54 protein-coding genes and 2 pseudogenes (1 of these 56 only partly in view) are annotated in these 56469 nt (G+C 69.2%); 28 read left to right on the forward strand and 28 right to left on the reverse strand.

The features are described from left to right. Together ASF52_RS22765 and ASF52_RS22265 are read left to right on the forward strand one after the other, a co-directional pair. Window positions 1-86, forward strand: a pseudogene (locus ASF52_RS22765) (IS5/IS1182 family transposase); the annotation flags it as partial. Between the two features lie 101 nt (window positions 87-187). Then, window positions 188-604 carry a winged helix-turn-helix transcriptional regulator gene (locus ASF52_RS22265; RefSeq protein ID WP_082515419.1) on the forward strand — a complete coding sequence of 139 codons (417 nt, stop codon included), beginning with the start codon at window positions 188-190 and terminating at the stop codon, window positions 602-604. Window positions 605-807: 203 nt separating this feature from the next. Here ASF52_RS22265 and ASF52_RS20425 read toward each other — a convergent pair whose 3' ends face one another. The 4 genes from ASF52_RS20425 to ASF52_RS20440 all read right to left on the reverse strand — a co-directional run bounded on the left by ASF52_RS20425 (window position 808) and on the right by ASF52_RS20440 (window position 3977). Beyond that, window positions 808-1653 carry a 23S rRNA (adenine(2030)-N(6))-methyltransferase RlmJ gene (locus tag ASF52_RS20425; RefSeq protein WP_056176241.1) on the reverse strand — a complete coding sequence of 282 codons (846 nt, stop codon included), beginning with the start codon at window positions 1651-1653 and terminating at the stop codon, window positions 808-810. A gap of 10 nt (window positions 1654-1663) precedes the next feature. Next, a complete protein-coding gene (locus ASF52_RS20430; RefSeq protein ID WP_200937412.1) occupies window positions 1664-2332 on the reverse strand; it encodes a ribonuclease T2 in 669 nt (222 codons plus the stop codon). Further along, complete coding sequence (locus tag ASF52_RS20435; protein WP_056176244.1) at window positions 2329-2796, reverse strand: hypothetical protein; 468 nt, start codon at window positions 2794-2796, stop codon at window positions 2329-2331. The genes ASF52_RS20430 and ASF52_RS20435 overlap by 4 nt, the downstream gene beginning before the upstream one ends. Window positions 2797-2945: 149 nt before the next feature. Beyond that, entirely contained in the window at window positions 2946-3977 is a 1032-nt protein-coding gene (locus ASF52_RS20440) for an extensin-like domain-containing protein (protein WP_056176247.1), read from the reverse strand. Between the two features lie 110 nt (window positions 3978-4087). On the opposite strand from ASF52_RS20440, the gene ASF52_RS20445 reads away from it, so the two are divergent. Both ASF52_RS20445 and ASF52_RS20450 read left to right on the forward strand, forming a co-directional pair. Continuing rightward, on the forward strand, window positions 4088-5323 hold the full coding sequence (locus tag ASF52_RS20445; protein ID WP_056176250.1) for an amidase family protein: 1236 nt from the start codon (window positions 4088-4090) through the stop codon (window positions 5321-5323). 123 nt (window positions 5324-5446) lie between these two features. Next, window positions 5447-6178 carry a methyltransferase domain-containing protein gene (locus ASF52_RS20450; protein ID WP_244472903.1) on the forward strand — a complete coding sequence of 244 codons (732 nt, stop codon included), beginning with the start codon at window positions 5447-5449 and terminating at the stop codon, window positions 6176-6178. Here ASF52_RS20450 and ASF52_RS20455 read toward each other — a convergent pair. From ASF52_RS20455 to metX, 4 genes are read right to left on the reverse strand one after another with little or no spacing between them, the layout of a single operon-like run. Next, the gene (locus ASF52_RS20455; protein WP_056176256.1) at window positions 6142-7389 is read right to left on the reverse strand and encodes a hypothetical protein; all 1248 of its coding nucleotides are present in this window, start codon (window positions 7387-7389) and stop codon (window positions 6142-6144) included. The genes ASF52_RS20450 and ASF52_RS20455 overlap by 37 nt on opposite strands. 10 nt (window positions 7390-7399) lie before the next feature. Further along, window positions 7400-8539 (reverse strand): phytanoyl-CoA dioxygenase family protein, encoded by a 1140-nt coding sequence (locus tag ASF52_RS20460; protein ID WP_200937413.1) that lies wholly within the window; start codon window positions 8537-8539, stop codon window positions 7400-7402. A gap of 46 nt (window positions 8540-8585) precedes the next feature. Beyond that, window positions 8586-9284 (reverse strand): methionine biosynthesis protein MetW, encoded by a 699-nt coding sequence (metW, locus tag ASF52_RS20465; RefSeq protein WP_056176260.1) that lies wholly within the window; start codon window positions 9282-9284, stop codon window positions 8586-8588. Between the two features lie 10 nt (window positions 9285-9294). Further along, window positions 9295-10497, reverse strand: coding sequence for a homoserine O-acetyltransferase MetX (metX, locus tag ASF52_RS20470; RefSeq protein WP_056176907.1), 1203 nt, complete (start codon window positions 10495-10497; stop codon window positions 9295-9297). A gap of 371 nt (window positions 10498-10868) precedes the next feature. On the opposite strand from metX, the gene rsgA reads away from it, so the two are divergent. From rsgA to ASF52_RS20495, 5 genes are all read left to right on the forward strand, one after another. After that, complete coding sequence (gene rsgA / locus ASF52_RS20475; protein WP_244472904.1) at window positions 10869-11876, forward strand: ribosome small subunit-dependent GTPase A; 1008 nt, start codon at window positions 10869-10871, stop codon at window positions 11874-11876. A 7-nt stretch (window positions 11877-11883) separates the two neighbouring features. After that, window positions 11884-12360, forward strand: coding sequence for a hypothetical protein (locus ASF52_RS20480; RefSeq protein WP_244473884.1), 477 nt, complete (start codon window positions 11884-11886; stop codon window positions 12358-12360). Beyond that, window positions 12353-12802: a GNAT family N-acetyltransferase gene (locus ASF52_RS20485; protein ID WP_056176269.1), complete on the forward strand. Its 450-nt coding sequence runs from the start codon at window positions 12353-12355 to the stop codon at window positions 12800-12802. Before ASF52_RS20480 ends, ASF52_RS20485 begins: the two co-directional genes overlap by 8 nt. A 73-nt stretch (window positions 12803-12875) precedes the next feature. Next, on the forward strand, window positions 12876-14012 hold the full coding sequence (locus ASF52_RS20490) for a pyridoxal phosphate-dependent aminotransferase (RefSeq protein WP_056176272.1): 1137 nt from the start codon (window positions 12876-12878) through the stop codon (window positions 14010-14012). Further along, the gene (locus ASF52_RS20495; protein WP_056176276.1) at window positions 14005-14964 is read left to right on the forward strand and encodes a prephenate/arogenate dehydrogenase family protein; all 960 of its coding nucleotides are present in this window, start codon (window positions 14005-14007) and stop codon (window positions 14962-14964) included. The genes ASF52_RS20490 and ASF52_RS20495 overlap by 8 nt, the downstream gene beginning before the upstream one ends. A gap of 24 nt (window positions 14965-14988) precedes the next feature. On the opposite strand, the gene ASF52_RS20500 is transcribed toward ASF52_RS20495, so the two are convergent. The 5 genes and pseudogenes from ASF52_RS20500 to ASF52_RS23375 form a co-directional block, all read right to left on the reverse strand. Further along, window positions 14989-16521, reverse strand: a complete 1533-nt coding sequence (locus tag ASF52_RS20500) for an acyl--CoA ligase (RefSeq protein WP_056176279.1) — start codon at window positions 16519-16521, stop codon at window positions 14989-14991. A 32-nt stretch (window positions 16522-16553) separates the two neighbouring features. Continuing rightward, window positions 16554-17564 (reverse strand): ketopantoate reductase family protein, encoded by a 1011-nt coding sequence (locus ASF52_RS20505; RefSeq protein ID WP_056176282.1) that lies wholly within the window; start codon window positions 17562-17564, stop codon window positions 16554-16556. A gap of 34 nt (window positions 17565-17598) precedes the next feature. Continuing rightward, window positions 17599-18363 (reverse strand): fumarylacetoacetate hydrolase family protein, encoded by a 765-nt coding sequence (locus ASF52_RS20510; RefSeq protein ID WP_056176285.1) that lies wholly within the window; start codon window positions 18361-18363, stop codon window positions 17599-17601. Window positions 18364-18367: 4 nt separating this feature from the next. Further along, window positions 18368-19480, reverse strand: a 1113-nt coding sequence (gene oxlT / locus ASF52_RS20515) for an oxalate/formate MFS antiporter (RefSeq protein ID WP_244473885.1), incomplete at its 5' end; no start/stop codon positions are given. 1 nt (window position 19481) lies between these two features. Next, window positions 19482-19775 (reverse strand): annotated as a pseudogene (locus ASF52_RS23375) (oxalate/formate MFS antiporter); the annotation flags it as partial. 341 nt (window positions 19776-20116) lie between these two features. Here ASF52_RS23375 and ASF52_RS20520 point away from each other — a divergent pair. Then, window positions 20117-20329, forward strand: coding sequence for a CsbD family protein (locus tag ASF52_RS20520; RefSeq protein ID WP_056176288.1), 213 nt, complete (start codon window positions 20117-20119; stop codon window positions 20327-20329). 84 nt (window positions 20330-20413) lie between these two features. Beyond that, on the forward strand, window positions 20414-20818 hold the full coding sequence (locus ASF52_RS20525; protein ID WP_056176291.1) for a CsbD family protein: 405 nt from the start codon (window positions 20414-20416) through the stop codon (window positions 20816-20818). A gap of 30 nt (window positions 20819-20848) precedes the next feature. On the opposite strand, the gene ASF52_RS20530 is transcribed toward ASF52_RS20525, so the two are convergent. Further along, on the reverse strand, window positions 20849-21847 hold the full coding sequence (locus ASF52_RS20530) for a sensor domain-containing diguanylate cyclase (RefSeq protein ID WP_244473886.1): 999 nt from the start codon (window positions 21845-21847) through the stop codon (window positions 20849-20851). Between the two features lie 130 nt (window positions 21848-21977). On the opposite strand from ASF52_RS20530, the gene ASF52_RS20535 reads away from it, so the two are divergent. Beyond that, window positions 21978-22760 (forward strand): creatininase family protein, encoded by a 783-nt coding sequence (locus ASF52_RS20535; RefSeq protein WP_056176294.1) that lies wholly within the window; start codon window positions 21978-21980, stop codon window positions 22758-22760. 31 nt (window positions 22761-22791) lie between these two features. On the opposite strand, the gene ASF52_RS20540 is transcribed toward ASF52_RS20535, so the two are convergent. After that, on the reverse strand, window positions 22792-23307 hold the full coding sequence (locus ASF52_RS20540; RefSeq protein ID WP_056176297.1) for a YcgN family cysteine cluster protein: 516 nt from the start codon (window positions 23305-23307) through the stop codon (window positions 22792-22794). Between the two features lie 266 nt (window positions 23308-23573). On the opposite strand from ASF52_RS20540, the gene ASF52_RS20545 reads away from it, so the two are divergent. From ASF52_RS20545 to ASF52_RS20555, 3 genes are read left to right on the forward strand one after another with little or no spacing between them, the layout of a single operon-like run. Then, on the forward strand, window positions 23574-25787 hold the full coding sequence (locus tag ASF52_RS20545; RefSeq protein ID WP_056176913.1) for a transglycosylase domain-containing protein: 2214 nt from the start codon (window positions 23574-23576) through the stop codon (window positions 25785-25787). Between the two features lie 19 nt (window positions 25788-25806). After that, the gene (locus ASF52_RS20550) at window positions 25807-26499 is read left to right on the forward strand and encodes a DUF1214 domain-containing protein (RefSeq protein ID WP_244473887.1); all 693 of its coding nucleotides are present in this window, start codon (window positions 25807-25809) and stop codon (window positions 26497-26499) included. Next, complete coding sequence (locus tag ASF52_RS20555; protein ID WP_056176920.1) at window positions 26496-27092, forward strand: DUF1254 domain-containing protein; 597 nt, start codon at window positions 26496-26498, stop codon at window positions 27090-27092. The genes ASF52_RS20550 and ASF52_RS20555 overlap by 4 nt, the downstream gene beginning before the upstream one ends. Before the next feature lie 89 nt (window positions 27093-27181). Here ASF52_RS20555 and ASF52_RS20560 read toward each other — a convergent pair whose 3' ends face one another. The 3 genes from ASF52_RS20560 to ASF52_RS23025 form a co-directional block, all read right to left on the reverse strand. Then, window positions 27182-28531, reverse strand: coding sequence for a hypothetical protein (locus ASF52_RS20560; protein ID WP_056176300.1), 1350 nt, complete (start codon window positions 28529-28531; stop codon window positions 27182-27184). 232 nt (window positions 28532-28763) lie between these two features. Then, window positions 28764-29570: a hypothetical protein gene (locus tag ASF52_RS20565; RefSeq protein ID WP_443136714.1), complete on the reverse strand. Its 807-nt coding sequence runs from the start codon at window positions 29568-29570 to the stop codon at window positions 28764-28766. Window positions 29571-29614: 44 nt separating this feature from the next. Continuing rightward, window positions 29615-29785 carry a hypothetical protein gene (locus ASF52_RS23025; protein ID WP_200937414.1) on the reverse strand — a complete coding sequence of 57 codons (171 nt, stop codon included), beginning with the start codon at window positions 29783-29785 and terminating at the stop codon, window positions 29615-29617. A gap of 522 nt (window positions 29786-30307) precedes the next feature. On the opposite strand from ASF52_RS23025, the gene ASF52_RS20575 reads away from it, so the two are divergent. Both ASF52_RS20575 and gshB read left to right on the forward strand, forming a co-directional pair. Beyond that, on the forward strand, window positions 30308-30583 hold the full coding sequence (locus tag ASF52_RS20575; protein ID WP_056176304.1) for a hypothetical protein: 276 nt from the start codon (window positions 30308-30310) through the stop codon (window positions 30581-30583). 49 nt (window positions 30584-30632) lie between these two features. After that, a complete protein-coding gene (gene gshB, locus ASF52_RS20580) occupies window positions 30633-31589 on the forward strand; it encodes a glutathione synthase (RefSeq protein ID WP_056176307.1) in 957 nt (318 codons plus the stop codon). 3 nt (window positions 31590-31592) lie between these two features. On the opposite strand, the gene ASF52_RS20585 is transcribed toward gshB, so the two are convergent. Further along, entirely contained in the window at window positions 31593-33137 is a 1545-nt protein-coding gene (locus tag ASF52_RS20585) for a cation:proton antiporter (RefSeq protein WP_056176311.1), read from the reverse strand. A 68-nt stretch (window positions 33138-33205) separates the two neighbouring features. After that, window positions 33206-33715: an OsmC family protein gene (locus ASF52_RS20590; protein WP_056176314.1), complete on the reverse strand. Its 510-nt coding sequence runs from the start codon at window positions 33713-33715 to the stop codon at window positions 33206-33208. Window positions 33716-33963: 248 nt separating this feature from the next. Here ASF52_RS20590 and ASF52_RS20595 point away from each other — a divergent pair, with 248 nt between their 5' ends. Together ASF52_RS20595 and grpE are read left to right on the forward strand one after the other, a co-directional pair. Continuing rightward, window positions 33964-36753, forward strand: coding sequence for a [protein-PII] uridylyltransferase (locus tag ASF52_RS20595; RefSeq protein ID WP_056176316.1), 2790 nt, complete (start codon window positions 33964-33966; stop codon window positions 36751-36753). 110 nt (window positions 36754-36863) lie between these two features. Then, entirely contained in the window at window positions 36864-37448 is a 585-nt protein-coding gene (gene grpE / locus ASF52_RS20600) for a nucleotide exchange factor GrpE (RefSeq protein ID WP_056176319.1), read from the forward strand. 79 nt (window positions 37449-37527) lie between these two features. On the opposite strand, the gene ASF52_RS20605 is transcribed toward grpE, so the two are convergent. The 6 genes from ASF52_RS20605 to ASF52_RS20630 all read right to left on the reverse strand — a co-directional run bounded on the left by ASF52_RS20605 (window position 37528) and on the right by ASF52_RS20630 (window position 42349). Beyond that, the gene (locus ASF52_RS20605) at window positions 37528-38487 is read right to left on the reverse strand and encodes a hypothetical protein (RefSeq protein ID WP_056176322.1); all 960 of its coding nucleotides are present in this window, start codon (window positions 38485-38487) and stop codon (window positions 37528-37530) included. Between the two features lie 104 nt (window positions 38488-38591). Further along, window positions 38592-39275 carry an alpha-ketoglutarate-dependent dioxygenase AlkB gene (locus ASF52_RS20610; RefSeq protein WP_056176325.1) on the reverse strand — a complete coding sequence of 228 codons (684 nt, stop codon included), beginning with the start codon at window positions 39273-39275 and terminating at the stop codon, window positions 38592-38594. Beyond that, a complete protein-coding gene (locus ASF52_RS20615; protein WP_056176327.1) occupies window positions 39275-39913 on the reverse strand; it encodes a 2,3-bisphosphoglycerate-dependent phosphoglycerate mutase in 639 nt (212 codons plus the stop codon). The genes ASF52_RS20610 and ASF52_RS20615 overlap by 1 nt, the downstream gene beginning before the upstream one ends. A gap of 105 nt (window positions 39914-40018) precedes the next feature. Further along, on the reverse strand, window positions 40019-40816 hold the full coding sequence (gene dapB, locus ASF52_RS20620) for a 4-hydroxy-tetrahydrodipicolinate reductase (RefSeq protein WP_056176330.1): 798 nt from the start codon (window positions 40814-40816) through the stop codon (window positions 40019-40021). A gap of 111 nt (window positions 40817-40927) precedes the next feature. Further along, a complete protein-coding gene (locus ASF52_RS20625; protein WP_056176332.1) occupies window positions 40928-41611 on the reverse strand; it encodes a MarC family protein in 684 nt (227 codons plus the stop codon). A 3-nt stretch (window positions 41612-41614) separates the two neighbouring features. After that, window positions 41615-42349, reverse strand: a complete 735-nt coding sequence (locus ASF52_RS20630; protein ID WP_056176335.1) for a methyltransferase domain-containing protein — start codon at window positions 42347-42349, stop codon at window positions 41615-41617. 239 nt (window positions 42350-42588) lie between these two features. Between ASF52_RS20630 and gloB the strand changes: the two genes are divergently transcribed. The 8 genes from gloB (at window position 42589) to lpdA (ending at window position 53779) form a co-directional block, all read left to right on the forward strand. Beyond that, entirely contained in the window at window positions 42589-43368 is a 780-nt protein-coding gene (gene gloB, locus ASF52_RS20635; RefSeq protein WP_056176338.1) for a hydroxyacylglutathione hydrolase, read from the forward strand. Window positions 43369-43640: 272 nt separating this feature from the next. Continuing rightward, entirely contained in the window at window positions 43641-44246 is a 606-nt protein-coding gene (locus ASF52_RS20640) for a TetR family transcriptional regulator (protein WP_244472908.1), read from the forward strand. A 315-nt stretch (window positions 44247-44561) separates the two neighbouring features. Continuing rightward, on the forward strand, window positions 44562-45524 hold the full coding sequence (gene mdh / locus ASF52_RS20645; RefSeq protein ID WP_056176341.1) for a malate dehydrogenase: 963 nt from the start codon (window positions 44562-44564) through the stop codon (window positions 45522-45524). 103 nt (window positions 45525-45627) lie between these two features. Then, window positions 45628-46824 (forward strand): ADP-forming succinate--CoA ligase subunit beta, encoded by a 1197-nt coding sequence (gene sucC, locus ASF52_RS20650; protein ID WP_056176342.1) that lies wholly within the window; start codon window positions 45628-45630, stop codon window positions 46822-46824. Window positions 46825-46832: 8 nt separating this feature from the next. Next, window positions 46833-47717 (forward strand): succinate--CoA ligase subunit alpha, encoded by an 885-nt coding sequence (gene sucD / locus ASF52_RS20655; protein WP_056176345.1) that lies wholly within the window; start codon window positions 46833-46835, stop codon window positions 47715-47717. Between the two features lie 183 nt (window positions 47718-47900). Next, a complete protein-coding gene (locus ASF52_RS20660; RefSeq protein WP_056176348.1) occupies window positions 47901-50873 on the forward strand; it encodes a 2-oxoglutarate dehydrogenase E1 component in 2973 nt (990 codons plus the stop codon). Between the two features lie 78 nt (window positions 50874-50951). Continuing rightward, window positions 50952-52265, forward strand: coding sequence for a 2-oxoglutarate dehydrogenase complex dihydrolipoyllysine-residue succinyltransferase (gene odhB / locus ASF52_RS20665; protein ID WP_056176352.1), 1314 nt, complete (start codon window positions 50952-50954; stop codon window positions 52263-52265). A gap of 113 nt (window positions 52266-52378) precedes the next feature. Beyond that, on the forward strand, window positions 52379-53779 hold the full coding sequence (gene lpdA, locus ASF52_RS20670) for a dihydrolipoyl dehydrogenase (protein ID WP_056176355.1): 1401 nt from the start codon (window positions 52379-52381) through the stop codon (window positions 53777-53779). Window positions 53780-53819: 40 nt separating this feature from the next. On the opposite strand, the gene ASF52_RS20675 is transcribed toward lpdA, so the two are convergent. Further along, window positions 53820-55034: an MFS transporter gene (locus tag ASF52_RS20675; protein ID WP_056176358.1), complete on the reverse strand. Its 1215-nt coding sequence runs from the start codon at window positions 55032-55034 to the stop codon at window positions 53820-53822. A 186-nt stretch (window positions 55035-55220) separates the two neighbouring features. Further along, on the reverse strand, window positions 55221-56045 hold the full coding sequence (locus tag ASF52_RS23645; RefSeq protein WP_338011720.1) for an OmpA family protein: 825 nt from the start codon (window positions 56043-56045) through the stop codon (window positions 55221-55223). On the opposite strand from ASF52_RS23645, the gene ASF52_RS23650 reads away from it, so the two are divergent. After that, window positions 56013-56469 carry the 5' portion of a hypothetical protein gene (locus ASF52_RS23650; RefSeq protein WP_338011721.1) on the forward strand. Its footprint extends 92 nt past the window's final position, so the window shows 457 of its 549 coding nt (coding positions 1-457); it begins with the start codon at window positions 56013-56015; its stop codon lies beyond the right edge, outside the window. The genes ASF52_RS23645 and ASF52_RS23650 overlap by 33 nt on opposite strands.

The following is a 56469-nucleotide window of genomic DNA, read 5'->3' on the forward strand; positions in this document are numbered from 1 at the left end:
GTCGCGTTGCCACGCGATACGACAGGCTCGCAACCAACTATCTCGCCGCCGTCTCCATCGCAGCGACCGTCAGTTATTGGTTATGAGTCCAGAGCCTAAGTTACCAACCGGAACTGCTTGCCCCAAGCTGCGAGGACTGTGAAGGACGCACCCTCCGATGCCCAAGGCACATGAAGGGAACCGCCGAATGCTCGACCGTTCAGAGATATCGCTTGTTCGTGGAGACGAGATTGCCTCGCCACTACAGGCAAGTATCCCAGATAGTTGGGAAGGCACCTGTCCTGTGCGAGACGTCCTTGACCGGCTCGGAGATGCCTGGAGCGTACTGGTCGTTCTTCAGTTGGAGGGCGGGCCAAGTCGCTTCAATGCATTGAAACGCCGCGTCACAGGCATATCGCAGCGGATGCTGACGGTGACGCTACGCCACTTAGAGCGGGATGGTTTGGTGACTCGTGAAGTCTTTCCAACGAACCCTCCCTCGGTGGAATATACGCTGACGCCGCTCGGGTTCTTACTCAGCAAGGCCCTACAGCCTCTGACTGCCTGGGCATTCGATCACCAGGGTACCGTCAACAAAGCCCGGCAGGTCTTCGATCTGCGTTGATAAAACTCGTTTGACGGAGTCTACTCGAGGCAAGATTACAGCCTGGTGCAACGGCGCCGATGCTCCGATCGATTACGGCTGCAACCGGTCGTGAGCGAGCGAGACGCTTATGTCTACTAACGCCAACTTTCGCTCAGAAGCGGACCGTCGCAAATCCACCCGACTCAGCCGTTCCATACGGTGAAGCTGGTCGGGTTTCGACCCTACGCGACCGCCCCGAATGCCTCGCAGCGAAAGGCCCCGTAATCGCGGCGGGCGAGGCGCTCGGCGAGCGCCGGCAGGAACAGCATCGCCTCCTCGGCGAGCCGCCAGGGCGGGTTGATCACGATGAGGCCGTTGCCGTTGAGCCGCGTCGGGTCGGGCTCGCTGACCAGCAGGTCGAGGCGCAGGGCCGGGCGGTTCAGGGCGCCGTGGAGGTCGGCCACCATGGCGTCCACCAGGGCCACGTCCTTGATCGGGTACCAGCCGAGGTAGGTGCCCGTCGGCCACTTCGCCACGGCCCTGGCCAGGGCCGCCCCGAGGCGGTCGATCTCGCCGAGTTCCTCGTAGGGCGGGTCGATGAGCACGACGCCGCGCCGCTCGGGCGGCGGGATCAGAGAGCCCAAAGCCGTCCAGCCGTCGAGATGCATCACCTTGGTGCGCGAATCCTGGTTGTAGCGGTCACGCAGGATTTCGGCGTCGGCGGGGTGCAGCTCGACGAACACGCCCTTGTCGGTGGAGCGCAGGAACTCGCGGATGAGGGCGGGCGAGCCCGGATAGGTGGTGGCGCCGTGGCGGGCCTGAACCGCCGCCACCGCCGCGCGGTAGGGGCCGAGCAGGCTCTCGACGGCCTCCGGGAACGGTGTGTCGAGGCGGCCCCAGCCCTCGGCCGCCTCGCCCGTGCGCCCGGCCTCGTCGCCCGTCAGGTCGTAGAAGCCGAGGCCCGCATGGGTGTCGATGGCCCGGAACGGCGTCGCCTTGGCCTGGAGATGCGTCAGCACCCGCGTCAGGACGAGGTGCTTGAGGACGTCGGCGAAGTTCCCGGCGTGGAAGGCGTGGCGGTAGTTCACGGGAGCACCTTCAGCGCGCGGCGTCGATGGCGACCTCGCCGGCCCGGCAATTCTGGCGCGCCACCTCGGGGCAGGGGGTGAAGCCGCGCAGATCCTTGGAGAAGCAGATCCGCACCTCCTGCAGCCGGCCGCGCACGCAAGCCACCGCCATCATGTCGGGGCGCAGACCCCGGTTGGCCATCACGAACTGCCGGGCGATCTCGATGGGCGCGGCGCGGGTGTCGGCGCCGGGCTTCTGGAACGCGTCGGGGATCGTCACCGCCTCGCGCGCCGTGCGGGCCGCGCGAAAATAGGCCGCCGGATCGAGGCCCGAGCAGGTGCCGTGGCGGCGCCACTCGTGGCGGGCGAGGCCCTCGCTCGGATAGACCTCGCCGGCCGCCTCCATGGCCTGCCGGGTCGGGGACCGCTCGACGCTGGAGCAGTTCGAGGGGTAGCCCCTTGTGTATTGAGGCCACAGGCCGTGGACGACGAAGCCGAGGCCCCGGCCCGGACGGCACTGCCCGTCGGCCTCGCGCCGCGCGCCGTCCCCGTCGCAATAGGTCGGCGACCACGACAGGGCGAGGACGTAGAAGTCGAACGCCCCCGGCGTGCCGCGCTGGTCGTAGCCCTGGGCCTGGGCCGCCGTGGCGCTGCCCGCGAGCAGGGCCAGGGCCAGAACGGCCTTGCGAAAGAAGGTCACGGGCGGGCTTCGCGGCAGGCCGTGGCGTAGGCGTAGGCGAGGTTGCGGTCGAGGCCGTGGACGCAGAACTCGATGCCCCAGTCGGCGCCGATGATCCCGAGCCCGTCGCGCACGGAATAGTCGACCTTGCGCCGGACGCCGTCCGAGGTGGTGGCCACCGCGCTGCAGTAGCGCCGGGGCACGAAGTCGAGGCCCCAGGGGCGCCAGGCCGTGCGCTCGATGCGCTCGTAGCTCACGATGGTGAGCGACGAGTTCCAGAACTTCGCCTCCTTCTCGGCGAAGTTCGTCGAGAGCCGCTCCAGAACCTCGGAGGCCTGGCAGCCGGGGATGTTGGCGTCGTAGTTGAACTCGCGCTCCTCGGCGGGGGTGATCTCCTCGCGGCCCGAGCGGGCCAACGCCGGCTGCAGGGTCGCGGCCAGGACGAGGCCGAGGGCGAAGGTCGTGAAGGATCGATTCGGGCGCATGCCGGCAATCTTTTGCTGGAGTCCGTACGGTTGCGCGGAACGATGGCCGCTGCCCCGTCGGAGTCAAGCTTGCCCGCCGCGCCGGCCGTCGGTTTCACGCCCCCTGGGGTACGGGGGGCACAGTCGCGGACCCGCCGGGTCGTCGGGGTTCAGTAGATCGGGCCGGACAGGCCGGGGGCCTGCAGCGACAGGGGCTCGCGCGCAAATCCCGGGGCCGGCTCGTCCAGGGGGCGCGTGGTGGCGAGGCGGGGCCGGGGGGCCGGCGCGGCGACGTAGGCGGACGGCGCGGACCGGGCGTGTGACGGGGCCTCCACCGGCGCACGGGCCAGATGTGACGGCGCGGGGCGCGGCGCATTCCGGTTCTGCGGCGTGGCCTGGGACAGGGGGGTGACGCCGTAGGGATCGTCCTCTTCCACGTCCACCGGAGCCTGGGGCGGCGCCGGCAGGCGCTCGACGGGACGCGGCCGCGCGACCGGCCGGGCCGTGGATTCGCCGCCGAGCTGGGGGGTGAACTTGATCAGCGGCTGGCAGATCCGGCGCAGGCCGCGCGGGTCGTGGCGCGCGAGATCGACGTGGATATGGTCGTAGTGAAACACGTTGGAGCCGGGCGCCAGAACCGTCGAGAACCGCGCGCAGGCGCCCAAAAACACTTCCCGCAGAAAGCCTTGCTCGGCTTCCGTGCCGCGCCAGCCACCCTTGACGGTGATGACGTAACCGTCGGCGAGCTTGAACGACATGATGTCGAGGGCATTGCCGAAGGAATGCTCGGACAGCTTGGCGCCGACCTGGTTGTTGCGGCCGCGGCAGGCATAGGTGCCGGCGTTGATCTCGGCCACGGGCTGGCCGAAATACAGGGCGGCCGCCGGCTGGATCGTGTCGGCGAGCCAGGCTTCGGCCTCCGCCAGCGCCGGGCAGGCCAGGGTCATGCGCTGCTTGAGGGCGACGCTGCCCCCGCCCATCCGGGTGACCCGGTAGGGCTGCAGCATGCCGCAGACGCCCGGTCCCTCGATGGCCTTCACCTGGGTGATGAACTCGCCGGTCTCGACCAAGCGCTTGGCGTTGCAGGCCTGTTCGGTCTGGTCGCGCCAGGGCTCGCGCTGCTCAAACTTGTTGAGCGCACAGCCGGTGAGCCCCGCGCCGAACAGCGCAAGGGCGGAGAACGCGAGAACGCTACGCCACATGATGAGGACGATGCGCGACTTTGCGTAAACGCTCCGTCAACGCTGCGGATCGGAAGATCGGGATGTGGATACGTGTTGACAGATCGCGCGGCGGATCGGACTCCAGGGGCATGCAGTCCCTCGTCGATCTTCGCACCCGGCTCGGTGCCGGCACCCTCGATCCGCACGGCGCCATCGCCCGCGCGCGTGAAGCCATCGCGGCGCGCGAGCCGGGCCTCGGCGCCCTCGCGCACATCGCCGCCGATCCGGCGATCGTTCGGGATGGCCCCCTCGCGGGCATCGCGGTCGGCCTGAAGGACATCATCGACACCGCCGACATGCCGACGGAAATGGGCTCGGCCATCTATGCCGGCTGGCGGCCCAAGGCCGACGCCGCCATCGTCTCCCGCCTGCGGGCCCTCGGCGCCGTGCCGCTCGCCAAGACCGTGACCTGCCCCTTCGCCAGCCGCGACCCGTCCGCCACGGTGAACCCGCACGCGTCCGGCCACACCCCGGGCGGCTCCTCGTCGGGGTCGGCGGCGGCGGTGGCCGCCGGTCTCGTCCCCCTGGCATTGGGCACCCAGACGGCGGGGTCGGTGATCCGCCCCGCCGCCTTCTGCGGGGTCGCGGCCATCAAGCCGTCGTTCCGCCTGCTGCCCACGGTGGGCGTGAAGACCTTCTCGTGGGCCCTCGACACCCTCGGGCTGTTCGGCGCCGGCATCCGCGATGTCGCCCACGCCCTCGCGCTCCTGGCCGATCGCCCTGGCATCGATCTGGCGGAGGGCGGCCTCGCGGCACCCCGCATCGGCCTCGTGCGCCAGGATTTCGCCGGGCCCGCCGACCCGGACGCCGTGGCGGCCCTGGATCGTGCGGCCCGCGCGGCGGAGGCCGCCGGGGCTACCGTCACCGATCTCGTCCTGCCAGGAGCCCTCGCCGAAGCCTGGGCGGTTCAGGCAACCATCCAGGCCTTCGAGGCACGCCAGGCCCTCGCCTGGGAATACGCCCATCACCGCGACGCCCTCGGGCCCGGGCTGCGGGCCGAACTCGACGGCGCCCAGGCCCTCACGGCCGACGCTTACGACGGGGCCCGCCGCACGGCGCACCGCGCCCGGCGCGTCCTCAAGGACGTGTTCTCGGAGTTCGACGCGCTGCTGACGTTCTCGGCCCCGGGTCGCGCTCCGGCTGGCCTCGCCGGCACCGGCGACCCGCGCTTCAACCGCCTCTGGACCCTCATGGGCGTGCCCTGCGTCAACCTGCCGGTACCGGGCGACGGGTTGCCCCTGGGCGTGCAGATCATCGCCCGCTTCGGTGACGATGGACGGGCGCTCGCCATGGCGCGGATGATCGAGGGTGCGCTGGACGAGTGAGGCCCGGGAAGGCGGCCCACTGTCGGCGCGTCGCTTGAGCCGGAACCGCCCGACGGCTATCGCCACGACTCACCCGATCCTGGAGTTCAGCCCTCGGCCCCAATGCGTTCCTGGAAGCAGGCTGTGGCCCGGGCCTTCGACGGGGCCGAGGGCTATGATGCCGCCGCCGGCATTCAGGCGCGGGTGGCCGAGGGCTTGGCCGCGCGCATCGCGGCCCTGCCCCTGGCGCCCGCGCCGCGGGTGCTGGAGGTCGGCTGCGGCACGGGTCTCCTCACGGCGGCCCTGCACCGCCGGATCGTGCCGGGCCCGTACCTCGCCACCGACATCGCGCCCGCCATGGCCCTGCGCTGCCGCGCCCGGCTCGGGCCGGGGCCCGGCTTCGTGGTCATGGACGGGGAACGGCCCTGCCTCACGCCCGGCTTCGACCTCGTCTGCTCGAGTCTGGCGGCGCAGTGGTTCGAGGACCTGTCCGGCTCCCTGGCGCGGCTCGCCGGACTGCTCGCGCCCGGAGGGCACCTCGCCGTGGCGACCCTGGCCTCGGGCACCTTCGCCGAGTGGCGCCGGGCGCACGCCGACCTCGACTTCGAGGCCGCGACGCCGGCCTATCCCACCGTGGCGGCCCTCGCCGCCCTGCGCATCCCGGGCTGCACCGTGGCGGTCTCGGACGAGCCCGTGGTCGAGGCCCATGCGGACGGGCGCGCCTTCCTCGCGGCCCTGCGCGCCATCGGCGCCGGCACGCCGGAGGGACGGCCGCCGCTGACGCCCGGGGGGTTGCGGCGGGTGCTGCGCCGGTTCGATGCCGGCGGAGCCCGGGTGACCTACGCCGTCGCGACTCTGACGATCCGGCGCATCTGATCCATCATCCGATCCACCATCCCTTGCATCATCCCTTGCCGACGCCCGAGGGCGGCTTCCAGGGCCGCGCGGGTCGGTGCCCGCAGGGGCGCCTCGTCGAGATGGTGGTCGCGCCCCCCTGCGCCGGCGATGAAGCGCGGCGCCACCGTCCCGTCGGGACCGAGCAGGGCATCGAACAGCGCGACGAAGCCGAAGCCCTCGCGCGCGCACAGGGCGGACAGGCGGTCGTTGAAGGCACGGTGCAGGCGGGTGCGCTCGGCGAGGGACGGGACCTCCAGGGCCGCCACGGCCGCAGCCGTGGCGGTGCGGTCGCCCGCCGCGTCTTCCAGGGCGAGGACGTGGGCGTTGCAGTATCCGTCCGCCCAGGATTCGTCCGACAGGGCCGGCGGGAACACCGATAGGACATGGACCGGGCCGAGCCCCGAGAACCAGCGGACGAGGAAGGCGCCGTAAGCCGCCGCCGTGCGGTCGCAGAAGGTTTCGAACCCCGTCTCGTCGAAAGCATGCTCCCCGTTCGCGATGCGCCGGAAGGCCGCGACGAACTCGATGTCGACCTGCCCGAACTGGAACAGGATCGGCAGGCCGCGGGCGGCCGGCGCGCGGGCGAGGGCATCGGCCAGGCGTGCGAGGCGCGCGCCGTAGCCCGAGCGCGAGGCCGGGTTGTCCAGTCCTGCCGCCGAGCCCGCCGTGCACAGGACGTGGATCGGCAGGATCGGCCCGGACCGTTGCAGCCCCACCCGCCGGTAGAGCCGCGAGTGACTGTCGCCGACGAGAAGGTACGGCCGGCCGACGCGGGCGAGGGCCGGCAGGATTTCGGCCCAGAAATCCGGGTCCGCGACGACGTCGGGCCGTTGGGCGAGGTGGGCGTTCACGAGGCTCGCCGCGAGGCGGGCCCGCCCGCGCCGATGCCACAGGCGGCTGCGCGTCAGGGTGTCGAGCCCGGTCGGATCGAGGCGCAGCGGGTAGGTGACCTGCTCGTCGCCGCAGAAGCTCAGGAGGTGGAGTACGGCCGTGCGCGCATCCGGCACCGCCGCACCAAGGGCCGGCGATTGCGCGCGATACGCGTCGGGCGAGAACCCCGCCCCGGTCACCAGGGCGCAGAGGGCCTCGACCTGCCTCGGGTCGAGGTCGGGCGGCAGGAAGCGCAGGGCGGACGGGGTCAAGGCCGCCAGGGCGGCGGCCCGGCCCCCGAACCACCGCCTCACGGGCATGGCGTGGGGGTCACGAGACCCGCGGGCGGGAGAACCATCGGCCGACCCGCTGCACGGCGTCGCTGCGCAGGGGCGCGGTGATCCGCCAGGACAGGGAGGCGCGCAGGCGCTCCACCCGGTCCTTGTGGTAGGCGAGTTCTGCCTGGGCCTCGGCGAGTTGCGAGCGGTGGGCCTCATGGCCGCCGGCCACGCGCTTGGCCCGGTCCGTCGCCTCGGAAACGAAGTCCGGATCGATCGGGGCTCCGCCGACGACGTTGCGCATGGGCTCCCGCGTGCGGATGTCGATGGGTTCACGGAACAGGATGTTGCCGTGGAACGGGTCCGAGAAGAACGGCGTGTAGTAGGCGCAGCCGTCGAAGAAGTAGTGCGTCACCTGTGACCACCGGGTCCGGTCCGGATTGGTCTGGCGCGCGCCGCCGTGGAGGATGTTGGCGACCCAGATGAGCGCCTGCCCCTTTCGGGCGAGGAAGGTCTTGGGCTCGCGCTTATGGGCGGAGAGGAGGGCGTTCCAGGTCGCATCGTAGGCGTTGCCAGGCTTCCAGGCGTTGCCGTTCTGGAAGTGCAGGGCCGTGACGCCGAGGTGCTCGTTGTTGATCACCGGCCACTTGTGCGTGCCGGGATAGTAGATCAGCGGCCCGGCATCGGCCTCGATGTCCTCCAGGGCGACCCAGACGCCGCACATGAACTTCTCCGGCACCGAGCTGAAATGCGAGGCGTCCGAATGGGTCTGCTGCTGGGTGCCAACGGGGAAGTTGAGGGTCTGGAACGGCTTGGCCTCGCGCCCGAACACCGCCGTCAGGAGATCGAGGACCGCGGGGTTGGCCGCGAGCGCCATCACGTCTGGCTGGGTCTTCCAGGCGTCCTGAACCCGCAATCCCTCGTTGGCGGCAAAGCCCGTGGCGCGCCACCGCGCCCAGTCGAAGCCTCCGTCCAGGGCGGCGCGGATCGCGGCGGCGCGGGCGTCGAAATCGGCGTCGGGAAAGTCGATGACCGCATAACCCTGCTCGCGCAGCTGGCGCGCGACGGACAGGTGCTCCGGGCGCATCGCCGGGACGAAGCCGTCGCAATCCAGGAACGGCGACTCGAAGGTGGGAATTCCCGGCAGGAGGGCGGCGGTCCCCGCCGACGTCAAGGCCGCGTCGTATCCCATGGCTCTCCTCCTTGAATCGGGCCGCGCGGACGCGGGGCCACGGCTTTCACGGTTGCGGGGGCGTCTCGCCGGCGTCCAGGCTCAGCAGGAACACGCCTTGTGCGCCGATGAGGTTCCACACCCACCACGGCATGGAAAAACGCATGGGCCGGCCGCGCGCGTCGAGGGCCGTGGCCTTCTCGATCCGCGCGCCCACCGTCCGGCACAGGCCGACGAAGTCCCGGATGGTGCAGTGGTGGATGTTCTGGGTCTCGTACCACTCTTCCGGCATCAGGGCGGTGACAGGCATGCGGCCACGAAAGGCCAACTCCGCACGCACCCGCCAATGTCCGAAATTCGGGAAGGAGATCACCACCTGCCGGCCTATGCGCAAGAGGTGCTCGAGGACGATGCGCGGGTTGCGCGTCGCCTGGATGGTCTGTGACAGGACCACCACGTCGAAGGCGTCGTCGGGGTAGTTCGCCAGATCGGTGTCGGCGTCGCCCTGGATCACCGGCAGCCCGCGCGCGAGGCAGGCGTTGACGCCCTCGCGCGAGAGTTCGATGCCGCGCCCGTCGATGCCGCGCCGGTCGCGCAGGAGCGCCAGCAGGGTGCCGTCGCCGCAACCGATGTCGAGGACCCGGGCACCCGGGGCCACGAGGCTGAGCACCACGAGGTGATCGACCCGCGCGCTCCCGAGGTCGCCGCGCGGCAGGGAGGCTGCGGCATCCCACGGGGCCGGGGCGACGACGCGGTGGGACTTCACAGCGAGGTTCTCATAGACCGCGCGCCCGGGCGGCGGCGTCGATGAAGCCGCGCGCCGCGCCGAACATCACCGGCTCGTCGAGGAGGAATGCGTCGTGCCCCTTGTCGCTCTCGACCTCCACGAAGGCCACCGCCGCCGAAGCCGCGTTGAGGGCATGCACGATGGCGCGGGAATCGGCCGTGGGAAACAGCCAGTCGGAGGTGAAGGACATGACGCAGAAACGGGTCTTCGTACCCCGGAAGGCGTTGGCGAGCACGCCGCCATGGTCGGCGGCGAGATCGAAATAGTCCATGGCGCGCGTGAGATACAGGTACGCATTGGCGTCGAAACGCTCGACGAAGCTCAGGCCCTGGTGGCGCAGATAGCTCTCGATCTGGAAATCGGCGTTGAACGAGAAGGTGGGCGCCGACCCGCCCTGGAAGCGCCGTCCGAACTTCCGGTGCAGGGCCGGTTCCGACAGGTAGGTGATGTGCGCGCCCATGCGGGCGACGCCGAGGCCCTTGGCGGGACGGGTGCCGGCCTCGAGGTAGCGCCCCTCGGCCCAGGCCGGATCGGCCATGATCGCCTGCCGGCCGACCTCGTGGAAGGCGATGTTCTGGGCCGAGTGCCGTGCCCCCGTGGCGATGGGCATCGCGGCGAACACCCGCTCGGGGTAGAGGGCCGCCCATTGCAGCACCTGCATGCCGCCCATGGAGCCGCCGATACACAGGAACAGGTTCTCGATGCCGAGGCGGTCGAGGAGCATCGCCTGCGCGCGGACCATGTCGCGGATGGTCACCAGGGGAAAATCGAGGCCGTAGGCCCGGCCCGTCGTCGGTTCGATGGAGGCCGGGCCCGTCGAGCCCATGCACGAGCCGACGACGTTGGAACAGACGACGAAGTACCGATCCGTGTCGACGGGCTTGCCCGGCCCGACGAGGGTCTCCCACCAGCCGCGCTTGCCCGTCACCGGATGGGTGTGGGCGAAATGCTGGTCGCCCGTCAGCGCGTGGCAGATGAGCACGGCGTTGGAGCGGTCGGCGTTGAGGGTACCCGCAGTCTGGTAGGCGATCTGGAACGGCGCGAGGGCCACGCCGGCATCCGTCGCCAGGGGCTCGTCCAGGCCGAATTGCGCCAGATGCCCCTGGGTGGCCTGCGCCTTGGCCTCGATCACCGGGGGGCCGTCCGTATCGGTCGCCTCGGCTCGGGTTTGGGTGGGAGGATCGAGCGACATGGTCATGAGGGGGAGATCTGACGGGGGAGGTCGCGGGACGAAGTGGGCGGTCGCCATGCGGAGGAGGGGAGGCGACATCCCGGCGGCGTGCGGAGCCGTCGCGTCGCAGATGGAGGTAGTGTGCGCCTCGCCGAGCGTCAACGAAACCATGCGTCATCGGGGCGTGCGTCATCGGGGGATGGACGCGCGTCGAACCCGCATACCGCGTCGAAACGGTGTAGACGTGAATCGACATCCTGCCAGGTCGAGGGGGTGTCGTCGTTGCGAAGAGATGTCTCGGCGTCGTCCACCCGACGAAGCGGTGAAGCGTTTTACGGCGGACGTCTTCGTCTCCGCTGCAACGCGCCGCCCTGTCCAAGGAATTCAAACCGTTGCCCGAGCCCGTGAACGCCCTGCCCGACGCTCTGATCGCCCTGGGCTGGTCCCCGTTCTTCGCCGATCAGATCGCCGACAGGCCGGGTATGCCGGCCCGCATCGGCATGGTCCATCGCTCGCGCATGAGCGCCATCGGGCCGGAGGGCTCCGTCAAGCTCGCCCTGGACCACAACACCAACACCGGCGCCTACGCCGTGGGCGACTGGGTGCTCATCGATCCCGCCGCCCGCACCCTCCTGAGCCGACTGGAGCGGCGAACGTTGCTGGCGCGCCGCGTCGAAGGCTCGAAGGTCCCGCAGCTCGCAGCGGCCAACGTCGACACCCTGTTCATCGTCACCTCGTGCAACGCCGACTTCAATCCGGCCCGGCTGGAGCGCTACCTGGCGCTGGCCAACCAGGCCGGGACCGAACCGGTGATCCTCCTGACGAAGGCCGACACGGCCGCCGACGCCGAGACCTACCGCCGCGCGGCCGAGGCCCTCCAGCGCGACCTGCCCGTGGTGATGATCAACCCCCGCGAGCCGGACGCCATCGCGGCCCTGGCGCCGTGGTGCGGGCCCGGCCGGACCGTGGCGCTCGTCGGCTCCTCCGGGGTGGGCAAGTCGACCCTGGTCAACACCCTGGCGGGCGACGGCGTGGAGGAGCCCCAGCTCACCGGGGGCATCCGCGAGCACGACGCCAAAGGCCGCCACACCACCACGGCGCGCTCGCTCCACGCCATCGCGGCCGGCGGCTGGGTCATCGATACGCCGGGAATGCGCACCCTCCACGTGAGCGACGCGGCGGACGGGATCGAGACCCTGTTCGCGGAGATCGTCGAACTGGCGCCACTGTGCCGGTTTCGCGACTGCACCCACGCGCACGAGCCCGGCTGCGCCGTCCAGGCGGCGGTGACCGAAGGCCGTCTCGATCCCGAGCGCCTGTCGCGCTGGCGCAAGCTCCTGGACGAGAACCGGGTGAACACGCCCGTTCTGACCGGCCCGCGCGGCAACAAGAAGCGCTGAGCCGCCCGTGAGCGCGTGGCCTCCCCTCGACCGGGACCGGTTCGCCAAGTGCCGGGCACTGATGGAGCGCGGTGCGACGCCGGGCGAGCGTGCGGCCGGCCGGGCCGCCGCCGCCCGCATCGCCGCCGCCGCCGGTCTGACCCTGGCGCAGGCGGAGGCGTTCGACGCACCGAGGACGCGGCCGGCGCCCTCCAATGCCTGGCGCGCATCCAAGACCGCCTCCACGACTGCGCCTGAGCCGAAGGCTCCGCCCGCCCCGATCACCGTGGAGGAGTTGCAGGCCCAGAAGCGTGCCGCCGAGGCGCGTCGGCGCAAGCTGGCGGCGCGGGAGGCCCGGCGCCTGCGGGCGCTTCATGCCGAGCAGGAACGGCAGAGCGCCGCAATCCGGACCGCGCAGGGCGAGCGCGACCGGGCCTGGGCGGAGGCACGAGCCGGCGGACCGACAAACGAACCCCATCCTGTAACCGGATCGCATCTTGGCTAGCCGCTACGGCCTCGAGATCCGTGCCGCGAGCGCCGCCGATGCGCCCGGCCTCGCCGTGCTGCTCGCCGAGATCGGGCTTGCGATGCCGGCCGAAGCCCTGGCCGAGCGCCTGGAAGCGATACGGACCGGGCCGAGTGTCGCGCTCGTCGCACAGGAATGGGGGCCGCCGAGCGGCCTCGTGGTGCTGCACTGGTACCGGAGCGTCGCCGAGGCCCGTCCCGTCGCCCAGATCACCACCCTGTTCGTGGGAGCCGAGCAGCGCCGGCGCGGCATCGGACGGCTCCTGCTCAAGGCCGCTTCGCAGGCCGCCCGCATGGCCGAGTGCGACACCCTTCAGGTCGTAGCGTCGGCCGACTCCGCCGACCTTGCCGATTTCTGCCGCGCCACGGGCTTCACCCCGGGCGGCCCCGGCTTCGTCCGACCCCTGCGCAAGGGCCGCTGAACCGCGGCCTCGCCTCGTCAAGCCCGGCAAGCTTTGTTAGACGGTGCCCCTCGCGATCACCCCGGCCCGTTCCATGTCCTCCGCCCTGTCCCCCGAGACCCCCGTCTCCACCCGCCCGGTGCCCCGCCCGGGCGTCCTCGCCATCGAGGCCTATGTGCCTGGCAAGAGCGGCATGCCGGGGGCGCACAAGATCCACAAGCTCTCGTCCAACGAAACGCCCCTGGGGCCGAGCCCGCTGGCCCTGGCCGCCCTGCGGGAAGCGTCGGGCAAGCTCGAACTCTATCCGGACGGCACCTCGGCGCGCCTGCGCGATGCCATCGGCCGGCGCTACGGCCTCGATCCCGCCCGCATCGTCTGCGGCGCCGGGTCGGACGAACTCCTGTCCTTCCTCGCCTACGCCTATCTGGGGCCGGGCGACGAGGGGATCTTCTGCGCCCACGGCTTCCTCGTCTACCGCATCGCCATCCTGGCCGCCGGCGCCACGCCCGTCGTGGTGCCGGAGCGCGACCTCACGGCCGATGTCGACGCGATGCTGGCCGCCGTCACCTCGCGCACGAAGATCGTCTACCTTGCCAACCCCAACAACCCGACCGGCACTTACCTGCCGTTCGACGAGGTCCGTCGCCTGCACGCGGGCCTGCCGCCGCACGTGCTTCTCGTCCTCGACGGGGCCTATGCCGAGTATGTCCGCGCCAACGATTACAGTGCCGGCCTCGACCTCGTGCTCGAATCCCAGAATGTGGTGATGACCCGGACCTTCTCGAAGATCCACGGTCTGGCCGCCTTGCGCATCGGCTGGATGGTCGCCCCGGGCGAGGTCGCCGACGCGGTCAACCGCATCCGCGGGCCGTTCAACCTGTCCGGCCCCGGCATCGCCGCGGGGGCGGCGGCCATCGCCGACGAGGTGCACGTGGCGGGGGCGATCGCCCACAACGACACGTGGCTCGCCCGGCTCGTCGAGGGTGTGACAACCCTGGGACTCACCGTGACGCCGAGCGTCGCCAACTTCGTGCTGGTGCACTTCCCCGATGAAGCCGGCCGCTCGGCGGCGGAGGCCGACGCGTTCCTGACCGCGCGGGGGATCATCACCCGGCGGGTCTCGTCCTACGGCCTGCCCCATGCCCTGCGCGTGACCGTCGGCAGCGCCGAGGCCAACGCGGCCTTCCTCGCCGCGCTCACCGACTTCCTCGGGGCCGCCCCACGTGCCTGAGCTCGCCACACCCGTCGTCGACACCCTCGCCATCGTGGGGCTCGGGCTGATCGGCTCGTCCATCGCCCGGGGCGCACGCCAGTACGGCCTCGCCCGGACCATCGTGGCCATCGACGGCAATCCGGGCGTGCTGGAGCGCGTTCGGGCCCTCGGCCTCGCCGATACGGCCACGGACGACGTCGCGGCCGGCGTGACGGGGGCGGACCTCGTGATCCTGTGCGTGCCGGTGGGCGCCGTCGGGGCCGTGGCCGAGGCCATGGGCGGCGCTCTGAAGCCCGGCGCCATCGTGTCCGATGTCGGGTCCGTGAAGGCCTCGGTGGTCGCGTCCGTGGCGCCGCACATTCCCGAGGGCGTCGCCTTCGTGCCGGCCCATCCGGTGGCGGGCACCGAGTATTCCGGCCCCGATGCCGGGTTCTCGACCCTGTTCTCGGGGCGCTGGTGCATCCTCACCCCGCCCGAAGACACGGACCCTGCGGCCACCGCGCGGGTTCAGGCCTTCTGGGAAGGGCTCGGCGCCATCGTCGAGTCCATGACGCCCGAGCACCACGACCTCGTGCTCGCCATCACCAGCCACGTGCCGCACCTCATCGCCTACAACATCGTCGGCACGGCCGCCGACCTCGAGGCCGTGACGCAGTCCGAGGTGATCAAGTTCTCGGCCGGCGGGTTCCGCGATTTCACCCGCATCGCCGCCTCCGATCCGACCATGTGGCGGGACGTGTTCCTGACCAACAAGGACGCGGTGCTGGAGATGCTTGGGCGGTTCAACGAGGATCTCGCCGCGCTCGCCCGCGCCATCCGCTGGGGCGACGGCGACGCCCTGCACGAGCTGTTCACCCGCACCCGCACCATCCGAAAAGGCATCGTCGCCATGGGCCAGGAGACGGCCGAAGCCGATTTCGGCCGTGCCCGGCCGGGGCCGGCACCCGAGAAGGTGCCGCCCGCCGCCTGAGGCTTCAGCCCGGGAAGGGCGGGCTCACACGAGCCCGAGCTTCTGCGCCAGGCCGATGCGCTGGAGCTTGCCGGTCGCACCCTTGGGGATCTCGTCCAGGATGAGGATCTTGGCCGGCACCTTGAAGGCCGCCAGACGTTCGAGGGCGAAGCCCCGCAGATCCTTTTCCGCCAGCGTCTGGCCTTCGCGCAGGACGATGGCGGCTGCGACATCCTCGCCGAGCTTGTCGTGCGGCATGGCGAAGGTCACGCATTGCGACACGGCCGGATGGTCCATGAGGATCTCGTCGACCTCGCGCGGCGAGATCTTCTCGCCGCCCCGGTTGATGATCTCCTTGAGGCGTCCGGTGAGCGAGAGGTAGCCTTCCGGGGTGAGCGAGCCCTGGTCGCCCGTGCGGAACCAGCCCTGCTTCGTGAACGCCTCGGCGTTGGCCTTGTCGTTGTTCTCGTAGCCCGCCATCACGTTGTCGCCCCGGATGACGATCTCGCCGATTTCGCCGGCGGGAAGCGGCTCGCCGTCCTCGTCCACGATGGCGATCTCGGGGCCGGCGGCGAGGCCGACGGAGCCGGCGTAATGCGGCTTCGGGGGCAGGGGGTTCGAGGCCATCTGGTGGGCGGCCTCGGTCATGCCGTAGGCCTCGATCAGGGGGGCGCCGAAGGTGTCCTCGATTTCCTTCATCACCTGCGGCGGCATGGAGGACGAGGACGAGCGGATGAACCGCAGCGGGTTCGCCTCGATGACCTCCCGGTTGCGGTTGGCCCGGCCGAGGATCGCCTGATGCATGGTCGGCACCGCCGTGTACCAGGTCGGGCGGACCTCACCCATCCAGCCGAAGAACTTCAGGGCGTTGAAGCCCGGCGTGCACGACACCTGACCGCCGGCCGAGAGCGGCGCCAGGATGCCGGCGATGAGGCCGTGAATGTGGAACAGCGGCATGATGTTGAGGCCGCGATCCGCCGCCGTGAACGCCACCGCCTGCCGGATGTTGCGGGCCGAGGCGCAGACGTTGGACTGCTTCAGCGGCACGATCTTGGGGCGCGAGGTCGTGCCCGAGGTGTGAAGCACCAGGGCGATGTCGTCGGGCTCCGCCGGGCCACCGTTGGCGGCGGGCGCGACGGCTTCACCCGAGAACGCCAGGGTGAAGGAGCCGGCCCCCGCTTCCGGGGTCGGCCGCAGGCGCACCACCGGCACGCCGAGCTTCTCGGCGACGGCCACGGCCGGCGTCTCGGAGCCTTCGGTCACCACCAGCAGCCGGGCGTCGAGGTCGGAGAGGTAGAACGTGAACTCGTCCGCCTTGTAGCTCGGGTTGAGCGGTGCCGAGGTGGCGCCTGCCGCGATGGCGATGAAGGCGGCGGCCATCTCGGGACCGTTGTCGAGGACGATGCCGACGCGGTCGCCCCGGCCGATGCCCTGGGCGTTGAGGGCCGCGATGGTGCGTTCCGTGAGGGCGCGGAGCGCACCGAAGCTCAGGGGCACGCCGCCGGGGCTCGACAGGGCGGTGGCCTCGTCGGCGCCGGCCTGGATCAAGGCGTGGAGGGTGGTGGCGTTCTCGGCCATGGAAGATGTGTCCTTGAAATCGCTCGAAAAATTCAGGCGGCCGTGATGGACAGGCGTCCCTGCGCCCGGTCCAGGCTTTGGGACAGCAGGCGCATCAGGGCGTAGACGGTGCCGATATGCGGCGTCGGGGTGTCGGTAAGGCGCCCGAGCTCGATGATCGAGCCGACCAGGGCCTCGAGTTCGATGGGGCGGCCGGCCTCGACGTCCTGCAGCATCGAGGTCTTGTGGGCGCCGACCTTCTCGGCCCCGGCGATGCGCTTCTCGATGCCGAGCTTGAACGTGATCCCGAGCTTGCCCGCGATCGCTTCCGCTTCGCGCATCATGTCGGCGGCGAGTGCCCGGGTCTCGGGGAACTGGCAGATGTCCACGAGGGTGGCGTGGCTGAGCGCCGAGATCGGGTTGAAGCTGAGGTTGCCCCAGAGCTTGAGCCAGATCTCCGCCCGGATGTCCGAGGTCACGGGCGCGCGGAACCCCGCCTTGATGAGGCGCTGGGCGAGCGACTGGACGCGGGGGCTCATGGTGCCGTCGAGTTCGCCCAGACCAAAGCGGTGGCCCTCGATCACCTGCACCACGCCGGGCTCCGTGAGCACGGCCGCCGGATAGACCACGGAACCGATGACGTGCTTCGGATCGAGGTGCTGGGCGATGAGGCCGGCCGGATCGGCCGTCTCCAGGTGGGTGCCGGTCAGGTCCCCGCCGTGGCCACCGGAAAAGTACCACCACGGGATTCCGTTCTGCATGGTCACCACCATGGTCTCGGGTCCGATGAGGTGGTGCAGATCGGCCGCGATGGGGCCGACCTGATGCGCCTTGACGGTCAGCAGCACGATGTCGTGCACGCCGGCCTCTTCCATGGATTTCGTGGCCGACAGGTTCTTCACGTGGATCTCGGAGCCGTTCTCCTCGATCAGGCGCATCCCGTTGGTCTTGATGGCGTCGAGGTTGGCGCCGCGCGCGATGAAGGTGACGTTCTCCCCCGCGTTGGCGAGGCGTACGCCCAAAAATCCGCCGATGGCGCCGGCGCCGACGATGGCGATGCTCATGTGGCTGTCCTCTGATGTCTGTGCGTCAGGCCCGTCACGCGAACGCGTTCGACAGGATTCCGATGCCCTCGATGTCGACTTCGACGGTGGCGCCCTTCGGGATCGGACCCGCACCGTTGGAGGTTCCGCAGGCGATGAGGTCGCCGGGCTCCAGGGTCATGCCCCGCGAGACCAGGGCGACGATCTCCCGCGGCTTGAAGATCATGTCGGCGAGCGGGTAGCGCTGGCGCTCGCGCCCATTGACCCGCACGGCCACCGAGAGGGCGTCAGGGTCGAGGCCGGTGGCGATGACCGGGCCGAACGGGCCGAACCCGTCGAAGCCCTTCGAGCGGGTCCATTGCACGAAGCTCGGATCGGCCTTGAGCACTTCCAGGGCCGTGACGTCGTTCACGCAGGTGTAGCCGAAGATGTGCGCGGCCGCTGTCTCGGGCGTGAGGTCGCGTCCGCGCCGGCCGATGACGATGCCGAGTTCGCCCTCGAACAGGATGCGGCCGAGCCCGTCCGGGATCGCCACGGTGTCGCCGCTCGCCCGGTAGGTGTTGGGCGGCTTGACGAAGAACAGGGGATTTTCCGGACGCTCCAGCCCCTGCTTCTCGGCCGCCGCGTGGAAGTTGTTCCACAGGGCGATGAGCTTCGAGGGCCGGCAGGGGAGGTCGAGGGTGACGTCGGCGAGCGGCAGGGTCTCGCCCGTGGGAGTCGGAGTGGAGAAGAGATCGCCCTCGTGGACGGCGATGTTCTTCCCGTCGAGGCGGCCGAAGCCGCCTCGACCGCCATGAGTGTAGCGGAGCCAGCGCGCCATGGTTTCAGGCGTTCCGGGCGATGTAGCGCGCCCGCCAGGGCTTCAGCACGGCGATGGCCAGCAGCGAGGCGAGGATGTTGGCCCCGGCCGCGACCAGGAACACGCCGTCCCAGCTCGCCGAACTCTGCTGCAGGTAGTTGGCGGCGGGCACCAAGAGGGCCGCCGTGCCCTTGGCGGTGTAGAGCAGGCCGGCGTTGGTGGCGGCGAACTTGGTGCCGAAGGTGTCGGTGCAGGTCGAGGGGAACAGCGAGTAGATCTCACCCCAGGCGAAGAACACGAACCCTGAGAGCAGCACGAACCACAGCGGATCGTGACCCCAGAGGTAGAGCATGTAGATGCCGAAGCCTTCCATGGCGAAGGCGATGAACATGGTGTTCTCGCGGCCGATCTTGTCCGAGACCCAGCCGAAGAACGGGCGGGTCAGGCCGTTGAGGATGCGGTCGATGGTGGCCGCGAAGGTGATCGCCACCATGGTGATGCCCATGATCGTGACGGGCACCTTGTCGACGCCGATATCGGCCGCGATGGGCTTGAGGTTGGCGGTGATCATCAGGCCGCCGGCACCCACGATGACGAACATGAAGTACATCAGCCAGAAGATCGGCTGGCGCGCGACCTCGCCGGGGGTGAAGTTGCGCCGGGTCTGGGCGACGCTGGCATTGCTCGCGGCCTCCGCGACCTGCCCCTTCTTCGGGGAGACCAGGAACACCGACAGCGCCATCACGATGAGGCCCTGACCGATGCCGAAGCTGAAGAACGCGGACTGGAAGCCGTTCTCGGCGATCATCCACTGGATCGGCGCGACGGTCAGCGCCGAGCCGGCGCCGAAGCCGGCGGCCGTGATGCCGGCGGCGAGGCCACGCTTGTCCGGGAACCACTTCAGGGCCGAGCCGACGCAGGTGCCGTAGACGGCGCCCGCGCCGATGCCGGCCACCACCTGGCCGAGGTAGAACATGTTGAGGGTCTCGGCGTAGGAGTTGATGACCCAGCCGATGCCGCAGAGCAGGCCGCCGAACAGCACCACGACGCGCGGGCCGTACTTGTCGACGAACCAGCCCTCGACGGGGACGAGCCAGGTCTCGAACAGCACGAACAGGGTGAAGGCCCACTGGATCGCNCACCACGACGCGCGGGCCGTACTTGTCGACGAACCAGCCCTCGACGGGGACGAGCCAGGTCTCGAACAGCACGAACAGGGTGAAGGCCCACTGGATCGCGGCCCGGTCGAAGCCGAACTTCCTCTGGATGTCGGGGACGAAGAACGTCCAGCCGTACTGGAGGTTGGCGATCATCACCATGCAGATGACGCCGATCACGAGTTGGCCCCAGCGGCCGAACGGGGGGGCGGCGATCGTCGGAGAGGCGGCGTAGGCGGTCCCACCGGGGACGGGCGCAGCGGTGCGCGCGGTCATGGCGTTGTCCTTGGATCAACTTTTGGTAATGCCGCACGGTTCTAACCGCAATTATTTTGAATTCAAGCAGCTTCGCCATGGCGCCATCTTGCGCTCTTCTGTAAAATTTTTTGGACACCCATGTAAAAAATTTGAGACAGCTGTCGTCAAACAGCGATGACGGACGGTGATCTTGCGATGCAAAGGACTAAGCGTGCATCGCAGCAATCGACGGGGGGCTGAGCCGCCGGGCCGGCCTGGACCGGAACATTTCCGGGTGCTGCGCGGTTGCGCCTGGCCTGTGGCAGACGGTCGCCTCCTTGGCGGTCGGCCCAGATCCTGGCCCATTCACGGAGAGTTCGATGAGCAGCACGACGGACAAGATCAAGGGTCTGGCCAACGAGGCCGTCGGCAACATCAAGCAGGGCGTCGGCTCCGTCACCGGAAACGAGAAGCTCCAGGCCGAGGGCAGGGCCCAGGAATTGAAGGGCGAAGCGCAGAAGACCGTCGGCGATGCCAAGGACGGCATCAAGAACGCGGCGCAGAGCGCAGCCGACGCCGTGAAGAAGATCTGATCGGAGCCCCATCGGTGGGCCGTGCCTGGCCCGGGGCATTCAGCGCCGCGGACATCGGGTCCGCTGCGGCAGAGAGGAACCGGAATGAACAGAGATCAATTCGAGGGCGGCCTGCGCAACCTGCGTGGCCGCGGCCGGACGGCCCTGGGCGCCGTGACCGGGCGCCCGCGTCAGCAGATCGACGGCGCGGTGGATCAGGTCGCCGGGACGCTCCAGCACGGGTATGGCCGGGCTCGCGAGACCGCGGACGGCCTGCATCGCGACGGCACGCAGTTCATCGACGAGGCCCGCAGCCGAGGTCGAGCTGTGGCGAGCGAGGTCCAGGATCGTGCCGAGGATCTGCGGCAACGCGGCCGTGGCTACCGTGACGAAGCGGTGCGGCGGGGACGGGATATCGCAGCCCGAGCCGACGACAACCGGAACACCACGCTGTTGGTGGTCGCCGCTGCCGCCTTCGCCACCGGGTGGCTCATGCGCCGGACACGCTGAGGCGAGCCGGACCCGTCTCGCCGGCGCTCGCTACGCCCCGGTGGGGACGTGGCGCTCAGCCTCGGGTGCCGGGCGCCGGGCCTTCGCTTCGTACAGGGCCGTATCGGCTCGAGCCAGAACCTCCTCCGGGCTTACCGCGTTCGGTGGACGGGTGGCGATGCCGAAGCTGGCTGAGATCCGCCGGGAGGCTCCGTACACCTCGAACGGCTGTGCGAGGCCCGCGCGGGCGCGCTCGACGATGGCGGTGGCCAGTGACCCGTCCGGCGCGACGATGACGAACTCGTCCCCGCCGAGGCGGAACATCCGCGCCGGTGCCGCCAGGCAGGCGATTCGGCCGGCGAGCAGGGTTAGCAACAGGTCGCCCGCGGCGTGGCCGAGGGTGTCGTTGATCGGCTTGAAATGGTCGAGGTCGAACAGGATCACGGCAAAGTCCGTCGCCGGCTCTGTCATGGCCTCGCTCAACCGCTCGCGCAGGGCCAGCCGGTTGCCGAGCCCCGTCAGGTCGTCCCGGCGGGCGAGGTGATGCAATCGCGTCCGTTCCGTTTCCTGGGTTGTGACGTCCCGGTCGATCCCCCGATACCCCTGCAGCCCGCCGTCGGCGTCGAAGAGCGGCACGCCACTCGTCTCGAGGACGACGATGCGGCCGTCCCGGTGGCGGTTGCGGTTGATCAGTCCGGCGAAGGAACGCTTCTCGCGCACGATCTCGGCGAAGGCGCTCCCCACCCGCTTGGCTTCGTCCGGCGGCATGAAGTCGAACGGCGTCCGGCCGATGATCTCGTGCGGTTCGTAGCCGAGAAGCACCAGGGAATGACGCGAGGCGTAGGTGTAGCGCCCCTGGGCATCCACCTCCCAGATCCAGTCCGAATTGGTGTCGAGCATCGCGCGCAGGCGAGCGATCTCCTGCAGCAGCCGTTCCGTATCGGCAGGTGCATCGATGAGTGCGCCGAATCTCTGGCGTCGGGCGTTTCGCTCCGGACTCGACCGATCTTTGGCCGGTCCGGGATTGCGCGTGCGAGATGTCGGGCTCATGCAGGACCGGTCGTGGCGTCGTTTCCATTAACCTTAGGTCACGCGACCATAAGGGTTCGTTACTGTACTGAGGATCTTACCGGTTCAGCCCGCTTTCCGGCGGAGGAATGAGACCGAGGAGACCAGCCAGATGTCCATTCGTCCATGGTCCGCTTTGACGACCGATGAGTTTCGGCATCGAGATATGTGCCGCACCATCGCCGTGCTGCCCGTGGCCGCCATAGAGCAGCATGGCCCGCACCTCCCCCTCTCCACCGATCTCGACATCGCCGAGGGCTACCTCGCCCGGCTCATGGCTCTGCCGGCCGACGATCTCGACGTCCTCGTCCTGCCCGTGCAGGCCATCGGGAAGTCCGACGAGCACGACGCGTTTCCGGGGACCCTGAGCCTCACGAGCGCGACGGCGCTCGGTGCATGGGGCGAGATCGGCACCGGGATTCACCGGGCCGGCTGCACCAAGCTCGTCCTCGTCACCGCGCATGGCGGCAACAGCGGCCTCATCGATCTCGTGGCCGCCGACCTGCGCGCCCGCCTCGACATGGTCGCCGTCACCACCGCCTGGAGCCGATTCGGCTATCCCGAGGGCCTGTTTCCCGAAGCCGAGATCCGGCACGGCATCCATGGCGGGGGCATCGAGACCGCCCTGATGCTGGCGCTCTGCCCCGACCGCGTGCGGATCGACCGCATCGCCGACTTCACACCGCGCACCCTCGAGATGGAGCAGGCGTTCACGCACCTCCGAGCCGGGCGCCCGGCGGCCTTTGCCTGGAAGGCGGGGGATCTCAACCCGGCCGGGGCCATCGGCGATGCGCGCCTCGGGACGGCCGAGGCGGGACACGCCGCCCTCGATCACGGCGCCCGCGCGGTCCTCGAACTCCTGCGCGACGTCGATCGCTTCACCCTGGCGCCCTGAAGCTTGGCGAAGCCGAGAAACCGCGAAAAACTCAGTCTTCGGGGTCTTCGGTCTCGGGCGTGCGGGCCGGCCAGGTCACGATGCGGTCCAGGAGTTCGTCGGCGGTGAACTCCTCCTCGTTGCCCGACACGCGACCGCGGATGGAGATGCCGGCCTCGTGGACGCTGGCTGCCCGGCCGCTCACCAGGGGATGCCAGTCGGGCAGGTCCTCGCCGTCGCGCACGAGGCGGTACCCACAGGTCGGCGGCAGCCACGGGATCGTCCGCACGGCCTCCGGCGTCAGGCGCACGCAATCCGGCACCCGCTTCTGCCGGCGGGGATAATCACGGCAATGGCAACCGTGCCCGTCGAGCAAGGTGCAGCCCACATCCGTATGGTAGACCTCGCCCGTGTCCTCGTCCTCGAGCTTCAGGAGGCAGCAACGGCCGCAACCGTCGCACAAGCTCTCCCACTCGGCGGGCGTCATCGTGTCCAGCGTCTTGGTGCGCCAGAACGGTTCGGTGGAGGCCGGCGGCCCGGACGGGCGTGCGGGCGTGCGATCCCGCATTCGGGAACCCCAAGGTCAGGATGTGCGGTGGGACGGGCGAAGGGTTCCCTTGCCGCAACGCGTCCCAATGAGCAAGCGCCACCGGCGCGCCCCATTCCCGCGTCAAGGTTAATCCGATCTTGAGCCGGTGCACGCGGCGACGTGCCATGCCGCCGGCGCGTTGCGCATGGTATCGGGTGTCTCGCGAACCGATGCGCGGCTTGATAGACTGAATGCCGCGGTGCGGACCGGATCGGGCTGCCCTCCAGGGACGTGAAGAACAGATCGTGCGCTTGCCCAACGCCACTTCCCTGACGACGCGGTTCAAGCGTGCGGCCCTGGCCTTCGACGCCTGGGTGAACGCGGGTCTCTACGACAGCGGCCGCTCGGCCGGCGAGACCTACGAGCGTTTCCAGGAGCGTATGAACGTCTTCGCCGTGCGGGGCTGGAAGCGCGGTGTCCTCGACCTGACCAGCGAGGCGATGACGCTCGGCACCGGCGGCGCGGTGTTGATGCTGGCGCTGGCGCAATCCGCTTTCAACCAGACCAGCGACAACTGGCTCAAGACCCAGGATCTCGCCGTCACCTTCCTAGACCGCTACGGCGCCGAGGTGGGACGGCGCGGGATCAAGCACGACGATTCGCTGAAGCTCGACGACTTCCCCGATATCATGATCAAGGCCCTGGTCTCGACGGAGGACCGGCGCTTCTACGAGCATTGGGGCATCGACCCCATCGGCACGGCGCGCGCGCTGGTTTCGAATTCGCGCGGCGGCGGCAACACGCAGGGCGGCTCGTCCATCACGCAGCAGCTCGCCAAGAACCTGTTCCTGACGAACGAGCGCTCCCTCGAGCGCAAGATCAACGAGGCCTTCCTCGCCCTGTGGCTGGAAAGCCACCTCACCAAGAACGAAATCCTGAAGCTCTATCTCGACCGCGCCTATATGGGTGGCGGCACCTTCGGCGCCGTGGCGGCCGCCGACTACTATTTCGGCAAGCCGCTCAAGGACATCTCCCTCGCCGAAGCCGCCATGCTGGCCGGTCTGTTCAAGGCGCCGACGAAGTATGCGCCCCACGTCAACCTGCCCGCCGCCCGCGCCCGCGCCGTCGACGTGCTGCACAACATGGTCGAGGCCGGCTTCGTCACGGAGGGCCAGATCCAGACGGCCCTGCGCAACCCGGCCACTCCGGTGACCCGCACCCGCGACATCACGGCGGACTACTACCTCGACTGGGCGTTCGGCGAGATCAAGGGCATGGCCGATGCGGGCCGCTTCCGCAGCGACCGCGTGCTCACGGTCAAGACGCCGCTGGACCTCACGATCCAGAAGCGCGCCGACGAGGTGGTGCAGAACACCCTGCGCCGCTACGGCGATCAGTACGACGTCGACGAGGCCGCCATGGTGATCCTCGACCCGGATGGCGCGCTGCGTGCCATGGTGGGCGGGGCCGATTACGGCGAGAGCCAGTTCAACCGCGCCACCGACGCCCTGCGCCAGCCGGGCTCCTCGTTCAAGCCCTACGTCTACGCCGCAGGCCTCGCGTCCGGCCTGTACCGGCCCGACACCCGGGTCGTCGACCGCCCGGTCTGCCTCGGCGACTGGTGCCCGCAGAATTACGGCCGCTCGTTCTCCGGCCCGACCAACCTCACGGTGGCGGTGGCCAAATCCATCAACACCATCCCGATCCAGATCTCCATCGCCATCGGCAAGGGCATGGGCATCAAGGGGGATTTCGCGGCCGCCACCGCCGGCCGGGTCAAGATCGTCGAGACCGCCCACCGCATGGGCATCACGACGCCGCTGCCGACGAACTCGGTGTCCCTGCCCATCGGCTCGGCCGAGGTCAACGTGATCGATCAGGCCGCCGCCTACGCGGTGTTCGCCAACGGCGGGCGCAAGGCCAAGCCCTACGCCGCCATGGAGGTGAAGAACTCGTCCGGCGAGGTGATCTACCGCCATGCCGACGAGGCGGTCGAGCAGGTGCTCTCGACCCAGGTGGTCGCCGACATGAACTACATGCTCACCAAGGTGGTGGAGGAGGGCACCGGCAAGCGCGCCCAGCTCGAGGGCATCAAGGTCGCGGGCAAGTCCGGTACCACGAACGCGTATCGCGATGCCTGGTTCGTCGCCTACACGGGCAACTATGTCGGCTCGGTCTGGTTCGGAAACGACGACCACACCTCCACCAACAAGATGACCGGCGGCTCGCTCCCCGCCATGGCCTGGCACGATGTGATGGAGATCGCCCACCAGGGTATCGAACTGAAGCCGATGCCGGGCCTCAAGGAGGTCGGGCGCGCCGTGGCCCAGACACCGACTGCCGCCCCGATCAATCCGGCGGCCAGCGCCGCCGGCAAGCTGTCGCGGCGTTCCTTCGAGGTCATCGGCGGCGTCAACGGCCTGTTCCGCACCGTCGAGGCCAGCGGCGCGTCCCCGCGCGCGGCCGGCAACGTGGCCGACGGGACACGCCCGGCATTCGGCCGCATCGCCACTCCGTAAGCGTGAGAGCTCAGGTTCGATGAAAGCCGCCGACATGGTCGCGCCCGCCCGCCCGGAGGCCGGAAACGCCGGTGTGCGGACCATCGGCGCGCGTATCGCCGCCGTGGCGCGTGACGGCGTACGCCGAGCCTCCACCGTCAGCCTCGTCCTCTACGCCCTCGCCCTCGGGGCAGGGATCGGGCTCGCCACCGCCGATTACGCCACCCGGGGCGGGTACCCGTTCGGGGGCGTCGCCGTCGGCGCATGGACGGCGTGGCCCCGCACCGGTTCCGTGGGGGCCGATCCCTATGCCCGGGCCGTGAACGCCCGCCGGGGCGAGATTCCCCTGGCGGTCGGCGAAGGGATGCTGCTCACCGCCGCCCAGGACGACGAGGGGCAGACCCTGGACGCCACCTGTACCTACAGCATCGCGGGCATCACACCGCCCGCCCGGGCCTGGACCGTGACGGTCGCCGGGCGCGGCCCACGCGATCCCGCCCGCACCATCGTACGCGAGGGCTACACCTCGACGGAGATCCTACGCGACCGCGACGGGCGCTTCGTCATCACCCTCTCGCCCGAGGTCCAAGCGGGCAACTGGCTGGCGATGCCGCGTGCCAGCGGGCCGGTGCGTCTCGCACTGCGCCTCTACGACACGCCCGTGGCCGCGAGCGCCGGGACCCTCGATCGCACGTCCCTGCCGGCCATCACCCGCACGGGATGCGCCGCATGACGTCCCGCGGCCGCTTCCTCCTCGCCACCGCCACGGGTCTCGTGCTGGCGGGGCTCGTCCATATCGGTGCCGTCCTCCTGATCCCCCGCCTGTCGGAAGCCGATGCCCTATCGCGGGCACGCACGGGCGAGACACTCGATCACGCCATGCCGGTCTACACGCTGGCCACCGGCGACACCCCCTCGCCCCCCGAGGCGTGGCTGCCCATTCCCGATCCGGCCGTGGCGGTCGGGATCTGCGCCTACGATCTCGCCGATGGCCCCATGCGGGTCTCTGCCCGCACGGGGCCGCTGATGCTGTCCCTCGCCGTCCACGGCCGGCGCGGCGCCTTCTACGCGGTCACCGACCAGGCGGCCGTGCGCGGTGCCCTCGATCTCGTGGTGCTCACCCGTGCCCAGTACGACGAGGCGCTCGCCAACGCGGACGAGAACGACGTCACCCGTGACGTCCGCATCGTGGCGCCGGACGCCAAGGGTTATGTGGTGGTGCGGGTGATCGCCGCCCTGCCGAGCCAGAGGCCGGCGGCCAACACGGCGGTGCAGGCCGTGTCCTGCACGGTGGACGTGCCCGCCGAGGACAAGGCCGGAGGCTGAGTGTCTCTCACAAAACTCCCGCTGCGCTGTCGGACTCAGGGTGAGAACCGGCGGTGATCGGGCGTTTTGTGAGGCACTCTGAAAGCCCGTCAGGGGGGCGCCGTCGGCAGCACTCCGAGGCGGAAGACGGTGTAGGCTCCGCCTTGCCCGAGGGGTTCCATCGACTGACCGACGCGTGCGAGGTCGGTGGCGAGGGTCGACCAGAACGGATCACCTGTCAGGTAGACGAAATACTCGGCTTCGGAGGATGCGAGGATCGCCGCGAGGGCGGGTCCCCGATCCTCGTTCCGGACAGGATGACGCACGAACGCGAGCGCACTGGACGGCGTTTTCAGGCCGACGACATCGGTCAGGCGGAGTTCGGGCAGGCGCCAGGCCACGTAACCCGCGTCATGCACCGCCACGCGCGCGTTCGCCGGGACCGTCGCGCGCAGGGTGGCCACCATCGCTTCGCGAGCCTGCGCCATCCGCTGCGTTTCCCAAGCGGCCTGAAGGGTCCTCGCCTGCAGGCCCACGAGGCACAGCACCGCGACGCAGGCCACCCGTCGCCGCTCGGCTGTGAGCAAGCCGGCCGCACCGAAGAGCAGGACCGGCACCGCTTCCGCGAGATACCGGCAGTAGTTGTGCGACAGGCCGCCGGGGAAAACCCAGGTCGCGGACCCGAGCCAGGCGAGAAGGAATATGGCTCCACACCATCCCGCCCGCCTGCGCCACAACCCGATGCCGCCGATGGCGACGATCAGGAGCGCGGAGTGCAGGATCGCCGAGGACGCGATCATGAGCTTGTCGGCGAGGGGGAGGGGCGCCTCCGCGAAGAACGCGATCTTCGCGCCGCCCGTCGCCGGGACGAGACTGCCGGTCATCATCCATGAGAACGCCACCCAGGGGATCGCCGCTGCGGCCGCGAGGGCCGTGATCCGCAGCACCTGCGAGGGAGCCCCACGCACCAGCCAGCACTGCCGGACGAGGAGGGGCAGGGCCAGCAACGCGAGTTCCGGCCGGAGGAAGGGCAGAGTTCCGCACAGCACGGGCAGCCACCGCGCGTCGCGTAGAACGAGGCTCCAGGCGATGGCTGCCGCCGCAAGCCCGGTTTCAAGGCCGTTGACAAGGTGCAGCGTCTGGTATCCGGCCAGGAGTCCGAGGCAGATCAGCACCACACGGCTGCATCCCGCCTGCACGGCCATACGGTCGAGGCCGGCCACGTAGAGCAGAATGGCGAGGAGACCGACGAGATCGCTCGCGGTCTCCAGCGGAAGAAGAAGCCCGAGACCCGCGATCGCCAAGAGATGGACGGCGCTCGTCGCCCCCGTCAGCGCCGTGGAACCGGCATAGGCCGGGTCCGCGCCGCCGGCGAGCAGCGTTCGGGCGTTGTGGAGCGTGATGTACGCATCGTCGATCCTGAGATCGGGGCGGCCGACCACGACAAGGGCGGCGATCACCGTAAACGTCAGCCACGCGAGCGCACGCCACCATCTCCCTGCGTCCGGCGCTCCGGCGTGCGTCGACCCTCGCCCGAGACCGTCAATGCCGCCCAACGGTTCGGCACATTGCAAACGCCCCATACTGTCCTCCCCGCTCAGGGATCGTGGAGAATCCGACTTGGACGCGTGTTCGGATCCGGATCGGTCTGGCCGAGGCGTCGCACGGGACGACGCACCTTCGACTCGGTCCTCAGTTCTTGACGACGAGGGGCCTCGGGGCGGGGGCAGCGTCTACCGCACGCTCCTCCCAGCCGCCGCAGCTTTCCTCCGTCGCCGGTGGGACCAGGGGCACGAGGAGGGGACGACGCTCCTCCAGGGCCCGCAGGGTCCGCTCGACGAGGGCCGCCTCCGGCGAGGGAACGGCGACGAGGAGGTGTTCGAGGGCGTAGCGGTAGCGCGCGATCCGCAGGTCCGTCTCCGTCCGGACCCAGGCGACGAGGCAGCGGTTCTCGGCCACCCGCATGGCAGCCTGGCGCACGTCGCGGTCGTCCAGGGATTTGGCGAAGGGCAGGCTACGCAGACGGAGGGCGTCGGCCTGGTTCACCCGCGCGGCGATGGCGGCGAAGACCGGCAGCAGGCGCGCATCGATGCCGATATCCTCCGACAGACGGTGATAGCGCGATACGGGCGAGCGGAACGGACCATCCATGAGGGTGGCGTAGTACGCCGCCGGGTCGTCCGGGCGCCAGGATCGCGGCAGCACGCGACTGCGGGTCAGGTTGGCGAGGGCGTCCGTGAAGGCATCGTGCCCCGCCGCCGGCATCAGGAAGCGCCAGGCCCGGTCGCGCAGGGTGATCTCGTCATCCGTGAAGGGAAAGGCCGAGGCCGGCTCCCCGCGCTCGCGCGCGGCCAGGGTGCCGGTGGTCTCGATCAGGCTGTTCCAGGCTCCCGGCTTCGGGCGACCGAAATCGCCTTGTTGGGCGCAGCCGGTGACGATCACGAGGATCGCCGTGATCGTCGCGATGCGACGGGAGAGAGGATCGGCCGCCATCGCCATCGCCATCGTCGGGTCCGGTCGCCGGGGACTCGCGAGGCCGCGCCTCAGGAGCGCCGACGCAGGCGGGGGGCCGGAGTCTCGGGTCCGATCGGGGTGCTGGCCTCGGTCATGCGCTCGTAGCGGATACCGGTGAACAGCAGAATCGCCCCGCGCGGGTCCTGCGCCGCGTCGGCGCTGCGCCGGAAGCGGCGGCGTCCGTCACTCGGGAAGGTCACGACGGTGGCCGTCGGACGCTCGGGACCCCCCGTATAAGATGACCTGTCGAAGTTCATCGGCTGCGATCCCGTCCCGTTGCTCTTGCGCGCCACGGGCTCCCCGTGCCGTCTCGACCGAAGGAGGAGACACCCTGCGGGGTCGTCCGATCGGCGTTCTCGTGGGCCGAGATCATCACGGGGTGGTTAACGGATTGTTGCCAAGGCGGGGGCGAGAGCGGTCGAACGGCTCGACCGACGCCGCCTTTCCATCACGGGCGTCCGGTGTGGCTCGGATGCCGCATGGCTTGGAAATTGGGTGGCGCATGGCTTGCATGAGCCTTGCCGCCCATGGCGGGCAATCCCTCCCTTGAACTCGGCCCCGCTCGCTCGCGCGAGCGGGGTTTTTTGTCGGGGCCATCAACTGCGGCCGTCCGACCGTGTCGCGAGGCACGGGAACAAGCGTGGGCTTTCGCGCGCTTGCTAAGCGCCGGGGCGGCCCGATATGCCCCTTTCAATCTTTCCCCGAACGAAGGACACCGCAGGATGCGTGTGGTTACGTCACGACCCTTGAGCCTCTCGACGGCCCTGAAGATCGCGCCGCTCGCCCTGATGGTACTGGCGGCCGGTCCGGCCCAGGCCCAGCGCGAGGATCAGGGATTGCAGCTCGGCTGCGCGAACGACTATTTCCGCCTCTGCGCCGGTGTCGATCCCAACAGCAAGGACGCAGAGACCTGCATGGATCGCAACCGCGCCCGCTTGTCGCCCGAGTGCAAGGCCGCCATCGGCGACTACGACAAGCGCACCGGCGGCAAGAAGTAGCGTCCGGGGGCGGCTCTCCACCCTTTTCGAGATCCGGAGTTCGAGAGCCATGGCCCTGACCGTCGCGGTCCAGATGGATTCCATCCGGGCAATTCGTATCGCAGGTGACACCACCTTCGCCCTGCTGCTCGAAGCGCAGGTGCGAGGGCACCGGCTCCTGCACTACACACCCGACCGGCTGTCCCTCCAGGGTGGTCGGGTGACCGCACGGGTGGAAACCCTGACGGTGCAGGACGTCGAGGGTGCGCACGCCATCCTTGGTGTCCCCGAGCGCATGGACCTGTCGGAGGTGGACGTGGTGCTCATGCGCCAGGACCCGCCCTTCGACATGGCCTACATCACCGCGACCCACATGCTGGAGCGGCTGCCGGCCTCGACCCTGGTGGTGAACAACCCGGCCGAAGTGCGCAACGCGCCCGAAAAGCTGTTCGTCCTCGATTTTCCCGCCCTGATGCCGCCGACCCTCATCACCCGCGACAAGGCGGAGATCGAGGCGTTCCGGGCCGAGCACGGCGCCATCGTGATGAAGCCGCTCCATGGCCACGGCGGCGCGGCAGTGTTCCGGGTGCTGCCGGAGGACGCGAATTTCGGCTCGATGTTCGATCTGTTCTCGGTGACGTTCCGCGAACAATGGGTGGTGCAGCGCTTCCTGCCGCGCATCACCGAGGGGGACAAGCGCATCATCCTCGTCGACGGCGAACCCCTGGGCGCTATCAACCGGGTGCCGGCCCTCAACGACATCCGCTCCAACATGGTGCGGGGCGGGGCAGCGGCGGCCTCCGACCTGACGCCGCGTGAACTGGAGATCTGCGCCGCCATCGGTCCCGAGTTGCGGCGGCGCGGCCTGATCCTCGTCGGCATCGACGTGATCGACGGCAACCTCACCGAGATCAACGTCACGTCTCCAACCGGCATCCGGGCGATCAAGCGCCTGGGCGGCCCCGATCTCGCGGTGTCCGTGTGGGACGCCATCGAAGCCCGCGTGAGCACGGTGCTCTCCGCCTGAACCTCACCGCTCGGCGCGCGGCGTCGCGTTGAGCTCGGCCCAGTCGAACTCCTCCTCCAGGACGTAATAGGCGTCGTCGCCGATCTCGCCCGAGCGGCGCAGGGCGAGCACCCGGTCGCGGGCGGCCTCGATGGTACTGCGCCGTGCGGCGTCGGCCGGCAGGGTCTCGGAGGCGAACCCGTCCTCTTGCCTGCCGGCCTGGTCGAGGGCCGCACGGAACTCCTCCCGCAGGGCGTCCACATGGGCGCCGGTCTCGCCCTCGAGGCTGTGGAGCGCCGCGCCGTAGGCCTGGGTGCGGCCGTACCCGATCTCGCGGCCCACCGGATCGTCGTCCTTGAGTCCGAGGCGTCCCAGCAGCGGGCGCAGGGTCAGGCCCTGGACCGTGAGGGTGCCGATGATGACGCAGAAGGCCGTGAGCACGATGAGGTCGCGGTAGGGAAACCCCGGATCACCCTCGGGAAGCGCCAGCGCCGTCGCGATGGTGACGATACCGCGCATGCCGGCCCAGGCCACCGCCGTCGCGGCGCCCGGGCCGCGGTCATCACTGGTTTCGCCCTCGGCCCCCAATCGTGAAAAGTGGTTGGCCGACAGCACCCAGACGATGCGGACCACCACCACGGTGAGGAACACCGCCCCGCCCACGAGCGCGTAGGAGATCTGCTGCTCCCGGGGCAGGCGCTCGAGGATCGGGCCGATCTGCAGGCCGATGAGCACGAAGGCGAGCACGTTGAGGACGAACACCGCCGTGTCCCACACGGCGTAGGAGACGATGCGGGTGCGCGGCGGCGTGCGCCCGGCCGTGAGGCGCGCCGCCGTGATGGCGAAGGTGACTACGGTCAGCACCCCCGACAGGTGGACGTGCTCGGCCCCGATCCAGATGCCGAAGGCGGCGACGAATTGCAGGACGATGACGCTCGGCGCGTCGGTGACCGGCCGCATGGCCCGGGTATAGGCGTAGGCCAGGATCGGGCCGACGACGACGCTGCCGAGGATGCCGATGAGGAAGGCCGGGCCGATCTCGGCGATGGAGAATGTCCCGGTGACGGCCGCGGTGACGCCGAGGCGGTAGATCAGCAGGGAGCCGGCGTCGTTGAGCAGGCTCTCGCCGCGCAGGATCGTGGTGAGGCGGTGCGGCAGTTCGACGTGGCGCAGCACCGACAGCGCCGCCACGGCATCGGGCGGGGCGACGATGGCGCCCAGCACGATGGCGGCCGCGATGGGCATGTCGGGAAGGAGGAGCTTCGCCACGAACGCCACGGCCAGGGTCGAGGCCACCACGGCGCCGAGCGCCAGGCCGGCGATGGGGCGCCAATGGGTGCGCAGGTCCCGGAGCGAGGTGGCGTAGCCGGCGTCCAGCAGGACGGGGGCGAGGAACAGGGCGAGCGCCAGTTCCGGGTCGAGGACGAGGTTCGGTACCGCCGGGATGAAGGCCAGGGCGATGCCGCCGAGCGCCAGGAACACCGGATACGGCGCGCCCACGCGCCGGGCGAGGGCGGCCAACAGGACGGCGCCGAACAGGACGCCGACGATCCACTCGAAAATCATCATGTGAAGGGGAGATAGGGCCGGTGCGCCCGAAACGCAGATCTCCCCTTCGCAGATCTCCCCTTCGGGACTCAGCCCCGCGTGTTCGAGACGGACAGGTCCGGCTTGTGGTTCAGGGTCTGGAACACGACGCAGTAGCGCTCCGTCAGCTTCAGGAGCTGGTCGAGTTTGTCCTGGGGCGCGTCGGTGTCGAGGGCGAAGCTCAGGCGGATCGCCCGGAAGCCCACGGGGGCTCCCTTGTCGACGCCGAGTGTCCCGCGGAAGTCGAGATCGCCCTCGGCGCTCACGGTGCCGGCGCGCAGCTCGATCTCCAGGGCGGTCGCCACCGCCTTGAGGGTGACGCCCGCGCAGGCGACGAGGGCCTCCAGCAGCATGTCGCCCGAGCAGAGTTCGGCGCCGGACCCCCCCGTGGCCGGGTGCAGGCCGGCCACCGCCAGCGCGCGTCCGGTCTCGACCTTGCAGGCGATGGATGTGTCGTCGAGGCTGCCCCGGGCGCGCAGGGTCACCAAAGCGGAGTCGGCGTCGGTGCGGTACTGATCCTTCAGCGGAGCCTGGAGCGAGCGCAGGGCCGACGAGTCCATGGGCGTTTCCTCGTGTGTTTTATGGGTGTTGGTCCCGAACCTAACGCCTTCGTGGGATGGCGGCCAGATCGAGGGAACGCGCGGCTCCGCACGCGGCGATCGGCGCGGTTTGGCCGCGCATTCGCCCGATGGGACCCGGTTTCCGGCTCGGAACAGCCCCGCGCCCGATGCTGGGCGATCCCGCGCCCCACGCCCGGCCTCCGCGAGGCCCCTGGCGCCGATCGGCCAACGTGCTAACGGGATTGACTATGTTCGACGCCGTTGCCGCCCTCGCCGATGTTCTCGAGACGCTCGACCGCGACGCCCGGGAGGCGACGCGGCTGCGGGCCGTCCTCGTGCCCGAATTGCGGCGCGTGATGGACCTCGGGCGCGCCGATGCCGAGGCTCGCCTCATCGAGGAGCGCGACGGCCTCGCCTGTGCCCAGCGCCTGAGCAACCTCACGGACGCAGTGATCCGCGCAATCCACGACGCCGTGGTCTGGCGGCTTTATCCGAACGACAACCCCTCGACGGGCGAGCAGCTCGCGGTGGTGGCCACGGGCGGCTACGGCCGGGGTACCATGGCGCCGGGCTCCGACATCGATCTCCTGTTCCTGCTGCCCTACAAGCAGACGGCCTGGTCCGAGAGCGTCGTCGAGGCGATGCTCTACGTGTTGTGGGACCTCAAATTGAAGGTCGGCCACGCCACGCGCTCGGTGGAGGAGTGCCTGCGCGAGGGCCGCGCCGACATGACCATCCGCACTTCGTTGCTGGAGGCGCGGTTCCTGTTCGGTACCCGGGGGCTCTACGAGGAACTCGTGACCCGGTTCGATACCGAACTCGTGATGTGGACGGCGCCCGAATTCGTCGAGGCGAAGCTGCGCGAGCGCGACGCGCGGGTCACCAAGGCGGGCGCCTCGCGCTACCTCGTCGAGCCCAACGTCAAGGACGGCAAGGGCGGTCTACGCGACCTCAACACCCTGTTCTGGATCGCGAAATACACCTACCGGGTTCGCGATCAGAGCGAGCTCGTGCCCGCCGGGCTGTTCACCCCGGAGGAGTACCGGGTGTTCGAGCGCTGCGAGGAATTGCTGTGGCGCGTGCGCTGCCACATGCACTTCATCACCGGCCGCTCGGAGGAACGCCTGTCGTTCGGATTGCAGCCGAAGGTCGCCGAGCGCTTCGGCTACGAGCCACGCGGCGGCCTGTCCGGTGTCGAGCGCTTCATGAAGGCCTATTTCCTGATCGCCAAGGATGTGGGCGACCTCACCGCCATCGTGTGCGCCGCTCTCGAGGCGCGCCACGCCAAGCGGACGCCGGTCCTCGACCGCTGGATCGGACGTTTCCGCGACCGCTTCCGTGCCACCGCCATCGAGGCGGAGGATTTCGTGGACGACAACGGCCGCATCAACCTGCGCGACGCCGATGCCTTCGTGAAGGATCCGGTGAACCTGATCCGGCTGTTCTGGCTCGCCGACCGCCACAACCTGCCGATCCACCCGGATGCGACCCGTGCGGCCAACCGGAGCTTGCGCCTCATCGGCCATTCCCTGCGGGCCGACGAGGAGGCCAACCGGCTGTTCCTCGACATCCTGACTTCGAAGAATTCGCCCGAGACCATCCTGCGGTTGATGAACGAGGCCGGCGTGCTCGGCCGCTTCATCCCGGATTTCGGCCGCATCGTCGCGATGATGCAGTTCAACATGTACCACCACTTCACCGTGGACGAGCACCTGCTGCGCGCCCTCGGCGTCCTCACCGCCATCGAATCCGGCCGCACGGAAGAGGACCATCCGCTGGCCTCGCGCCTGATCGACTCGATCTCCAACCGGCGGGCCTTGTTCGTGGCCGTCCTCCTGCACGACATCGCCAAGGGCCGCCCGGAGGACCATTCCATTGCGGGTGCGGCCATCGCCGAGAAGCTCGGGCCGCGCTTCGGGTTGAAGCCCGCCGAGACCGAGACGGTGGCTTGGCTGGTGGAGCATCACCTGCTCATGTCCATGACGGCCCAGAGCCGCGACCTCTCGGACCCGAAGACCATCGAGAAGTTCGCCGGGATCGTGCAGACCCTGGAGCGGCTGAAGCTCCTGATGATCCTGACCGTGGCCGACATCCGTGCCGTGGGGCCGGGCGTGTGGACCGCGTGGAAGGGCACCCTGCTGCGTACCCTCTACGACGAGACCGAGGTGGTGCTTTCCGGCGGCCATTCCGAGATCGCCCGCACGGACCGGGTCCGCATGATCCAGATGGGTCTGCGCGAGCAGCTCGCCGACTGGGGGTCCGAGGCCTTCGATGCCTATGCGGGCCGCCACAACCAGGCCTACTGGCTCAAGGTCGATGCGACGCGCCAGTTCAAGCATGCGGGTTTCCTCGAGACCCTGATGGAGGAAGGCCGAACCGTCGCCACCGCGGACGAGACCGACCCCGTGCGCGGCATCACCGAGCTGACGATCTACTCGCCCGACCATCCGCGGCTGCTGGCCATCGTCACCGGGGCCTGCGCGGCGCTGGGCGGCAACATCGTCGATGCACAGATCTTCACCACCACGGACGGCTTCGCCCTCGATTCGATCCTGCTGTCGCGGGCGTTCGAGCGGGACGAGGACGAGTTGCGCCGGGCCAAGCGCATCACGACGGCCATCGAGCGGGCGCTGCGTGGCGAGATCCGCATCGCCGACCTCGTCGCCGACCGGCATCCCCCGGACAAGCGTACGCCGACGTTCCTGGTGCCACCGGACATGTCCATCGACAATGCCCTGTCGAGCCGCGAGACGGTCATCGAGATCACCGGCCTCGATCGGCCGGGCCTGCTCTACGAACTGACGGCGGCGCTGGGGCGGCTGAGCCTCAACATCACCTCGGCCCATGTGGCGACCTTCGGCGAGCGCGCCGTGGACGTGTTCTACGTCACCGACCTCACCGGCACGCGGGTGACCCAGCCCGATCGGCAGGTGGCGATCCGCTCCGCCGTGATGGAGGTGTTCGCCAGCGACGTCGCCGCCATGCGGGCCGAGGGTCTCGACGCCCTCCTCGAATCCCCGCCGCCGCGCGAAGCGTAAGGCCTGGGCCCGGGAACGGGATCCCCCGCACGCTGCACGGTTGATTTCGTGGCGCGCGCGCCTGATATCAGCGCCAATCCCCGGCAACCCCGATCCGACGAAAAGTGACGATGGCGAACGACATGGAGAACGACCCCACGGTCGAGACCACGCAGACCGAAGCGACGCCGGAGGGCGCCCCTGAGGCGGCGGCGCTGGCCACCCTCGTGGCCGAGCGCGACGAGTTCAAGGACCGCGTCCTTCGGACGCTCGCCGAGATGGAGAATCTGCGCCGGCGGACCGAGCGCGAGGTCGCCGATGCACGGACCTACGCCGTCACCAATTTCGCGCGCGACATGCTCAACGCCGCCGACAACATCCGGCGTGCCCTGGAGAGCGTGCCCGAGGCCGAGCGCACCGGGGCCACCGGTGCGTTCAAGGCGCTCCTCGACGGGATCGAACTGACCGAGCGCGACCTCGGCAAGACCCTGGAGCGTCACGGCGTGAAGAGCATCGATCCGAAGGGACAGCGCTTCGACCCGAACCGCCATCAGGCCATGTTCGAGGTTCCCGACGCCGAGGTGCCGAGCGGCACCGTGGTTCAGGTGATGCAGTCCGGCTACGTGATCGGCGACCGCACCCTGCGCCCGGCCCTGGTCGGCGTCGCCAAGGGCGGTCCGAAGCCCGTCGCCGCCAACCCGGCCGACGCGGCCTGACACGCGCCTCACGACGGGGCTCGACCGACAGGGCGACGGTGCCGAGGGCGCCGTCGCCTTTTTTACGACCCTCGAACGCCTACTTGATCTGCACGCTGTCGACGACTTCGCGGAAGCGGGCGAGGACGCCCTCGCGGTGGTCGGCCCGCACCACGCCGACGGCCCGGAGATACCCGTCCGGGGCGAAGCGGATGGTCTGCGAGACCACCACGGGGATGCCGGACGGCGTATCCGTGGCCCGCGCCACGATCTCGTGCCAATCGACGCCCTTCTGACGGTAGCTCTGCGACCGCTCGACGATGAAGTCCTTCATGGTCTGGTTGGAGGCCAGGGCCGTGCGGGCGAAGGCCTCGCGCTGCTCGGCCTGGGGCGGGGGCTGCACGGCCTGGGCGAGGACCAGGATCGGCTGTTCCAGGGCGGCCATCTGGTCCTCGGGGCCCTGGGTCATCAGCACGGAATTGCCGGCGAGCACCCGCACGGGCCGAAATCCCGCCGGGTCGCCGATCCGGAACGGCAGGGCTGCGACCTGCTGGTCCAGGGTGAGTTCGGGGCGGATTCGGACGCCCGTGAGCATCGACACCATGCTCTCGTCGGTCTCGGCGTCCGGTGTGGTCTGGGCGATGATGATGCCCGTCACCGTGGGATCGCCGACGAGCAGCATCCACTTCTTGATCGCCGGTCCGGTGCTCGGGTCGGCCGCCGGCTGCTCGCCGGTGAACAGCACCGCATCGACGTCGCCCGCGACCTTGATCGCCTGGCGGTTGGACACGATGAAGCCCTGCTGCTTCAGGTTCGCGTCGGTGAAGCTCTGTTCCAGTTCCGCGAAGGCGTTGGGCGGCAACTCGACCACCGAAACCGTGGCACCGCCCTCCACCCGCTCGAAGCCGGAGAACCGCTTCGAGGACACCATGTCCGGCGGTGGCTCGAAGCCGAAACGTGAACTCGCGGGGAAGATCGGATCGGCTGCCAGGCCCGCCTGCGTCAGGCCGAGGAGGAGGGCCAGGATCGTGGCCGGACGGGCGAGGCTACGCAGACGCATCGAGCTGTTTCTCCGCGGGGTGCCCGGTCTCGTCGCGCCGGGCATTCTGTCGTCCGTAAACCGGACCGATCAATCCCGATGGGTCGGCCCCAGTCCTGTCCGTGTCAAGCCGTCGGCGCATCTCCGGGCCGCGTCACGCGGCGCAAGGTGAGATTGCATCGCCCGTCCTGAGGGAGGAAGCCCGGGCCGGGTTCGGCGGAGTCCAGGAGATCCGGCGCGGGTGGCAGGATGCGGTCGATGCCGTGGTGGATGAGACGCGCGGCCCCGCCCATGATCAGGGCGTCGCCCGCGTGCAGGCGGACCGAGCGCGTCGGGTTGCTCCGGTTCGGGCCGCCGTAGCGGAACAGGGCGGAGGCACCCAGCGACAGGGACAGGACCGGCGCGTCGAGGGCCGCCTCGTCGCGGTCCTGATGCAGGCCCATGCGCGCGTCGGCGTCGTAGAGGTTGACGAGGCACGCCTCGGGCAGGGCCGGATAACCCGACAGGTCGTCCCAGGCGCGCAAAGCGAGGTCCGGGATCGCCGGCCACGGTTTGCCCGTTTCGGGATGGTGGGCCTGATAGCGGTAGCCGGACCGGTCCGAGACCCAGCCGAGGGCGCCGCAATTGCTCATGGTCACGGAGAACGGCCGGCCGGTGCGCGGCATCCGGGGCCGGTAGGGGGGAGCGTCCGCGAGGCGGGCGGCGAGGTCCGCCGCCAGCCGGCACCGCGCCGGTCCGTCGAGGTAGCCGGGGTAGTGGATCAGTCCCGGCAGGAGTTCGACGGGCCGGAGCTCCGCCGGCAGCCCCATCACTCGTCGTGGTCGATGTCGCGTTCCAGCACCGACTTGCTCTCCACCGTGGTGTCGGCCTTGAGCTGGTAGACCAGCGGAATGCCCGTGGCGATCTCGAGGCTGGCGATGGTCTTCGTGGTCAGGCCGTCGAGCACCATCACGAGGGCGCGCAGGGAGTTGCCGTGGGCCGCCACCAGAACGCGTTCACCGGCCATGACGCGGGGCAGGATGGTCTGGATGTAGTAGGGCAGCACGCGGGCTGCGGTGTCCTTCAGGCTCTCGCCGCCGGGCGGCGGGATGTCGTAGGAGCGGCGCCACTGGTGCACCTGGGCGTCGCCCCAGCGCTCGCGGGCGTCGTCCTTGTTCAGGCCCGACAGGTCGCCGTAATCCCGTTCGTTGAGGGCTTCGGCGCGGATCGTCTCCACGTCGGGCTGGCCCATCTCCTCCAGCATCAGTGCGCAGGTGCGCTGGGCGCGGCGCAGGTTAGAGGTGAAGGCGACATCGAACCGGTGGCCCTGCTGCCCAAGCCAGCGCCCGGCCGTGCGCGCTTCGGAGATGCCGAGCTCCGTCAGCTCCGGATCGCGCCAGCCCGTGAACAGCTTCTTGAGGTTCCATTCGCTCTGGCCGTGGCGAGCGAGGACAAGCAGGCGCTCCATCGCGGATCGATCCCCTGAATCTGATTCTCTTGCAGCGCAGCATCGGGCTGGGCCGGGCGGTGTGTGCGCGCCGCAAGCTGAACGCGCAATGACGACGGGGCCTTATCAGAGCCCGAGGACGTCGGCCATGCCATAGAGGCCCGGCGGCCGGTCGAAGGCCCATTGCGCTGCACGCACCGCGCCGCGGGCGAAGATCGCCCGATCCTCGGCGTGGTGGCTCAGGGTCAGGCGCTCGCCCGCGCCGGCGAAGACGACGCTGTGGTCGCCCACGACCGTGCCGCCGCGCAGGGTCGCGAAGCCGATGTCGCCCGGCCGGCGGGCCCCCGTATGCCCGTCCCGGGTCGAGACACGCGTGTCGGCCAGCGCCACCCCGCGTCCCTCCGCCGCCGCCTCGCCCAGCAACAGGGCGGTGCCGGAGGGCGCGTCGACCTTCATGCGATGATGCATCTCGACGATCTCGATGTCGAATTCCTCGCCCAAGGCCGCGGCGACCTTGCGCACGAGGCCGGCGAGGAGGTTGACGCCGAGGGACATGTTGCCCGACCTCACGATACGGGCATGGTGGGCCGCCGCCGCGAGCTTGGCGAGATCCGCCTCCTCCATGCCGGTGGTGCCGACCACGTGGACGATTCGGGCCTGCGCGGCGAGCTCGGCGAAGAAGGTGGTGGCGGTGGGCGTCGTGAAGTCGAGGACACCCTCGGCGGCGGCGAAGACCGGCAGGGGATCGTCGGTGACGGCGACGCCGAGGGGCGCCAGACCGGCGAGCACCCCGGCATCCTGGCCGAGCACAGGGGCACCCTCGCGTTCGATGGCCCCCGAGAGGGTGCAGTCCTCGGCTTCCGCCACCGCGCGGATCAGCATCCGCCCCATGCGCCCACCGGCGCCGACCACCACGAGCCGCATCCCCGTGTCCTTCCCGAACGATTGGAGCCCTGCGGTACAGCCTCGGGCCAGACCTGCCAAGGCGCCCAGACCTGCCAAGGCGAAGGCCGCCGGGGCGGACCGGCCTCGGCCTCAGCGGGGCGGAAGCAGAGGTCCCAGCACGTCCGTGACGCCGTTCACGGTGATCTGCGTGCCCACGCAGAGAAGCAGGAAGGCGAAGAGCCGCCCGAGTACCCGAGCGCCGACGGGGCCGATCAGCGTCACCACCCGGTCGGCCGAGCCGTAGACGAACCGTACGATCACCGCGATGGCGAGGGCGGCAAGCGACATGCCGAGATAGAAGCCGATGCGGTCCGGCCCCGCCTCCGGACGATTGGAACCCAACGCGATGGCCACCGCGATGGTGCCGGGGCCGGTGGTGAACGGCAGGGTGAGGGGAAAGAACGCGAGTTCGGCGAGGTTGTCGGGCGTGCTGCCCTTCGCCTCGGCGTGCTTGCGGGCTTCGCGCGCCTCCGGAGCCGTCAGCAGGGTCCAGGCCGAGGCCGCCACCACGAGGCCGCCGGCAATGCGGAGTGCTGCCAGGGAGACTCCGAAGAAGTTGAGGATCGGCGCGCCTGCCCAGAGCGCCGAGAGCATGATCAGCGCCGCGTAGAACCCGATGCGCTTCGAGAGTTCCACCCGGTCGGCATGGGAGTTCTGTGCGGTGACCTGGGCGAAGATCAGCGCCGACCCAATGGGGTTCACGATGGAGAACAGGCTCGACAGGGCCAGCACGAAGCTCTGCAGCGTCGCCTCGGGAGCGAAGATGGACAGCATGGATCAACCGGGGGAGGGGGCCGGCACCAGGGCGCGGGCCGGGGCGAGGCGGGTCGCCCGCCGGACCCGCCGGACGGCGACGGGTCGATACAGCTGCTTGGTCGCGTCCACCACGTGCAGGCCGGCAAAGGGCAGCGACAGGCCGGTGCCGAGGCGCTCCCAGGCCCCGGCCGTGCGCAGCCAGACGCGGCTCTGCACCGGCGGCATGTACAGGGCCTCCGCCCAACCTTCGGGGGAGAACTGCGTCGTTCGCATCAGCCGCGCGAGCTGCGAGCGGCTGTAGGGTTGGCCGTGGCCGAAGGGCGTCGCGTCGCGCCGGGCCCAGACACCGCGGCGGTTGGGGACCACCAGGATCATCCGCCCCCCCGGCGTCAGCACCCGCCAGACGTCCTGGAGCAACTCGGTGGGACTCTCGACGGATTCGAGGGCGTGAACCAGGATCACCCGGTCGACGGCGGCTTCGGGCAGGGGCATCATCGTCGGGTCGGCCAGTGCCGAGCACGAGCGCCCGCTGCCGGGCCAGTTCACCACGCCTTGGGTCGCCGGCATGAAGGCGAGCGTCCGCTCGGCGATGACGTGGACGGGCCCGAGATAGGGCGTGGCGTAGCCGAGCCCGAGCACCCGCAGGCCCGAGACCGAGCCGAGAAAGCCATGGATCGCGCGGGCGACGATGCGGTGCGTCACCCCGCCCAAGGGGCTGGCGTAGAAGGCGCGCAGGTCGGTGACGTCGAGGCGCATGGGCGAGGGTCCGGCGCGGCCGGTGTGCTTGATTTGAGGGAACGGCAGCGCGCACCCGCATCAATGGGGTCCTGAGGCGACTCCGGCAACCCCGCCAAGCTCAATCCGCCAAGCTCAATCCGGCAAGCTGAATGCGCCGAGCCCGATCCGCGAAGGCCGGCCGGGCATCCCGGCCGGAACCGGACCGCACCCGGCCCGGTTCCCCGCCGACATCGGACCCCTCAGCCGAGGACAATGCCATGCCCGCTCCCCGACCGGACATCCGGACCTTCCTGTGCCGCAGCGACAACATCGGCGTGCTCCTGCATGACCCCGAGACGGGCGCCTGTGCGGCCATCGACGTGCCGGAAGCGGGCCCCGTGCTCGCCGCCCTCGATGAGGCGGGCTGGACCCTGACCGACATCCTCGTCACCCACCGGCACGCGGATCACATCGAGGGGATCGCCGAGGTGAAGCGGCGCACGGGCGCTCGGGTGACGGCTCCGGCCAAGGCAGGCGCAGCCGTGCCGGAGGTGGACGTCGCCGTATCCGAGGGCGATGTGGTGCGGGTCGGGGCGCTGTCGGCCGAGGTCTGGGAGACGCCCGGGCATTGCGTCGACCACGTCACGTACTGGTTCGAGGCGGCCGGCCTGGTGTTCGCCGGCGATACCCTGTTCACCCTGGGCTGCGGCCGGGTGATGGAGGCGGAGCCCAGCGTCCTGTGGCGCTCGCTCGCTCGCTTCGCCCGCCTGCCCGATGACACGCAGGTCTACAGCGGGCACGATTATGTCCTGTCCAACGCCGGATTCGCGCGGGCCGCCGATCCCGACAACGCGAAGCTGACGGCGCGGATGGTGGAGGCCGAACGTGCCAAAGCCGAAGGCCGCTTCCTAATTCCCACAACCCTGGGAGAGGAGCGGGCGACCAACCCGTTCCTGCGGGCAGGAGAGCCCGCCTTGGCCCATGCGGTCGATCTTGCACCCGGAACCGAGCCCGTACACGTCTTTACTGCATTGAGGGCCTGGAAGAATAAGTTCTGACCCGTTAAAGGGCTTGGCCAGTGTCTCGCACCTGCGAGACATCGGGGCTCGCGAATGTGCACGTCGTGGTGAGCGACGCTGGCGATTTGGTGAGGGGCCCCCGCTTCCTCTCGAACCGTGGTCGGTGTTCCCGAACGATGCAGCCTCCCGGCCCGCCCTTCGTGTTTGGGAAAGGTCTTGCCGCAGGTGACGCTCTCGAGGACGGGCTCCTCGACGACGTGCCCCGGAAGCCATCCTCCGATCGCTCCTCGGCCAGCCGAGCCGGTCGCTCCGTGCCGCGTACGGCACCGATCGCCGTCGATGCGCGCCTCCTGGCTGTCGCCACCGAGCATCTGCGTCGCCTCGGCCCGAAGCGGGTGACGGTGGTGGCCGTGGCGGCGGAGGCCGGGATGACCCATGCCAACGTCTACCGCTACTTCCCCTCGAAGGACGCGCTGCTCGACGCCGTCGCGGGCCGCTGGCTGCGCGACGTCGAGGCGGAACTCGCCCGCATCGCCGATGCGCCCGATCCCGCCGACGACAAGATCGAGCGGCTGCTCTCCGCACTGGCCTCGGCCCAGCGCCTGACCCTGGCCAACGAGCCGAACCTGTTCTCCGTCCATCTCGATGCGGCTGTCGGCGCGCGCCCCATCGCCCGGCGCCATCGGGTTCGTCTGCGCGGGCTCGTGGAGCGGGTGGTGGAGGAAGGCATGGCCACGGGTGCCTTCGTGGCACGGGATCGGGAGCGGGCCATCGCCTACATCTTCGACGCGAGCTACCGCTTCACCCATCCCCTGGCGATCCAACACGATGCGGATCTGCCGGCCGACCTGATCGAGGCGCGTCTCGGCGCCGTGATTCTCGCCATTCAGCGGGTCCTTCGAACGGGTGCGCTCTGAGCCTCCGTGACAGAACGTTTTTCCTGTCACCGAAGGAATCTTCCCGCACGGTGCGGGACTTCGAACTCCTAACGCCTTCGAACATCTGTGTTTTCGCCGATGCTCCCGAACTGCATTGTCGGGAACGTGTGGCCCGAACCCTGCAATGCCGATCCAGCATCGGTTGAAGCTCTGGGCCTTTTCCGCCACACACCGCCGCAGCGCACAGAACCCACACGAAGGCTTGGCGGTGCGATCCTGCCGCCGCAGGTCGGACCCCGTCACACAAGCGGAACACCGCCCACTTATCCCGATCACCGGAGGCTCGTTTTACCCATGGCACGCAGCAAGATCGCGCTCATCGGCGCCGGACAGATCGGTGGCACCCTCGCGCATCTGGCCGGGTTGAAGGAACTCGGCGACGTCGTCCTGTTCGACATCGTCGACGGCGTGCCTCAGGGCAAGGCCCTCGACATCGCCGAATCCGCCCCCGTCGACGGCTTCGATGCGGCCTACTCGGGCGCCAGCGATTATGCCGGCATCGCCGGGGCCGACGTGGTGATCGTCACCGCCGGCGTACCGCGTAAGCCCGGCATGAGCCGCGACGACCTCATCGGCATCAATCTCAAGGTGATGGAAGCCGTCGGCAACGGCATCAAGCAGCACGCGCCCGACGCCTTCGTGATCTGCATCACCAATCCCCTGGATGCCATGGTGTGGGCGCTCCAGAAGTTCTCGGGCCTTCCGACCCACAAGGTCGTGGGCATGGCCGGCGTTCTCGACTCCGCCCGCTTCCGCCACTTCCTCGCCGACGAATTCAAGGTCTCCGTCGAGGACGTCACCGCCTTCGTGCTCGGCGGGCATGGCGACGACATGGTGCCGCTGGTGCGCTACTCCACCGTCGCCGGCGTGCCGCTGACCGACCTGGTCAAGCTCGGCTGGACGACCCAGGAGAAGCTCGACGCCATGGTCGAGCGCACCCGCAAGGGCGGCGGCGAGATCGTCAACCTGCTGAAGACCGGCTCGGCTTTCTACGCGCCCGCCGCGTCCGCCATCGCCATGGCCGAGAGCTACCTGCGCGACAAGCGCCGTGTCCTGCCCTGCGCCGCCTATCTCAACGGCGAGTACGGCATCAACGGCATGTATGTCGGCGTCCCCATCGTCATCGGCGCGAACGGCGTCGAGCGCATCCTCGAAGTTACGTTCAACGACGACGAGAAGGCGATGTTCGACAAGTCGGTCGGGGCCGTGAAGGGCCTCATCGAGGCGTGCAAGGGCATCAATCCGGCGCTCGCCTAACAACGCATAAGATTCGGCGGCGGGTCGTGCGAGCGGCCCGCTCAAGCCGAGCTACAAGGAAACCGGGAGGCCCGGTCCGGCCGGGACGAGGGAGGAGTTTGGCATGAACATCCACGAATACCAGGCCAAAGCGGTTCTCAAGGAGTTCGGCCTGCCCGTCTCGCGCGGCGTGCCGATCTTCAAGGCCGAAGAGGCCGAGGCGGCGGCACGCGAACTCGGCGGCCCGGTCTGGGTGGTCAAATCGCAGATCCACGCAGGCGGCCGCGGCAAAGGCTCGTTCAAGGGCGCGCCCGCCGGCGCCAAGGGTGGCGTGCGCGTCACCAAGTCCCTCGACGAGGTGAAGCAGTTCGCGGGCGAGATGCTCGGCCAGACCCTGGTCACGATCCAGACCGGAGAGGCCGGCAAGCAGGTCAACCGCCTCTACATCGAGGAGGGCGCCCAGATCGAGGCGGAATTCTACCTCTCGATGCTGGTGGACCGCGAGACCGGCAAGGTCGCGTTCGTCGTCTCCACCGAGGGCGGCATGGACATCGAGACGGTGGCGCACGACACCCCGGAGAAGATCGTCACCTTCTCGGTCGATCCGGCCACCGGCGTGATGCCCCACCACGGCCGCCTCGTCGCCAAGACGCTCGGCCTGTCCGGGACCCAGGCCAAGGAAGCGGGCGACCTCACCACCAAGCTCTACGAGGCGTTCACCGCCAAGGACATGAGCATGCTGGAGATCAACCCTCTGGTGCTCACCGGCGACGGCCATCTCAAGTGCCTCGACGCCAAGATCTCCTTCGATTCGAACGCCCTCTACCGCCACCCCGACATCGTCGCGCTGCGCGATGAGACCGAGGAGGACGCCAAGGAGATCGAAGCCTCCAAGTACGATCTCGCCTACATCGCCCTCGACGGCACCATCGGCTGCATGGTCAACGGCGCCGGCCTCGCCATGGCGACCCTCGACATCATCAAGCTCTACGGCGAGGAGCCGGCGAACTTCCTCGATGTCGGCGGCGGCGCGAGTGAAGAAAAGGTCACGGCGGCGTTCAAGATCATCACCGCCGATCCGCAGGTGAAGGGCATCCTCGTCAACATCTTCGGCGGGATCATGAAGTGCGACGTGATCGCCAACGGCGTGATCGCGGCGGTGAAGGCGGTCGGCCTCGAAGTGCCCCTGGTGGTGCGCCTGGAAGGGACCAACGTCGAGAAGGGCAAGGAGATCATCCGGAATTCCGGCCTCAACGTGATCCCGGCGGACGATCTCGACGACGCTGCACAAAAAATCGTCGCCGCCGTGAAGAAGGGCTGAGAGTACCCATGTCCATCCTGATCGACGCGAACACCAAGGTCATCTGCCAGGGCTTCACCGGCAAGAACGGGACCTTCCATTCCGAGCAGGCCATCGCCTACGGCACCAAGATGGTCGGCGGCACCAGCCCCGGTAAGGGCGGCTCGAAGCACCTCAACCTGCCGGTCTTCGACACGGTGGCGGAGGCGCGCGAGGCCACCGGCGCCGACGCTTCGGTCGTCTACGTGCCGCCGCCTGGCGCGGCCGACGCGATCTGCGAGGCGATCCAGGCCGAGATCCCGCTCATCGTCTGCATCACGGAAGGAATTCCCGTGCTCGACATGGTCCGCGTCAAGCGCGCCCTGGAAGGCTCGAAGTCCCGCCTCGTCGGCCCGAATTGCCCCGGTATCGTCACCGCCGGCGAATGCAAGATCGGCATCATGCCGGCCAACATCTTCAAGCCGGGTTCGGTGGGGATCGTCTCCCGCTCGGGCACGCTGACTTACGAGGCGGTGTTCCAGACCACCAACGCGGGGCTGGGCCAGACCACGGCCGTGGGCATCGGCGGCGACCCGGTGAAGGGCACGGAGTTCATCTCCATGCTCGAACTGTTCCTCGCCGACGACAGGACCGAGTCCATCGTGATGATCGGCGAGATCGGCGGCTCGGCGGAGGAGGAAGCGGCGCAATTCATCGCCGACGAGGCCAAACGCGGCCGCAGGAAGCCCATGGTCGGCTTCATCGCCGGCCGCACGGCGCCCCCAGGCCGCCGCATGGGTCATGCGGGCGCGATCATCTCGGGTGGCAAGGGCGGCGCCGAGGACAAGATCGCCGCCATGGAGGCGGCCGGCATCCGGGTTTCGCCCTCGCCGGCCCGCCTTGGCAGCACCCTCGTCGAAGTCCTCAAGGGCTGACGCTTGCGGTGCGCGGGCCTGTGTTGCGCCGCATTCAGGCTCGGGCACCCATATGAGATCCGACGGGCGCGGCTCACCCTGCGTCCGACTTTCCAAATCCGATCCCCGGCGCCCGGCGCCGGATCGGGCGGCGGTCGCCCCGGATGGGGTGGCCTTGAGCCAAGCGGTAGGATGACCTGAACGATGGCACGCCAGGACGCGCTCGAAACCTCGTTCCTCTACGGCGGCAACGCCGCCTACATCGAGGAACTGCAGGCCGCTCATGCCCGCGATCCGAATTCGGTGGATCCCGCGTGGCAGGACTTCTTCCGCTCCCTCAACGAGGACAAGGGCGCCGCCGAGAAGAATGCCGCCGGCGCCTCGTGGCGACGCCCGAACTGGCCGGTCCACGCCAACGGCGAGATCGTCTCGGCCCTCGACGGCAACTGGTCCACCGTCGAGAAGGCGATGGGCGATAAGATTCGCGCCAAGAGCGACACCGCCAAGGAGCCCGTCAAGGGCGTCGTCGTCGCCTCCGCTCCCGGCATCTCGGTCGAGCAGGCGACCAAGGATTCGGTCCGCGCGATCATGCTGATCCGCGCCTACCGCATGCGCGGCCACCTGCATGCGAAGCTCGACCCCCTCGGTCTCGCCCCGCGCGGGGACCACGAGGAACTGCACCCGCAGCATTACGGCTTCGAGGAGAAGGACTGGGACCGTCCGATCTTCCTCGACAACGTACTCGGCCTCGAATTCTCGACGGTTCGCGAGATCGTCGAGATCCTCGAGCGCACCTACTGCCAGACGCTTGGCGTCGAGTTCATGCACATCTCCAATCCGGAGGAGAAGGCCTGGATTCAGGAGCGCATCGAGGGCAAGGGCAAGGAGATCACCTTCACCCCCGAGGGCAAGCGCGCGATCCTCAACAAGCTCATCGAGGCCGAAGGCTTCGAGAAGTTCCTCGACTTGAAGTACACCGGTACCAAGCGCTTCGGCCTCGACGGCTCCGAGGCCATGATCCCTGCGCTGGAGCAGATCATCAAGCGCGGCGGGGCGCTCGGCGCCCACGAGATCGTGCTGGGCATGGCCCATCGCGGCCGCCTCAACGTGCTCTCCAACGTGATGGCCAAGCCCTTCCGGGCGATCTTCAACGAGTTCAAGGGCGGCTCGGCCAATCCGGCCGAGGTCGAGGGCTCAGGCGATGTGAAGTACCATCTCGGCGCATCCTCGGACCGTGCCTTCGACGGCAACAACGTCCACCTGTCGCTCACCGCCAACCCGTCCCACCTCGAGATCGTCGATCCGGTGGTGCTCGGGAAGGTCCGCGCCAAGCAGGACCAGCGCGCCAACCCGCATGTCCACCGCACCAGCGTCGTTCCGCTGCTCATCCACGGCGACGCCGCCTTCGCCGGACAGGGTGTGGTCGCCGAGTGCCTGGGCCTGTCGGGCCTGAAGGGGCACCGTACGGGTGGGTCGATCCACTTCATCATCAACAACCAGATCGGCTTCACCACCGATCCGCGCTTCTCGCGGTCTTCGCCCTATCCGTCGGATGTCGCGAAGATGGTCGAGGCCCCGATCTTCCACTGCAACGGCGACGACCCCGAAGCCGTGACGTTCGCGGCCAAGATCGCCATCGAGTACCGGCAGAAGTTCGGCAAGCCCGTCGTCATCGACATGCTGTGCTATCGGCGCTTCGGCCACAACGAGGGCGACGAGCCGGCCTTCACCCAGCCGAAGATGTACCAGCGCATCCGCAAGCACCCGACGGCGCTGGAGACCTACGGCAAGAAGCTCGTCACCGAGGGCGTCCTCTCCCAGGAGCAGCTCGACGGTCGCAAGGCGGAGTTCCGCGCGATCCTCGATGGTGAGCTCGAAGTCGCCAGCAACTACAAGGCCAACAAGGCCGATTGGCTCGATGGACGCTGGTCCGGCTTCAAGGCCGTGCGTGAGGATGTCGACGATCCGCGCCGGGGCAAGACCGGCGTACCGACGGAGATCCTGCGCGAGATCGCCCAGCGCATCACCACGCCGCCACCCGGCTTCCACCTCCACCGCACCATCCAGCGTTTCTTCGACAACCGCGCAAAGGCGGTGGAGACCGGCCAAGGCATCGATTGGGCGACCGCGGAGGCACTCGCCTTCGGATCGCTGCTTCTGGAGGGGCACCGGGTCCGCCTCTCGGGCCAGGATGTCGAGCGCGGCACCTTCTCCCAGCGCCACGCCGTGGTGATCGATCAGGAGAACGAGCAGCGCTACACCTCGCTCAACTCCATCCGCGAGGGGCAGGCCAGCCTTGAGGTTATCAACTCGATGCTGTCCGAAGAGGCGGTGCTCGGCTTCGAGTACGGCTACTCGGCGGCCGAGCCCAATGCCCTGGTGCTGTGGGAAGCGCAGTTCGGTGACTTCGCCAACGGCGCGCAGGTGGTCATCGACCAGTTTATCTCGAGCGGCGAGCGCAAGTGGCTGCGCATGTCCGGCCTGACCCTGCTGCTGCCGCACGGCTACGAGGGCCAGGGGCCGGAGCATTCCTCGGCGCGTCTGGAACGCTTCCTGCAGATGTGCGCCGAGGACAACATGCAGGTGGCCAACTGCACCACGCCGTCGAACTACTTCCACATCCTGCGGCGCCAGCTCAACCGCGAGTTCCGCAAGCCGCTGATCCTGATGACGCCGAAATCGCTCCTGCGTCACAAGCGGGCCGTGTCCGGCATCGACATGATGGCGGAGGGATCGAGCTTCCATCGCGTGCTGTGGGACGATGCCGAGCGCGAGGACGACGCCACCAAGCTCGTCAAGGACGACAAGATCCGTCGTGTCGTTCTGTGTTCGGGCAAGGTCTATTACGACCTCTACGACGAGCGCGAGAAGCGCGGCTTGAACGACGTCTACATCCTGCGGGTCGAGCAACTCTATCCGTTCCCCCTCAAGGCGTTGGCCGGCGAGATGTCCCGGTTCCGCAATGCCGAGGTGGTGTGGTGCCAGGAGGAGCCCAAGAACATGGGCCCCTGGGCCTTCGTCGAGCCCTACCTCGAATGGGTGCTCGGCCAGGCCCAGTCCTCGGTGAAGCGCGCGCGCTACGTCGGTCGGCCGGCTTCGGCCTCCACGGCGGTGGGCCTGCTTTCGAAGCATCAGGCGCAGCTCCAGGCCTTCCTCAACGAGGCGCTGGCGGTCTGACGTCGGTCCCTCGCAGCCCTTCCTGATCTGAGGGCGCCCGCCAACGGCGCCGTGACACCACCCGGACGGACAAACACCATGGCAACCGACATCCTCGTCCCGACGCTCGGCGAATCCGTCAGCGAGGCCACCATCGGCCGCTGGTTCAAGAAGCCGGGCGATACGGTGGCCGCCGACGAGCCCCTGGTGGAACTCGAGACCGACAAGGTCACCCTCGAAGTCAACGCACCGGCGGCCGGTGAACTCGGCGAGATCCTGGTCAAGGACGGCGAGACCGTGGAGCCGGGCGCCCTGCTGGGCTCCATCGTCGAGGCCACCGGCGGTGCCAAGGCAGCGGCTCCGAAGAAGACCGAGCAGAAGGCCGAGACCCGCTCCGAGGCGCCCGCCGAGGACAAGGGCGAGCAGAAGCCCGCCGAGGCCCCGGCCGAGAGTTCGTCGGCCGGTTACGGCAATCACGGTGACGGTGCCCCGGCCCAGGCTCGCGAATCCGGCGACAACGGCCCGGCGGTCTCCAAGATGGCCCGGGAATCCGGCATCGATCCCGCGACCCTGAACGGCTCGGGCAAGGATGGCCGCGTGACCAAGGGTGATATGCTGGAGGCCAAGGCGAAGGGGCCGTCAGCACCGGCGGCGGCCCCCGCCCGGGAGGCCAAGCCCACCGCCCCGCGCGTCCCGTCGAAGCCCGACGATGCGGCCCGCGAAGAGCGCGTGCGCATGACCAAGCTGCGCCAGACCATCGCCCGCCGTCTCAAGGACGCGCAGGACACGGCCGCGATGCTGACGACGTTCAACGACGTCGACATGTCCGCCGTGATGGCCATGCGCAGCCAGTACAAGGACATCTTCGAGAAGAAGCACGGCACCAAGCTCGGCTTCATGGGCTTCTTCACCAAGGCGGTGATCGGCGCGCTCAAAGACGTACCGGCGGTCAATGCCGAGATCGACGGGCAGGACCTCGTCTACAAGAACTATTACCACATCGGCATCGCGGTCGGCACCGATAAGGGCCTCGTCGTGCCGGTGGTGCGCAACGCCGACGACCTCTCCATCGCGGGCATCGAGAAGACCATTTCCGGCTTCGGCAAGAAGGCCCGCGACGGCAAGCTCTCCATCGAAGAGATGCAGGGCGGCACCTTCACCATCACCAACGGGGGCATCTACGGCTCGCTGATGTCGACCCCGATCCTCAACGCGCCACAATCGGGCATCCTCGGCATGCATCGCATTGAAGAGCGACCGGTGGTCCGGAACGGGAAGATCGAAGCCCGGCCGATGATGTACCTCGCCCTGTCCTACGATCACCGCATCGTCGACGGGAAGGAAGCCGTGACCTTCCTCGTGCGCGTCAAGGAGGCGCTTGAGGATCCGGCACGCCTCGTGCTCGACCTCTAAGGCCCGGCAGCTAACCGTCCGCCGGCCGCGATCCACGCTGCCGGACGCTTCCGCGCGCTTCGTATCCGATGGTGGGGCATGACCCGCCGCCCACTTCAGCGAGTCAGAATCCCATGTCCTACGATCTCGTCGTCATCGGCACCGGTCCCGGCGGCTATGTCTGCGCCATTCGGGCGGCTCAGCTCGGCCTCAAGACCGCCGTGGTGGAGAAGCGGGCAACCCATGGCGGCACCTGCCTCAACGTCGGCTGCATCCCATCGAAGGCCCTGCTCCATGCTTCGGAGGCCTTCGAGGAGGCGGGCAAGCACTTCGCCGACATGGGCGTGATCGTCAGCGCGCCGCAGCTCGACCTCGCCAAGATGATGACGTTCAAGCAGGACGGCGTCGACGGCAACACCAAGGGCGTCGAGTTCCTGCTGAAGAAGAACGGCATCGACGCGTATCGGGGCACCGCGCGCCTAGCGGGTGCGGGCCGCGTCGAGGTGTTGTCCGAGGATGGCGGCAACCAGCTTCTCGAGACGAAGAACGTCGTCATCGCGACGGGTTCGGACGTCACCAAGCTCCCCGGGGTCACCATCGACGAAACCATCGTCGTCTCCTCCACCGGCGCGCTTGCCCTGGAGAAGGTGCCGGGCAAGCTTCTCATCATCGGGGCCGGCGTCATCGGCCTCGAGCTCGGCTCGGTCTGGCGCCGCCTCGGCTCCGAGGTCACGGTGGTCGAGTATCTCGACCGTATCCTGCCGGGCATGGATGGCGAGGTCGGCAAGCAGTTCCAGCGCATCCTCGGCAAGCAGGGCGTACAGTTCAAACTCTCGTCCAAGGTCACGGGCGTCGAAGTGGCGGATGGCGCCGCCACCGTCACGGTGGAGCCCGCCGCCGGCGGCGAGGCCGAAACGCTTCAGGCCGACGTGGTGCTCGTGGCTATCGGCCGCGTACCCTACACCGAAGGCCTCGGCCTGGAGACGGTGGGGGTCGGCCTCGACAACAAGGGCCGCATCCAGACGGACAGCCACTACGCCACCAACGTCACGGGCATCTATGCCATCGGCGACGTGATCAGCGGGCCGATGCTGGCCCACAAGGCGGAGGACGAAGGGGTCGCCGTGGCCGAGCTCCTGGCCGGCCAGTCGGGCCACGTGAATTACGGCGTGATCCCGAACGTGGTCTACACCTATCCGGAGGTCGCTTCGGTCGGAAAGACCGAGGAAGAGTTGAAGAAGGACGGCATCGCCTACAACACCGGGAAATTCCCCTTCACCGCCAACGGCCGCGCCAAGGTGAACCATACCACGGACGGCTTCGTGAAGATCCTGGCCGACGCCACCACCGACCGGGTGCTCGGCGTGCATATCGTCGGTGCGGATGCGGGCAATCTCATCGCAGAAGTCGCTGTGGCGATGGAATTCGGCGCCTCCGCCGAGGATGTCGCTCGCACCTGTCACGCCCATCCGACCCTGACGGAAGCCGTCAAGGAGGCCGCCTTGGCAGTCGCCAAGCGCGCGATCCACATCTGAAAGCGACGCGGCGGTCTCGCTGCCCGCGAGCCCGCCTCGCTCAGGTTTCCGTCGGGACCAACGGCGGAAGGCGCGACAGATGCAGCGCGATGACGAGCGCCAGTCCGTAGAGGGCTGCGAAAAACGCGACCACGCCGACCCAGCCCGAATGCGCGAAGAACCAGCCCCCTGCCGTGCCGAGCACCGACGAGCCGAGGTAGTAGAGGCATAGGTAGATCGAAGAAGCCTGGGCGCGGTCCCGGAGGGCCCGGCGGCCGATCCAGCTGCTGGCGACGGAATGGGCGCCGAAGAAGCTCACCGTGACGACGACGATGCCCAAGATGATGAGCCAGAGGCGGTCCGAAAGGGTCAGGGCGATGCCGGCCAGGCCCAGCAGGATGGCGAGCCAGAGGACCTTGCGTCGGCCGAGTCGGCTTGCGATCTCACCGGTCGCTGCCGAGGAGAAGGTTCCGAACAGGTAGACGACGAAGATCGCCCCGATGGCGGTCTGGCTCAGGTCGAACGGCGGGTCGAGCAGCCGAAAGCCGATGTAATTGTAGACGCTCACGAATCCGCCCATGAGCAGGAACGCCTCGGCGAACAGCCATGGCAGGCCGGGATCGCGGAAATGCTGGCCGAAGGTGCCGGGCACTTCGCGCCACCGCATCCGGTTGGCTCGAAAACGCCGCGAGTCCGGCAGGCTCATGAGAAACGCGATCGCCGCGACCAGAGCCAAAACGCCGATGGTGCCGAGCCCCCAGCGCCACGACGCATGATCGGCGATGATGCCGGCGACCAGCCGGCCGATCATTCCCCCGAGGGCATTGCCTCCGATGAGAAGGCCCATGGATAGGCCGATGGCGCGTCCGTGCATCTCTTCGCTCAAATAAGCCATGGCCACGGCCGGCAGACCGCTCGCGGCCAACCCCGTCAGGGCACGGAGAGCGAGGAAGCCGTGCCAACTCGGCACCATGACCGCGACGATGGTGAGGATCGCCGACGCAAACAGGGACGCGACCATGACGGGCTTGCGTCCCCACACCTCGGAGAGGGGACTCACCACGAGCAGCGCGAGGGCGAGGGTGGCGCAGGGAAGCGACAGGGCCAGGCTGCTCTCGGCCGGCGAGACGTGAAATTGATCGGCAAAGACCGGCAGCAGCGGTTGCACGCCGTAGAGCACCGCGAAGGTGGAGAACCCCGCTGCCGCGAGCGCCAGGGTGGTGCGCCGGAAAGCCGGCGTACCGGCCTCGATCAAGCGAGGCGTTGCCTCGTCCATGTCGGCTCCTATGGGAGGCGATGGTCTGCGGTGCTGCGGCGCGACGAACGGAGCCGACGCTATCCGAAGACGACCGCGCCGGACGATGCCCGGCATGTGGGGGAGGAACAGTACACGCGCACTTCCGTGAAGGCGAAGGTCGGGGAGAGACGGGCCGTGCCAGGGATGACACGGCCCGTCGGATCGTCACCGCGGCGGCGTGCCGCCGCCGGCCTGCTGCTGGATCAGCGGGGTGATCCGCCGCACGGTGACCCGGCGGTTCTCGCGGGACGGCCCCTGTGTGTTCACCTTGAGCGCCTGTTCGCCGTAGCCCTGGGTCGTGAGGTTTTCGGGCGGAACCTGAAAGTTCTGAGTCAGGACCGTCGCCACCGACTGCGCCCGCCGATCCGACAAGGACAGGTTGTCGACATCGGAGCCCACCGCGTCGGTGTAGCCCTCCACGAGGAAAACTTCCTGCGGATTGGCCCGGATGGCCTGGTTCATCGCCGCCGCGATGGTCGCGAGGCGCGACGCCTGATCCGGCGTCACGGTGAACGAGCCGGTCTCGAAGGTGATGGTGTCGATGTCCACGCTGCGCATACGGGCCCGCAACTGCGGACTGTAGCGTACCTGATCGAGGGTATAGCGCCGGTCCAGGGGCACGACCGGCGGGGCCGAGAGGGCTTCATAGACACTGCGCTCGTCGGCTCCCTCGTAATCCACGACGTAGCGCTCGCGCGGAATGCGGATATCGGGCGGAGGCAGATCGACGACATCCTCGTAGATCGGGCGTCGCGGACCGCTGAAGCTGTTGTCGATGATCACGACCTCTCGACCATCACGGAACCGGCGTGAGCGCCGCACGAGACGGCCGTCGTCGTCGACGATGGTGACGATCTGTGCGCCGTCCGGTCGATCGAGATAGGTGACGGTGTCGCCGCCGCGGCGCTCGCTGCGGTAGCCGCCGCGGCCCAGATCGCGGAACCGCTCGTTCTCATCGTGGCGGATGAAGGTGCGGTCGCGATCGCGCACGATGATGCGACCGGGCTCGCGGATGTAGGTCCGGCCATCCTCCTGAAATTCACGCCGGTCGCGGCGGACACGGTCGAAGTCGCGAGTCTCATCGTCGTCGCGGAAGCCACCCGGAATGTAGCCGGGGCGACCCGGCGCGTTGAAGCCCTGGCGCGGACCGCCGCGCTCGAACGCGTCGCGTCGCTCGCGATCCTGGCGATCATCATCGACACCGCTCCGGCGGTCGCCTCCGCGCAAACCGTCGTCGCGCAGCCCCGGCTGGTCGCCACGGTCACGGGGATTGCTCTGGTCCCGGGCCGCATCCGGATCGCGCGGGCCACGGGGGGCAATCCGATCCGGCGCCGTATCCTGCCCGCGTTCGTTCGAACGCCCGGTACCGGTCGGCTCGTCTCGACCCTCGGCACCCGGCGCACCGGGAGGCGTG

Source organism: Methylobacterium sp. Leaf112 (assembly GCF_001423295.1).
Lineage (GTDB): Bacteria > Pseudomonadota > Alphaproteobacteria > Rhizobiales > Beijerinckiaceae > Methylobacterium.

Coding starts and splice junctions, on each gene's coding strand:
- ASF52_RS20435 (WP_056176244.1), bottom strand. CDS start 2,796: ATGCGCCCGAATCGATCCTTCACGACCTTCGCCCTCGGCCTCGTCCTG.
- ASF52_RS20550 (WP_244473887.1), top strand. CDS start 25,807: ATGAAAGCCGCCGACATGGTCGCGCCCGCCCGCCCGGAGGCCGGAAAC.
- ASF52_RS20565 (WP_443136714.1), bottom strand. CDS start 29,570: ATGGCGATGGCGGCCGATCCTCTCTCCCGTCGCATCGCGACGATCACG.
- ASF52_RS20630 (WP_056176335.1), bottom strand. CDS start 42,349: ATGCGCCTCGACGTCACCGACCTGCGCGCCTTCTACGCCAGCCCCTTG.
- mdh (WP_056176341.1), top strand. CDS start 44,562: ATGGCACGCAGCAAGATCGCGCTCATCGGCGCCGGACAGATCGGTGGC.
- ASF52_RS20455 (WP_056176256.1), bottom strand. CDS start 7,389: ATGCCCGTGAGGCGGTGGTTCGGGGGCCGGGCCGCCGCCCTGGCGGCC.
- ASF52_RS20595 (WP_056176316.1), top strand. CDS start 33,964: ATGTTCGACGCCGTTGCCGCCCTCGCCGATGTTCTCGAGACGCTCGAC.
- ASF52_RS20585 (WP_056176311.1), bottom strand. CDS start 33,137: ATGATGATTTTCGAGTGGATCGTCGGCGTCCTGTTCGGCGCCGTCCTG.
- ASF52_RS20445 (WP_056176250.1), top strand. CDS start 4,088: ATGCAGTCCCTCGTCGATCTTCGCACCCGGCTCGGTGCCGGCACCCTC.
- ASF52_RS20535 (WP_056176294.1), top strand. CDS start 21,978: ATGTCCATTCGTCCATGGTCCGCTTTGACGACCGATGAGTTTCGGCAT.
- ASF52_RS20605 (WP_056176322.1), bottom strand. CDS start 38,487: ATGCGTCTGCGTAGCCTCGCCCGTCCGGCCACGATCCTGGCCCTCCTC.
- ASF52_RS20500 (WP_056176279.1), bottom strand. CDS start 16,521: ATGGCCGAGAACGCCACCACCCTCCACGCCTTGATCCAGGCCGGCGCC.
- metX (WP_056176907.1), bottom strand. CDS start 10,497: ATGTCGCTCGATCCTCCCACCCAAACCCGAGCCGAGGCGACCGATACG.
- ASF52_RS20530 (WP_244473886.1), bottom strand. CDS start 21,847: ATGAGCCCGACATCTCGCACGCGCAATCCCGGACCGGCCAAAGATCGG.
- ASF52_RS20610 (WP_056176325.1), bottom strand. CDS start 39,275: ATGGGGCTGCCGGCGGAGCTCCGGCCCGTCGAACTCCTGCCGGGACTG.
- ASF52_RS20540 (WP_056176297.1), bottom strand. CDS start 23,307: ATGCGGGATCGCACGCCCGCACGCCCGTCCGGGCCGCCGGCCTCCACC.
- ASF52_RS20510 (WP_056176285.1), bottom strand. CDS start 18,363: ATGGCGCGCTGGCTCCGCTACACTCATGGCGGTCGAGGCGGCTTCGGC.
- ASF52_RS20660 (WP_056176348.1), top strand. CDS start 47,901: ATGGCACGCCAGGACGCGCTCGAAACCTCGTTCCTCTACGGCGGCAAC.
- ASF52_RS20575 (WP_056176304.1), top strand. CDS start 30,308: ATGCGTGTGGTTACGTCACGACCCTTGAGCCTCTCGACGGCCCTGAAG.
- ASF52_RS20675 (WP_056176358.1), bottom strand. CDS start 55,034: ATGGACGAGGCAACGCCTCGCTTGATCGAGGCCGGTACGCCGGCTTTC.
- ASF52_RS22265 (WP_082515419.1), top strand. CDS start 188: ATGCTCGACCGTTCAGAGATATCGCTTGTTCGTGGAGACGAGATTGCC.
- ASF52_RS20505 (WP_056176282.1), bottom strand. CDS start 17,564: ATGAGCATCGCCATCGTCGGCGCCGGCGCCATCGGCGGATTTTTGGGC.
- sucC (WP_056176342.1), top strand. CDS start 45,628: ATGAACATCCACGAATACCAGGCCAAAGCGGTTCTCAAGGAGTTCGGC.
- ASF52_RS20460 (WP_200937413.1), bottom strand. CDS start 8,539: ATGGGATACGACGCGGCCTTGACGTCGGCGGGGACCGCCGCCCTCCTG.
- dapB (WP_056176330.1), bottom strand. CDS start 40,816: ATGCGGCTCGTGGTGGTCGGCGCCGGTGGGCGCATGGGGCGGATGCTG.
- ASF52_RS20555 (WP_056176920.1), top strand. CDS start 26,496: ATGACGTCCCGCGGCCGCTTCCTCCTCGCCACCGCCACGGGTCTCGTG.
- ASF52_RS20490 (WP_056176272.1), top strand. CDS start 12,876: ATGTCCTCCGCCCTGTCCCCCGAGACCCCCGTCTCCACCCGCCCGGTG.
- lpdA (WP_056176355.1), top strand. CDS start 52,379: ATGTCCTACGATCTCGTCGTCATCGGCACCGGTCCCGGCGGCTATGTC.
- ASF52_RS20590 (WP_056176314.1), bottom strand. CDS start 33,715: ATGGACTCGTCGGCCCTGCGCTCGCTCCAGGCTCCGCTGAAGGATCAG.
- sucD (WP_056176345.1), top strand. CDS start 46,833: ATGTCCATCCTGATCGACGCGAACACCAAGGTCATCTGCCAGGGCTTC.
- ASF52_RS20520 (WP_056176288.1), top strand. CDS start 20,117: ATGAGCAGCACGACGGACAAGATCAAGGGTCTGGCCAACGAGGCCGTC.
- grpE (WP_056176319.1), top strand. CDS start 36,864: ATGGCGAACGACATGGAGAACGACCCCACGGTCGAGACCACGCAGACC.
- ASF52_RS20615 (WP_056176327.1), bottom strand. CDS start 39,913: ATGGAGCGCCTGCTTGTCCTCGCTCGCCACGGCCAGAGCGAATGGAAC.
- odhB (WP_056176352.1), top strand. CDS start 50,952: ATGGCAACCGACATCCTCGTCCCGACGCTCGGCGAATCCGTCAGCGAG.
- gshB (WP_056176307.1), top strand. CDS start 30,633: ATGGCCCTGACCGTCGCGGTCCAGATGGATTCCATCCGGGCAATTCGT.
- ASF52_RS20625 (WP_056176332.1), bottom strand. CDS start 41,611: ATGCTGTCCATCTTCGCTCCCGAGGCGACGCTGCAGAGCTTCGTGCTG.
- ASF52_RS20440 (WP_056176247.1), bottom strand. CDS start 3,977: ATGTGGCGTAGCGTTCTCGCGTTCTCCGCCCTTGCGCTGTTCGGCGCG.
- gloB (WP_056176338.1), top strand. CDS start 42,589: ATGCCCGCTCCCCGACCGGACATCCGGACCTTCCTGTGCCGCAGCGAC.
- ASF52_RS20525 (WP_056176291.1), top strand. CDS start 20,414: ATGAACAGAGATCAATTCGAGGGCGGCCTGCGCAACCTGCGTGGCCGC.